The organism is Desulfococcus sp. (genome assembly GCF_050178255.1).
Lineage (GTDB): Bacteria > Desulfobacterota > Desulfobacteria > Desulfobacterales > Desulfococcaceae > Desulfococcus > Desulfococcus multivorans.
The window spans coordinates 1-57215 of sequence record NZ_JBFXGG010000008.1; the positions used below are offsets into that span (position 1 = coordinate 1).

A 57215-nucleotide genomic window follows, 5' to 3' on the forward strand; every position below is an offset into this window, starting at 1 on the left:
TAATGATCCTCGGATTATTGCTCGTTCCCATCATATTGGGGGGAATCGCCTTCGCGGATCAGATCGGAACGGTCATGCCGGAGGTGCTGGGCGGTAAAAAGGCCTACAGCCCCGCATTTTTCACGACAGGCATCTTTATCGCATCCATTCTCATCGGCCTGGGCGCCGGGCTCATCACCGGCTGCATCGGCGCAGGCGGCGGTTTCATCATCGCCCCCGCCCTTATGAGCGCAGGCATCAAAGGTATTCTGGCCGTAGGCACAGACCTGTTCCATATTTTCGCAAAAGCGATCATGGGCAGCGTCATTCACCGCAAGCTGGGGAACGTTTCGGTGCCCCTGGCCGTCATCTTCCTCATCGGCGCCGTCATCGGCGCCACCTGCGGCGGCATCATCAACCGGGTTCTCTACGAGATCAATCCGGTGCTGAGCGACGCCTTCATCACGACGATTTACTCCCTCATGCTGGGCATGCTGGGATGCTATGCCATGCTCGACTATCTCAAAGCCAGGAAACGCGGAGACGCCGGGTCCGCCCACGGCGGCAAACACGAAGGCGCGGATCTGGGCAGCCTTCCCAGGAAGCTGCAGGCCGTCAAGATCCCCCCCATGATCAATTTCGACCAGGGGCTTGTGCCCGGCGGACGGAGCATCTCCGCCGTTTTCCTGATCCTGAGCGGCGCGCTGGTGGGGTTTGCCGCGGCCATTATGGGGGTAGGCGGCGGCTTCCTCACCTTCCCCATCTTCGTCTACATGCTGGGCGTCTCCTCCATGACCACCGTGGGGACCGATATCTTTCAGATCGTTTTCACGGCGGGGTATGCCGCCATCACACAGTATGCCATCTACGGCTTCATTTTTTACACCCTGGCGATGGGCATGCTGCTGGGCTCCCTCATCGGCATCCAGATCGGGGCACTGGTCACCAAGGTCGTCAGCGGCATCACCATCCGCGGATTCTACGCCATGGCGGTCCTGGCGGGATTTGTCAACCGGATCTTCGCCCTGCCTGGGAAACTGGCCGCCATGGAGGTCATCACCCTCTCCAGGGAGACCACCGGCATCCTCGACAAGATCGGCGTGTGGGCCTTCTTCATCGTCATCGGCGGATTCGGCGTATGGGTCATCGGAACCTTTCTGACCAATATTAAAATCCTCAAAGGAGAAAGAGCCGTATCATGATTGCAAACAAGAAGCTGTTTTTCAAAGGATTCCTACTGTTGGCCGCATTTTTGGTCGTGCTGTTCGCAATGTTCATGCCCCTGTTCAATGAAGGGAACGCACTAAACTACATGGACAACCTCTACAATTCCATCTCCAAGGGTTCGGCTTATTACATTCCAGGCCTTCAGGAGGAGAACAAGGCTTACCGAAATACGCCGGTTCAGGCAACATTGGCGCTCGCCGGAAAGCGCCAGGCCGAAGAGACCGCCCTCCTTTTCGAAAAATCCGGAGCGACGGTTACGCAAACCGATACCGGCATCGCCGTGAACGGCGATCTGGGGGCCATTCTGGCGAACTGTCTGGCAGATTCGGACATCATGTTCCACAATCAGGGGGCACAGCTACGGGAAAAATACGGCTACGGCGAACGCCAGGCCCTCTTCAACTGGTGGACGGCGCTGAACAAGATGGACATGGCCCTTAAAAAACAAGAGATGTTCAAGGAAGCCAAATTCGCCGGCGACGTCAATCAGCGGGCTGTCGAATGCGCCTACAATTTCTATGAGATCACGCCGCAGAAGATCACCGACAAGATCGGCATCGTTATCTTTTCCCTGGTCTTCTATGTCATTTACACGCTCTGGTTCGGGTTTTCCATCATGTTCATGTTCGAAGGGTGGGGCATGCGTCTGGAGCACTGACAATAACGGTGCAGTATTTGACGATCCGACCGCATGACCACCCTCAAGCCGCTCCCTCTTCCGTATCCGGGGAGAGGGAGCCATATTAGGCCATGACAGCATCGATATTCAATCGCATATTGAGAAACCGCTATTTCGCCGCACTTTTTCCGGGCCGTACCGTCGTTGCGGCGGCCGAGGACGTCGAGTCTCTTCGATCGGCGTTTAAAAAGCGCTACCACAGTTTCAAGATTCTTTTGGGAGCCAACAACCGTGCGCTCGAGATCATGAGCGAGATCGAACAGGCACTCCAGGGGCATACGCCCTTCGACATGGCCTTTGTGCGGGCCAAATGCACGGGCGTCACGGTCAATGTCCATCGAATGATTCAACAGATCGACCGTCTGGCGCCCGGGAAATATTCGAGGCTGTCAGAGCGCTACACAGAGATCCGTGAAGGCATCGAACAGATCCTCGCGGCCCGCCGGCCGGATCTCGATAAAAGGCTGGTGCTCGACTTCGAGGCGGTGGATGAAAACAGCTCGCCCCTCGTGGGGAACAAGATGGCCGGATTGTGTGATATCCGGAACCGCCTGGGTTTTTCCGTGCCCGAAGGCTTCGTTATCACCACACATGCCTTCGAGCGCTTTTTTGAGGAATCCGGCATCCAGACCGAGATCAACCGGAAATTTCAGACGGCGGACCTGAACGATGTGGAAACCCTTCATGCACTTTGCTCGGAGATTCAGCAGCTCGTCCTCCGCACTCCCCTGCCGGAGGATCTCGAACATGAAATCATCACCGCGTGCGAACGGCTCGCTGAACGCAGCCGGAAGCCGCTTTCGCTTGCCCTGAGAAGCAGTGCGGTGGGCGAAGACGCGATCCACAGCTCCTTTGCCGGACAATACCATTCGGAGTTGAACGTCGCACCGGATGACGTCCTGTATGCCTACAAAACAGTGGTGGCCAGCAAATATTCGCCCCAGGCCGTCACCTACCGGATGAACCGGGGCTTCCGCGATGAAGACATTCCCATGGCCGTAGGTTGCATGATCATGGTGGAAGCTGCGGCCGGTGGCGTGGCCTACTCCCGGAATCCCGTAAACGCCTCGGATGATACGGTCCATATCAATGCCGTCCGCGGTCTCCCCAAGGCGGTAGTGGACGGTTCGACCCCCTGTGACCTGTTTGTGGTGTCCAAATCCGTCCCCGCCCGGGTGATTCGACGGGAGATTGCCGTAAAGAAGACGATGTATGTCTCCAACACGGACGGCGGAACGGATCGCATTCCAGTAAACGATCGGGAGGCCGCTTCTCCCGCCATCGAAGAGAAACAGCAGATAAGCCTCGCGGAGATCGCCGTTTCCCTCGAATCCCACCACGGTCTGCCCCAGGACATTGAGTGGGTTATCGACGGCAAGGGCGACATCATTCTGCTGCAATGCCGCCCTTTATCACTCAGCCCCGTCACAAACACGCCATCGGAAACCATCCCGGATTCGGATGAAACCGAGAAAGACGAAACGGACGTCCTTGCCGTCGGCAGCGTGACGGCCAGCCCCGGTTCGGCCTGGGGGGAGGTTTACATTGCCGCAAAGGCCGCCGATACGCTCCGCTTTCCCAAGGACGCCGTCCTGGTGGTTCGCCAGGCACTGCCCAAATGGGCCGCCCTTCTCAACCGAGCCGCGGCCGTGGTTTCCGAGCAGGGGGGCATCGCCGGTCATCTCGCCAGCGTCTGCCGGGAGTTCGGTATTCCCGCACTTTTCGGGGTCGAGAACGCATTTGACGTCCTGAAAGCAGGTGAACGCGTCACTGTCGACGCCGATCACCTCAAGATCTATCGCGGCGTCAAAAACAGATTCAGCGTCGGGCGAAAACCGCGCCCCAATCTCATGGTGGGCAGCCCCGTACACCAGATTCTCAAACGCGCCGGAAGGCTGATCGTTCCCTTGAATCTTCTGGACCCGGATGCGACGGATTTCAGACCTGAAAAATGCGCCACGCTTCACGACATCACCCGGTTCATCCACGAAAAGTCGGTCCATGAGATGTTCAATTCCAGCAAAAACACGAACTTTCCGGAACGGGCCGCCAAGCAGCTCGTTCACAACAAGGTTCCCATGCAATGGTGGGTCCTCGACCTGGATGACGGTTTCAGGGAAGCCGTCCCCGGCAAATACATTCCGATCGAAAACATCGTTTCCATTCCCATGCTGGCGTTCTGGGAAGGTTTTACGGCCATTCCGTGGGACGGTCCTCCGGGCATCGACGGCGGCGGCTTCATGTCCGTGATGTTTCGGTCGACCGCGAACCCTGCCCTGGCCACCGGCGTCCGATCGCAGTATGCCCAGCACAATTATTTCATGGTCTCCAAAAACTATTGCAGTTTAAACGCTCGTCTGGGATACCATTTTTCCACCCTGGAAGCCCTTGTCGGCGAGCGGGTCCGGGAGAATTACATCAACTTCCAGTTCAAGGGCGGGGCCGCCGACGACCAGCGGCGGCGCCGTCGCGTGACCTTCATCGGCGACATATTGGAAGAAAGCGGCTTCAGCGTCCGCATTCGTGAAGACCATCTCGCCGCACGCATGGAGAACTATCCCGAAGTGCATATGACCGCCTATCTGAAGGTTCTGGGCTACCTCCATCTGCACACCCGACAGCTCGATATGATCATGACCAATCCCGCCCAGGTGGACCACTATGACCGAAAGATCCGGACGGACATCGACGCCATTCTCTCGAGGAGAGCGGCGGCTGAAGTGAAACCCTGATCTTCAGAACGCGGGAAGTATTCCATCGGCCGTCACCCCTTTTTCCCCTTCTTTTTTGTCCGGTTCGTGGGCAAGGCCAGGAGGGGGTCGTCCGGCCATTCATGTTTGGGGTAACGGCCCTTCATCTCCTTTTTGACGACTGCGTAAGTGCCCGTCCAGAATCCCCCCAGGTCCCGGGTCACCTGGAGGGGGCGTCCGGCGGGAGAGAGCAGGTGCAGCAGAAGCGGGACCCGGCCCCCCGCAATACAAGGTGTTTCAGCGGCACCGAACATCTCTTGAAGGCGAACCGCCAGGACGGGCGTTTCGCCGGCGATGTAGTCCACGGGGATGCGCGATCCGCTGGGAACGACGACATGAGTCGGCGCAAGGGTATCGAGTGTCTTGCGCTGCTCCCATGACAGCATGGCCAGAATAGCACCTTTCAGATCCAGCCGCTGGAGATGACTCCGCCGCCTGATTCCGCCGAGAAACGGGCCCAGCCAGTCCTCCAGGCGGGCCAGCAGCGTCGCATCCGAGAGATCGGGCCATCCCGGCCCGCCGAACGCCTCGCTTCTGAGAAACATTACCCGAGCACGCAAGTTCAGAATCCCTCGCTCCCACGGAAGCGCCGAAAGGCCCATATGCCGGATCCCCTGAACCATGGCCGCCGTCAATTGTTCGGGATCGGGGTTTTTCAGGGGACGACAGCGCAGCACCAGTTCTCCGAACCGTTCTTCGAACCTTGCCGCCACTGTCTCTTCCCGGGAGTCCCAGCAGACCACGACGAATTCCCCGACCCATTCCGGCAAATGGGCCGCCAACTCCTCAGGTCGAACAGGCGCGGCCAGACGGATCCGGGCATCCCTTCCTGTGCCGTCCAGCGCCGCCGCCACGAGCAGGTTCTCTGCGGCCAGGGGTTCCACATCGATAAATCGAGCCCCCCGGCCGCCCGAAAGCCTGTAGCGGCGATCCCCCTCCGGCCGAAGCTGCGCCACGCGGTCCGGATAGGCCATGGCCAGGAGCGTTCCGGCATACCTGTCCGGATTTTCGACGCCCTCCGTTATCGTTCTACCATCCCCGACCGTCTGCATGCGTTCCCAGCGATCGGCCTGTGCCCGGATGCGGCGGCAGACGCCGGAATTCATCGAGGCACCCGGTGTCCGGAACGCATTCCCCTGGCGCAGGGCCTCGACCCTGAGCCGTATATCGGCGTCCCAGGCCCCCGGGGGGAAATGAAGGACATCCCGATCCTCCAGGATGGCGGCCAGTTCGCAAGCCAGCCGATACCGCCCTATCCTGCGTCCCACCAGGAGCATATGGCCGAGGCGGGGATGCAGTCCCAGCTTCGATATGGTTTTGCCTCGGGCCGTAACCCGGCCCTGACGATCCAGAGCCCCGAGTTGGATAAGGAGCTCCCGGGCCGATCGGAATGCGACTTCCGGCGGGGGATCGAGCCATGGTATGCCGTCCGGTGTGGTGGTGCCCCAAACCGCCAGTTCCAGCACCAGCGAAGCCAGATCGGCGGAAAGGATCTCCGGAACCGACGCCGCCGTCAAGCCCTGATGTTCGGCTTCGCTCCAGAGGCGGTAACAGACCCCGGGGGCGATCCGCCCGGCTCGGCCCCTCCGCTGATCCGCCGAAGCCTTGGACACCCGCACCGTCTCAAGACGGCTCATCCCGGTAGCGGTCGAGAACCGCGGCACTCGCATCCAGCCACAGTCCACCACGATCCGGATCCCCTCGATGGTCAGCGAGGTCTCGGCGATGGCCGTGGCCAGAACGATCTTTCGCTTTTCCGGAGGCGTCGGCCGGATGGCCCTCTCCTGGTCCACCAGTGGAAGATTTCCGTAAAGGGGGGCTATGGAGATGCCGGTGCCTGCCAGGCGCTCGTCGAGGAGCTGGGCCACCCTCCGTATCTCTCTCACGCCGGGCAGAAAGGCCAGGATACTTCCGTCCTCAGCCGTCACGGCTTCCATCACCGCCTCGACCGTTCGTCCTGCAATCTGATGTTCCTGTCCCCAGGATTTCGCCGCCTGATTTATGTGCCGGGTTTCCACGGGAAAACACCTGCCGGAACTCACGATTACCGGTGAATTACCTATCAGGCGACCCACGGGCTCGCCCGCGAGAGTCGCAGACATCACCAGGATCCTGAGGTCTTCCCTGAAAACACTGCGGCTCTCGAGGCAGAGCGCCAGTCCCAGATCCGTCTGAAGACCCCTTTCATGAAACTCATCGAAGATCACGAGCCCGACTCCGGAAAGCGCCGGGTCCCGCTGAATCCAGCGGGTGAGGATCCCATCGGTCACCACCTCCACACGGGTGGATGCGCCTACCCGGCTCTCCAACCGCACCCGGTAGCCCACTGTTTCACCGACATCCTCTCCCAGCATCGCAGCCATCCGCCTTGCCGAGGCTCGAGCCGCCAACCGACGGGGTTCCAGCATGATGATTTTGCGACCGGAGAGCCAGGGCGCATCCAGCAAGGCCAGGGGCACGCAGGTGGTCTTTCCTGCCCCGGGCGGTGCGATCAGCACCGCGCCCGCCCCTGCCGACAGGGCCTGCCGCACCTCCGGAATCACCGATATCACCGGCAGGCCTGCCGCCTGCCGCCGCCACTTTGGGACATTATCCGCGTTGATCATCACGTTCTCTTAAGCCCTGCTTTTCAATGAGATCGACTCATGTCGCCAGAAACCGGCCCGGCGAAGGGTCGTCGAGTTTTCTGTGGACATCCTTGTCAATAACTTTTAGACTGAATTATCAAGGCAACCGCATGGGGCCAAGAACGCCCCCTGACGACACCCGCTTCTGAACACCGAAAGCTGAAATGAATACATGAATAAGTCAAAACATTCCGATTTGGGACCTGTTTTCGTCGCTCCTCCCGACGCACGGCCGAATGTCTGCGGACCGCAGATCATCCTCGGGACGCCGACGGGTGATGCGCCCTGCTGAGGCCCCAAGCCCGACCCCGAGGCCGGGGTCCATGAACGGCCGGGGTATGTCATCGAGCCTTATGTAGACGGTTTTGTGGAGACGTCCGCAGGACCCGTTCCCCGTGTTGAAACAGCGGTCTCGCTCCGGGACAAGCTCGGCACCGTCAAGACTCGCCTCGGCATCGGGCGGTACAATTACAAGGTGGTCCCCGGTCTCTACTGCGTGGGAACGCCCGGCCCGGAATCGCCGGTGCTCATGACCGCCAACTACAAGCTCACCTTCGACGCTCTCCGGAAAGAGCTGGGAGGCCTCGATGCCTGGATCCTGGCGGCTGACACCCGGGGGATCAATGTATGGTGCGCCGCCGGAAAAGGGCTCTTCTCCACCGAAGAAGTCGTCCGCCGGGTAAACAGGTCCCGGCTCGCAGAGATCGTCTCCCACCGGGAATTGATCCTGCCGCAACTCTCCGCCACGGGGATCGCCGCCCACCAGGTAAAGAAAATCTGCGGTTTCAAGGTCATCTACGGCCCGATACGGGCCGCCGACATTCCCGCCTTCATTCAGGCGGGCAAAACGGCCGACCAGGCCATGCGGACGGTAACCTTTACCTTCCGGGAGCGTGCCGTCCTGACGCCTGTGGAGATCCTTCTGCTGCGAAAAGCGCTGGCCGTCGTCATCATCGCGACCCTGTTCCTCTCAGGTTTCGGACCGGGGATATTTTCTATGGATGCCGCCCTTTCCCGGGGAATCCCCGCCGTGTGCGCCACGCTCTTCGGCATCCTGGCCGGGGCGGTGATCGTGCCTTTCCTCCTGCCCCACTTTCCCTGGCGGGAGTTTTGGATCAGCGGGGCCCTGGCCGGCATCGTGGCCGGCGTGGCGAACACCTGGCTTTTCAACGGGAGGCTGGACGCCTGGGAATCCCTTTCGCTGATGCTCTGGACCGGCGCTGTCGGCTCTTATCTGGCCATGAACTTTACCGGTTCAACGCCCTACACCTCCCCTTCGGGGGTGGAAAAAGAGATGCGCAGGGCAATCCCGGCCCAAGTCGCCGCCGGCTTGATCGCCGTCGCAGTCTGGTTTGCAGCCCCGTTTTTCGGGTAGCCGGAAATTGACAATCGGCAAACCCGCCGGACATAATCGACACGATTTCAACATCCGGATATCCAACGGATTTTCAGATATGGACAACGCATGAAAGATTTTAGATATATCGGCGGTGTCGCTACCCTGGAGCTTGATACGGGCCGGTGTGTGGGCTGCGGCATGTGCGAGACGGTCTGCCCTCACCGCATCTTCACGGTGCGGGAAAAACAGGCGGTCATCCGCGACATCGACGCCTGTATGGAGTGCGGCGCCTGCGCGCGGAACTGCCCCACAAAAGCCATCGCAGTCACCCCGGGCGTAGGCTGTGCCGCCTACATCATCTCGACCTGGATACACCGCATCAAAGGATCAGCAGGGACGCGATGCTGCTGAAGACCGGCCGGCACCATTCCGTCGATTTCGAAAGCTTCGCCATCAAAAACTTTCATCGACGAATTTATTCGCCGTCAGCTTCAACCCCTTGCCCGGAAGGGTCATCAGGGTTGAGGTGCCGTGGGCGACCAGACGGCCGTCGGCGTCCAGAACCCGGGCCTCGGCATAGCTGATGGATTTGCCGAAACGAATGGTTCGGCCCTGGGCCGTCAAGCGTCCCTTCAGCACAGGTTCCAGATAGTTGAGCTTCAGATCGATGTTGACCAGACCCGCGTCTTCGGGGAGACGCATGAACACAGCCCAGAAGGTGGCGGTGTCGATCAGGGTCGCCAGCACGCCGCCGTGGACGATGCCGAACGGCTGGAGATGGCAGGAGCCTGTATCGAGCATGATCGTGGCGCTGTCGATCTCGATGGCCGAAAGCCACATGGCCATATGATTGGGGAACGGGCTGGTTTTGACCACATGAATCAACTCCTCGATGTATTCCGGATTCGGTTTTGGCATTCGCCCTCCGCTTTGATAATATTGGACACACTTATCTTGCATACAAAATTTTAGCACCTGAAAATTCCTGATGTGCAGATCAGCCGCGGGGGGATAGCAGCTTGCGCAGCAGCATCCGGAAAATCATCTCTTCTTCATCGGTCAGGTTCGACAGGAAGGAACGGTTTTCCGGCTCCACAAGAGCACCGATCTTGTCGCTCACATCTCGACCTTTTCCGGTGAGGCAAATCCGTATCGCCCGACGGTCGTCGGGATCAGCCTGTCGTTCCACAAGACCTGCACGGGCGAGGCGGTCGATAATCCCGGTGAGGGTGGCGCTGTCGAGTTGTACCCGGCTGCCCAGCCTGCCCGACGATACGCCGTCTTCATCCGCCAAAAACGCAAGCACCATTCCTTGAACCGCTGTCACGCCGAATCCGGCGACGCAGTCACTCCAATGCCTTGCACCGGCCTGACCAGCCTTGGCCAGTTGAAAAAAAATGCATTCGTGAGGTTTCACCGTTATCCTGTCTCTATAATCGATATAATTAGTTTGCACACAAGCCTTATAGGATAACCATCCGTTTTCGTCAAGAAAAAATCGATTGACACCGCGACGTGTCGAAACACTTCGAATCAACATCGATGCCGGACCGTCTGCATCGATTCGGCTTGGGCTCATCCCACAAAGCGGATCAAAAACTTGACTTGTCGTGATTCGGCCATATCTTTTCCGGAATTTGCACATCAAATCAAAGGAGCTAAAATGATGCAGAAAGTCGAAAGCGGCATGTTTATCAGCGTAAACTATACGGGGACCCTTGAAAACGGAGAGGTGTTCGATACGAGTGAAGGGCGGGCGCCACTGGAGTTTCAGACCGGTGAAGGCCAGCTGATCAAGGGGTTCGAGGATGCTGTGATGGGCATGTCGTTGAACGAGAAGAAGACATTTACCCTGCCGCCCGAAGCAGCCTACGGCCATCGGGACGACACCCGGGTTCATGACTTTCCCCGGGCCGATCTTCCGGCAGGCGTCTCCCCGAAAGTGGGCGATACCGTAACCTTTTCCACGCCCCAGGGACAGCAGATACCGGCCAGGCTTGTCCGGATGGACGACGAGAACCTGACCTTCGATCTCAATCACCCCCTCGCCGGGGAGAGCCTGACTTTCGCCGTCGAGGTGGTGGGCATCAGCGACACCCCCACGCAGCAGCCCCACGGATGCGGGTCGAACTGCGAGTGCGGTTCGGGGTGCAGCTGCTGAACCGCTGAAACCCTGCAACAGAAATCACCCGGAGACGACGCTCGCGATACCAGCGAACGCCGTTTCCGGGTGAAAAGTCTTACCAGCTCCGCTTACTTCTTCTTGGAGCTCAGTTCAGGGAACTGATGATAGAAGTATTCGTTGGGAGAAACCGATTCCCCCTTTTTCTTTCTTTCTTCGTCTTCCCTCAGTTCCACCCTCCGGATTTTACCGCTGATGGTTTTGGGCAACTCTTCGACGAATTCGATGATTCTCGGAATTTTGAATTTCGCCAGCACCTTGATGGTGTGCTGAAACAGCTCCAGGGCAAGATCCCTGGAGGGTTGGTAACCCTTGTTCAGAATCACGTAAGCCTTGACCAGTTGATATCGTGTAGGATCGGGAGTACCCACGACGGCGGCCTCCATGACGGAGGGATGCTCGATCAGCGCACTTTCCACCTCGAAGGGGCCCACGCGATAATCGGAGGATTTGATGACATCGTCGGATCTGCCGACGAACCACCAGTACCCGTCCTTGTCAAAGGACGCCTTGTCGCCGGTAAAGTACATGCTGCCCTTGAAGGCGCCATGGGTTTTTTCGGGGTCGTCGATGTATTCCTGGAAGAGGCCCAGTGCCCGCCACCGGCTCAGGCGGATCACAATGTGGCCGGGTTCGTCGGGGGTGGTGATTTCGTTGCCTTCGTCATCGGTCAGGATCACGTCGTACATGTCTGAAGGATACCCAAAGGAGCCAAAGCGCATCTTGCCTTCCATCCAGGGCGGGTTTCCGATCATGGCTGTCGATTCGGTCTGGCCGTAGAAATCCCTGATCTCGGTCCCGGTCGCTTTACTCCACCGGTCGATCACCTCGGGGTTCAGGGGTTCGCCGGCACTCAGGGAGTATTTGATGGCGCTGAAATCGTATTTGGAGAGGTCCAGACGGACGAAGGCGCGCCAGGCGGTGGGCGGTGCACAGAAGGAATTCACCTTGTACTTGGCGATGGTGGCGACGTATTTTTCGGGGTCCAGCGCCGTAAAGGCAAAACCGGTTGCGGTGGCTCCGATATTGAGTGGGGCAAAAAAGCTGCTCCATGCCCATTTGGCCCACCCGGGAGCGCTCAGATTGTGGTGAATTCCGCCGGGTTCAAGCCCTTGGATGACCGCGGTCGAAAGGTGCCCGACAGGGTAGGAGGTAGCGCTGTGGCCTACCCGTTTGGGAAGCCCCGTGGTGCCCGAGGTAAAAAAGCAGAACAGGACGTCGTCCTTGCCGACATCAGCGGCATCGGCCGTGCCGGATTCGGCGCTGATTTCTTCATAAGACACCCATCCATCCTTTTTCCCCAATACAATTTTGGCCTTGGGCGTGCAGTTCGCCTTCACCAAGGCATCGTCCACCAACTGGGTCAGGCCTTCAAAGGCAACGATGACATCGGGTTTGTAGGACTCGAAGCGGAACTGAATCTCCCTTTCCGTCATGGTGGTGGCCGTGGGCACCGACACCAACCCCCCTTTGATACCTGCAAAGGAGGCAAACCAGGTTTCGGGAACAATCGGCGTCAGCATGTAAAGGTTGTTGCCCTTTGCGACACCTTTTTTTCTGATGAAATTAAGAAACTTATTTCCATTTTCCGCCAGTTCTCTGTAGGTGAACTGTCGCTCGGCGTCCGTGTCGAGATCCGTCCAGATCAGCGCGAGCTGATCACCCCGCTCCTTGACATGCACCCCTTCGAAAATTTCCGCGGCCCAGTTGAATTTTTCGGGCAGAGTGGTCTGGTTCAGCTTCTCAAAAAAAGCCTTTGCGGCCTCTTTCCTTTTTTCCATGTCTGCGATGGTGTTGAGCGCCATTGCATCTCTGTAAAAATTTTCCAACGACATACCCTTCCTCCATTTTAGTTGTTAGCCCACTGTCTTCCGTGATAACGATTCAGACCTCTTTCCGATTTTGACCGAGGCCCCCAAAAAATACCGCTTTACAGGGCTTTATCGACCCTGTACGCTTTAGAATTCAGGTCGTTCTCCCGCCGATGGTGCCCTTGGGAAAAATTCTGAGCGAGCGGTCGGTTGGTTGTTTGATTATGCTATTCCTTTAATTGCCATTCATTTAATTGTCAATCATTATTTTCTGGTGATTGACGCTTCCGTTTCCAACATGGGGCGCCCAAAGCCATTTTCCGGCCTCGGATGTCGATTTAACGCCTCATGGGTTGCGCGTTCCTCCGTATCAGGCCAATTTTATCTGTAAACATGGCATTGCAGATTCTGAAAAGCCATTTGGGTAACAAATCCGAACGCAAATGGTCTATCCGACTGTTGACGACCGCCCGCCAATGAGATATTGAAAATTATTATACAGATATTCAACTTCAGGCCGTATCCTTCCGGCACCGGCCTATGAAAGTTGAGGCAGATATAATCGATTCAGACCGGGGTAACCGGGAAGTTCGGCCTCTGCAACCGCCGGATGGGAAGGCGGCTGTCACGTCAGCCTTTGAAGAGGGGGTGATATGGCGATTTCAGCTCCGAAAATGCGATGCGAATCAGGATTCATGCTAACGCAGGTTCCCATTTTCCTTAAAAACTTTTCACTGTCCTTTGTCAAAGAAGGGTCTTGTATCGAATATTTTATCGAAAAGCGTTTTTCAACAGAAACCATTTCGTCCGCGCTGATCTTTTCATACAGTCCCATCGCAAAAGACCTGCATGTGTCTCGATTTTATCCCGAGCTGTATCGACAAACCGATTCGAAATACATGTCGGCCGCCTGCTTCTATCTCCTGATCCACCACTGCGCCGGATCTTATTCGATGGATGACGCCTGCCACATCAGCCTCGAAACGGTGCCGACGGTAAGCGACGGGTTTTACATCCGGTTGAAGGATTTCAATTTTCACGTTTATAAAAACCGTTTGGGCAATGTCGTTGAATTGATCAGCGATATCTTTCGCTTACCCGTCGATACGAGTATGATCAAGGAGCGGATTTTCCGCGATGGTGACATCCCGTTTCTGAAATAGAACTCGGGGAAAAATTCCGCTTTCGCCGTTTCGGAATTAAATGATTCAACTTTCGACTTTCATGACGATGACCGGAAAGATACGGCCTGTGAAAGTCGAAAGTTGAGTAAATGAGTTTAAACGAGGTATGGAAATCAGAAAGGAGAAAAACCCATGGTCAAGTTTTTATTCGTATTGAGTCAAGATGACAACGAAAAGGCAACCCGGTGTTTTCAGTTCGCCAGAATTGCCCATTCCAAGGGACATCATGTCGACATGTTTTTCATCGACAGCGGCGTCATGTGGGCCAACAAGGACAGGGACCTGACCCTCAAGACCGCCACGGGGGACTGCCCGGCGGACTATCTTCCCTATTTGGTGGAAAACGAAGTCGCCACCGGCATCTGCACCCCCTGCGCCAAGAATCGCGGACTCGACGAATCCAAATTCTTCAGTAATATGCTGCTGGACGGCGGGCCGCATCTCATCGACATGGCGGTTGAAGCAAAGGTGTTCAATTTCTGATCTTCCTCCCCGTCACAGGCTTCGGATGGACCATCCCGGCACGATTATGCATCGATGTCGCCCCGGGATGGTCCGTGATTCAAGGCGAATTCTCCGCTGAAGCGGTCTATCGATAGGACCCCGACCATGCATTGGAGCATCCGAAACATCACCGCGCGCCTCGCGCTTGCAGGTCCGTTGCCGCGCCTTTTTCTTCTGGCATATATAGCGATGATATCGGGATGCGGGGATGCGACCGCGCCTGAACGCAATACCGTCCTCGATGCCTGGGCCCACGCAGGCCAGGAGTTGGAACGCAGCACACTCGTGGATCAGGTCCTCCGATTCAATGCAGCCCATCGCGATCTTCGGGTCCGCCTGACCCTGATTCCCGAAGGCAGTTACAACGCCCAGGTACAGGCTGCCGCGGCAGCCGGCGAGTTGCCCGATCTGCTGGAATTCGACGGGCCATTCCTCTATGGCTATGTCTGGCAGGGACGACTCCAACCGGTGGATCGCCTGCTGACCCCGCATCTGCTCTCCGACCTGATCCCATCCATCATCGCCCAGGGAACGTACCACGGCCGCCTCTGGTCGGTGGGCGCCTTCGATTCCGGCCTTGGACTCTATGCCGACCGCACCCGCCTCGCCCGAGCCGGAATTCCCATTCCCACCCCTGCACGGCCCTGGACTTCTCTTGAATTCACCGAGATTCTCGATCGGCTGGCCGCCGATGACCCGGACGGACAGGTCCTTGACCTGAAGCTCAATTACGCAGGCGAATGGTATACCTATGCTTTTTCACCGCTTATCCAGTCGGCGGGCGGCGACCTCGTCGAGAGGAACGGCAGCGGCCGAGCGACGGGCATCCTCAACGGCCCCGAGACGGTTCGGGCCATGACGATCGTTCAGGACTGGATCATCAGTGGCCGGGTCGACCCCAACATCGATGATGCCGCCTTCATCACGGGCCGGACGGCACTGGCCATGGGCGGACACTGGAACTGGAGCCAATACCGTGAACACCTCGGCCGGGACCTGCTCTTGCTGCCCCTGCCCGATTTCGGTCGAGGCCCCCGAACAGGACAGGGATCCTGGAGCTGGGCCGTCACGGCTGACAGTCTGAATCCCGAGGCCGCTTCGCGGTTTCTCTCCTTTCTGCTGCGCCCGGAGGAGGTGCTCGCCATAACCCGCGCAAACGGCGCCGTCCCGGCGACCCGATCCGCCGTGTCGCGATCCCGCGACTACCGACCGGGCGGGCCGCTGCATATCTTTGTCGAGCAGCTTGAAACGGGTGCCGCGATCCCGCGACCCCGCACGCCGGCCTATCCGGTAATCACGGCGGCTTTTCAAAAGAGTTTCGACCGCATCCGCAGCGGCGGGGATGTCCAGGCGGCCCTTGACCGGGCGGCCCGGATGATCGACCTCGAGATCGAGGACAACCAGGGCTATCCACTGATCGGTCGAGGCCGGGAGGAAGCAATGCGATGAGAGGACGTTTCAGATTCGGCGAACAGACCCCCGCCGCGCTGATCATGGCAGGCCCGGCCATGCTCGGGTTGATCCTTTTCATCTTCACGCCCTTTATAGCGGCGCTGGTCTTTTCCTTCACCAATCTGCGCCTCGGCTCCCCCCTCCCCATCACTTTTGTCGGCGTCAAGCAGTTCCAGCGTATCTTCACCGATCCTGATTTCAACCGCGCCCTCGCCAACACCTTCGTTTTCGCATCGGCGGTGGTGCCGCTGCAGACGGCTTTGGCCCTGGGTCTTGCCCTGATCGTGAACCTGGGTGTTCGAGGCACTGTCGTTTTCCGGGCCATCTTCTTCATGCCCGTGGTCTTTCCCATGTCGCTGGTTTCAGTCGTCTGGATACTGATTTACGCCCCCGGCCCTGAAGGAATGATGAACGCGTTTCTGCATCTGCTCACCGGCGGCCGATGGACGGCCCGGGATTTCCTGCGCGATCCCGTCCTGGCGCTGCCGTCCATCATGCTTCTTTCCATATGGCAGGGATCGGGGTTTCAGATGGTGATCCTCCTCGCCGGTCTCCAGGGAATTCCAAAAGCCCTCTATGAAGCCGCTGCCCTGGACGGCGCAGGGGTCTGGCATCGCTTTCGGCATATCACGCTGCCCCAGTTGCGAAATCCTCTCCTCTTCGTCATGATGATCACCACCATCCTCGCCTTCCGACTGTTCGACCAGGTGCAGATCATGACGCGCGGGGGCCCGGATAACGCCACCACCACGGTGATGTACGAAATGGTCCAGGCCGTCTTCACCCGCCGGCAAGTGGCCCGGGCCAGCGCCATGACCGTGGTCTTCTTTGTCCTGGTGATGGGGGTAACATGGGTTCAGAGACGGTTGACGCATCCGAAACGGGAAACGGAATGAAGCGGATCCTGGCGCCGACACTGACGTACATGACGCTCACGACGGCGGCCCTGCTCTTTCTGGCGCCGGTGGCCATAATGACGGCGGGCAGCTTCAAGCCGGACGATCGGGTGTTGGTGGAGGCCGGCACCACGGCCGCCTTCATACCGACGGACGCCTCCCTGAAGAACTACGCAGACGTCTTCGCTCGCACCGACTTTCTCCGATTTCTGTTCAACTCACTTTTTATCAACGGCACGATCGTCGTCTGCGGCCTGATCGTCAATTCCATGGCCGCATACGCTTTTGCGCGCCTCCGCTGGCGAGGCCGCGAGCTTTGCTTCAATCTCGTTCTGGCGCTCATGATCCTTCCCTTCGAGGCTATCGCAGTGCCCCTTTTCTATGGCGTATCCATCCTCGGCCTGCGCGACACCTATACGGCTCAAATTCTGCCCTTCATCGCCAACGCCTTCTCCATCGTTCTCTTCTATACCTTCTTCATCGACCTGCCCCGGGAGTTGGAGGAGGCGGCGCGCCTCGACGGCGCCGGTACGCTGCACATATTCTTCGGAATCATCGCACCCAATGCCGGGCCGGCGTTCGCTGCTGCGGCGATCTTGTCGTTTCTGATCTGGTGGGGGTCCTATCTCTGGCCCATGATGATCACCATCGGCCCGCGGGTACGTCCCCTACCGGTGGCCATCGCCGCCTTCCACACCCTCCCCCCGCCGGCGTGGGGCGACATCCTCGCTTTTGGCGTGATGATGGCGGCACCGGTGATCGCGATATTCCTGATCTTTCAGCGCGGCTTCGTACGCGGCGTTGCCGCCTCAGCCATTAAAGGTTGAAGCATATGGCATCGATCGTTTTCGACCAGGTGAAGAAATACTATGACGGTGAGACCCCGGTCGTCGACCACCTGGATCTTGAGGTTCGGGATGGTGAATTCCTGGTTTTGGTAGGGCCGTCGGGATGCGGGAAATCCACGGTGCTCCGCATGGCGGCGGGGCTTGAGATGGTAAGCGACGGCGAAATCCGCATCGGCGGCCGGGTGGTGAACGACCTGCCGCCCCAGCAACGCAATGTGGCAATGGTATTCCAAAACTACGCCCTATATCCCCACATGACGGTCCGCCGAAACCTGGAATTCCCGCTGCGGATGCAGAAGCTGCCGCGCAGGGAAATTGCACGGCGGGTTTCGAAAACGGCTGAGATGCTCGGCCTCTCGCCGGTGCTGGACCGGCGGCCGAAAACCCTGTCAGGGGGCCAGCGCCAGCGCGTGGCCATGGGCCGAGCCATTGTCCGCGACGCCGACGTCTTCCTGATGGACGAACCGCTCTCCAACCTCGACGCTCGGCTGAGGATCCAGATCCGAACCGATATCGCCGCCCTTCAGGCACGCCTCAGGGTCACCACCCTTTACGTCACTCACGACCAGGTCGAAGCCATGACAATGGGGCAACGAGTGGCAGTGATGCGGTCTGGAAAACTCGAGCAGACGGCGCCGCCCCAAGCGCTTTACGAGCGCCCCGCCAGCGTCTTTGTGGCCGGCTTCATCGGCAGCCCGGGCATGAACATTCTCCGGGCTGAACTGGCTTCCGACGACAACGGCCTCGCCGCCCGAATAAACAGGTTCAGGCTGGCCCTGCCCGACGATATTTTTTCCCGATGTCCGACCCTCGAGGCATGGATCGGCCGAGAGCTCCTCGTCGGCATCCGCCCCGAAGGGATCTCTCTCGCCGATGAGCACGATGACGCCGGCATCCCGGCGGCGGTGCGGGCCACCGAATCCCTGGGTCATGAAACCATTCTCCACGCCGCCGCCGAAGTGACCACGGTCGCATTCGACGCCCAAACCCCATTCACCGCCGTCACGGAAACGCCGATCCTTTCCGCCGTACTCCGGGGCCACCGGCCATTACGGCACGGGGAGCCCCTGCGCCTCAGCATCAACTCCGGCAACCTTCACTTTTTTGCCCCCGACGGCAAGGCCATTGGATGTCCTTTTCATCCATGATGCGGCAACCCAGTCACCGCATCACCACCATCGGGCCATCGTCAAAACAGGAGAACTGCTCCGGTGTCATGATGTCGGCCACGGCCCCCCAGACAAACGCATCTTCTCCGGACATCCTGGCCGCCGTCACCCCAGGCGCCGACAGCACCACCGCCTGTCCGGTTCTCCGAGACAACAGCGTCTCCAGTTGATGACGGGTGACCGGTCTCCGGACTTTTACGATCACCCTGGACGCCTCGGGATCCCAGGGGCGGATATCCAGACCGGCCCGGCTCCCCGGCAGGAATATGGCGCCGGTGGCAAAATCCACTGCAAACGCAACGACGCCGGGTACGATAAAGAAAAGAAGCCCAATACCATCCAGCACCGCGACACCGGCGTCGATCCTGCCCATCTTCTGTCCACGACGTTCGGGGTAAAGAATCGTCCCGCACGATACGGTCACCGCTATAACGACCAGCAGCACGGCCAACGCCGTCCATCGTTTCACCAATGCATTTCTCCTCATCGCTTTTTCCGTTTTTCCGAAATCGCCGCACCACCCTGTTGATATCATGCGACTTCCTTGGCACCCCGGCCGAAACCTGTCAAGGTATAATGTCACCCTTTTATGGTTGCGCGTTCGCCGTTCTCAAGCGTCATCTGCGCACCCAAGTGCCGTCCATCCGGGGACACCGTCGGCAAAACGGATTTTCGAAACGCCCGATCGTGGTCGGCATTGACAATAAAACCTTCTTCCAGTATTGGATTTTTTTTAACGATGGCGGGGCGGGATTTTCCATGATAGGGTTGGATTCAGCCTTACAGTCCGGCAGATTGGTGCTGTATCTCTGATGCCCCACGGGGTGTATTTTCTGGTTTAAGGAATCATGATTTCAGTGCGTGCCTGTTTTATCCTGTCCGTTATCACCCTCATTTCAATGCTCCCCGGCTGTACCGGATCAAAGGCGTCATTGGCGTCGGGCGGCGAGACAAGGGTAACGCTGGTCCGGATGGCTTCTGTCGACCTGGCGGCGGCCTTGATCAGAATCGCTGAGCCGGGCGATGACAATACGCTCATCAGGGATCCCGGCTGGCGTGAGTATATTATGGAAATCGAAAATCGCAGCCCGGAAATTCTCACGGTGCAAAACGTCAAGCTACTGAATCGAACGGGACGCTACGTGGATTCCGCCGGGATCTACGAACAAATCACCTCCCCCCCGAATGTCATCACTTCGGTGGCCGGCGATGTCACCGGAAAAGCGGCCGGCATAGCGGCAGCCACCTTCGTGCCCTGCGGCGGAACCGTCTTGAGCGTTCTTTCCAACGCCAGGACAACCTCCTCTGCCGGAAGGACGGCCGAGGCCAGACGTGAATTCATGTTTCGCATTCTGAAGAACGTCGAACTGGCACCCGGAGGCACGGTGGAAGGCAGCGCCTTTCTGCCGAACATTCCGAATCCCAAAGCACTGGTGGTGGACTATGCCGGTGAAGGAAGGAAGGCTCGTATGGAAATACCACTGATACCCAGAGGGCTGTAGAAATGGAAGGTTGACCCCGGTCTTCAGTCGGCGCCGTCGTCGATGCTGAATAGCCACCACCGGGAAACCGGTTTAGGGCCATGGGGTTGCCGGTCAAAATAGATCCTCGCCGTCCGCTTGTCCGTAGTCACCACCTCGAACCAGTGCTTCCGCACATAGCGTTCTTTGCTGCCGTGACGGCAGAAACCGGTGTCCCGCCATACACGACGAACCCCCGCGATGGCAAGGGTCTGGCCCCGCCAGGCAAATGCGGGGGGCAACCCCGGCCCCCCCGCCGCCATGGGCTCCGAATCGAAGTTGTCACCCATCGGTGCGATGGGCTCCGACACGAATCGCTGTTTGCCTTTCGACTTCGTCATGACTCACCCGTCGTTCAATTCGCACGAGATTTGATTTAAGTCAAACCAATGCTCATAGTTATCCTGTAAGATTCTGATCATAGAGATAATCTCATAACGGAAAAATCCAAGGCCGCCGGAGGCAGTCCGACAGCGCCGGAGGCGATGCCTGAAGGAGGATCAGCCCATGAAATGTCCGGGACAGGATACCCAATACTGGAAAGAGGATGCCATCTACGAGGTGAAATGCCCTGAATGCGGAGGGAATGTGGAGTTTTTCAAGGACGACTCGGCCCGAAAATGCGAGCACTGCGGGCATCGGTTTCCCAACCCCAGGATGGACTTCGGATGCGCTGCCTACTGTAAGTATGCCAAGCAGTGCATTGGAGACCTCGCCCCCGAGTTGCTGGCCCAACGGGACAGCCTGCTCAAGGATCGGGTGGCCGTAGAGATGAAGCGTTATTTCAAAACGGATTTCAAGCGAATCGGACACGCCACCCGAGTGGCCCGGTATGCGGAGGCCATCGGAAAACAGGAGGACGCGGACATCGCCGTCATCATGTCGGCGGCCTACCTCCATGACATCGGCATCCACGAGGCGGAACGGCGTCACGGCAGCACCGCCGCCGTCCATCAGGAAAAGGAGGGACCTCCCATCGCGCGGTCGATCCTGGAAAAGCTGGGAGCCGAGACCGAACTCATCGAGGAGGTCTGTGACATCGTGGGTCACCACCACCATCCGCGGTCCGAGGAGACGCTCAACTTCAAGGTCGTCTACGACGCCGACCTTATCGAAAATCTGTCGGAGCAGCTGAAGAAAAACGCCGTCACCGAGGAAAAGCTGAACCACCTTCTCGAGACCGCCTTTTTAACCCCGAGCGGCCGCGAGGAGGCCCGCCGGGTCCTGTCGGCAAATTGATCTCCCCGGACTATTTCTCCTTCGTGGCCCGGCCCTCACGCCGGGCCTCCGCAAGGGCGGCGCCAATGAACGCCGTAAAGAGCGGGTGGGGCGCCATGGGCCGAGACTTGAACTCGGGATGAAACTGGCATCCCAAAAACCAGGGGTGATCCTTGAGCTCAACGATCTCCACAAGCTTCCCTTCAGGATAAATGCCGCTCACCACCAACCCGCTCTCGATGAGACGGTCAAGATAGGCGTTGTTGAACTCGTACCGGTGACGATGCCGTTCCGAGATCATCTCCTGCCCATAGGCCGCATATGCCAGGGTATCCTTCTCCAATCTACAGGGATAGGCTCCCAGGCGCATCGTGCCGCCCTTGACCGAATCAGCGTCCCGGGTCTGAACCGTCCCTGTTTTTTCGTCGTACCATTCCCGCATCAAATAGATCACAGGGTCCGGCGTATCCTGGTCGAACTCCGAACTGTGAGCCTGGGATAACCCGGCCACGTTCCGTGCAAATTCGATCACCGCGATCTGCATGCCGAGGCAGATGCCGAAATAGGGTATCTTTCGGGTCCGCGCATAGCTCGCCGCGAGGATCTTCCCTTCAATCCCACGGGCACCGAATCCGCCGGGGACCAGAATCCCGTCGACCCCGGCCAGCTTTTCAGCGCAGGTTTCCGGCGTGATGGTCTCCGAATCCAGGAAAAGCAACCGAACCCTGGCGCTGTTGGGAACGCCGCCGTGGTAAAGCGCCTCGTTGAGACTCTTGTAGGATTCGGTGAGATCCACATATTTTCCGACAATGGCGATGGTCACCTCATGGTCCGGCGACTTGTAACGCCGGACAAATTCCTCCCATGCCTCGAGCCGCGGCGCCCGGGTCCAGATGTGGAGGGTTTCCATGATCCGATCGTCGAGCCCTTCGTCATGAAAGCCCAGGGGCACCTCATAAATACACTCCACGTCTTTGGCGGTGATCACCATCTGCTTGTCAACGTTGCAGAACAGGGCGATCTTGGACTTGATGCCGTCGTCCAGAGGACGGGAGGTCCGGCACAGAAGAATATTGGGTTGGATACCGATGGATCGGAGTTCCTTGACGCTGTGTTGCGTCGGTTTGGTTTTCACCTCCCCGGCGGTGGCGATATAGGGAACCAGCGTGAGGTGAATATAGCAGACGTTCTCGGAACCCACATCGGCCTTGAACTGGCGGATCGCCTCCAAAAAGGGGAGGCTCTCGATGTCGCCGATGGTCCCGCCGATTTCAACGATCACCACATCCACGCCGTCGGCCGCAAGTCGGATGCTCTCCTTGATCTCGTCGGTGATGTGGGGAATGACCTGGACTGTTCCACCCAGGTAGTCGCCCCGCCGTTCCTTGTTGATAACCGAGTCGTAGATGCGACCCGTGGTGAAATTGTTCTTCTTTCCCATCACCGCGGTGGTGAACCGCTCGTAGTGCCCCAGGTCCAGATCGGTCTCCGCGCCGTCGTCCGTCACGAACACCTCGCCGTGTTGAAAGGGATTCATGGTTCCCGGGTCAACGTTGATGTAGGGATCGAGCTTTTGAATGGTGACGCTGAGCCCCCGGCTTTCCAGAAGCGCGCCGATGGCTGCTGATGCCAGCCCTTTCCCCAATGACGACAAAACGCCGCCGGTTACAAAAATATATTTTGTCGCACACGCCATGATGTCCTCTTCAAGTCTCCTGACACAATGAGAAACCAGGTTTCAGAATAAAACCTGGTTTCCGTTGAATTCTCATGTTCACCGATCAAATCGATTTCCATTTATATTGTCAAACAGGTATGGATTTGTCGGCGTCGGTCGTCATCGGGTCGGCTCATGCCGGCCCAATGTGCCCCGACGGCGGGACGGCGGAATAATCAGCTACTCCGCAACGAAGATGTTTTTAGTGAACAGCGCACCTTCACCCAGTTCTTCTTCGATCCGAATGAGCTGGTTGTATTTGGCGATCCGGTCGGTTCGAGAGAGGGAGCCGGTCTTGATCTGACCGCCGTTGACCGCCACCACCAGATCGGAAATGAAGGTGTCTTCGCTTTCGCCGCTTCTGTGAGAGATAACCGTAGTGTAACCGGCCTGGTTGGCCATGGCGATGGCATCCAGCGTCTCAGTCACGGTACCGATCTGATTCAGCTTGATCAAAATCGAATTGGCAATCCCGTTCTCAATGCCGTCACTGAAGATGCCGGGGTTAGTGACGAAAACGTCGTCGCCGACCAACTGGACGCCCATACCCAGACTTTCGGTCATTCGAGCCCAGCCCTCCCAATCCTCTTCCGCCAATCCATCCTCGATGGACAGCACCGGATATTTTGAGATCAGCTCGCCGTAATACTCGATCATATCCTCGGCGTTAAGTTTCTTTCCCTCGGAGGCCAGATGATATTTACCGTTCCGGTAAAACTCGCTCGCCGCGGCATCCAGCGCGATGCCGATATCGTTACCCGGCGCATAGCCCGCCGCCTCGATGGCTTTGATGATATACTTGACCGCGTCCTCGTTGGATTTCAAATCCGGAGCGAAACCGCCCTCGTCGCCTACGGCGGTGTTGAGATTCTCTCCTTTCAGAATCTTTTTCAAGGCATGAAAGGTTTCGGCGCCCATCCGAACGGCCTCGGCGATACTGTCGGCGCCAAAGGGAATGATCATGAACTCCTGTATGTCAAGGGTGTTGGCCGCATGAGCGCCGCCGTTGATGACGTTCATCATGGGCACCGGCAGATATCGGGCGTTAACACCCCCCAGGTATTTGTAGAGGGAGAGCCCGTAGGCAGCGGCCGACGCGCGGGTCGCCGCCATGGAGACCCCCAGGATGGCGTTGGCCCCCAGCTTTGACTTGTTGGTTGTACCGTCCAGCTCGATCATGCGCTGGTCCAGGGCATACTGGTCCGCGGCGTCCATTCCCTGGACTGCCGGAGCGATTTCGCTGATGACGTTATGGACGGCCTTGGTCACGCCTTTTCCCAGGTACCGCCCGGCATCACCGTCCCGGAGTTCCAGCGCTTCCCGCGTACCCGTCGAGGCGCCCGAAGGAACGATAGCCCGCCCCGTGGCCCCGCAGGCCAACTCCACATCGACCTCTATGGTTGGATTTCCCCGGGAATCCAACACTTCTCTCGCCTTCACCTCAAATATCTCGGTCATAAATACGCTCCCCTTATGTTTGTATGCCTGAATTCAAAAACGTGCGGTGTGTCTCTCAATCTTGATGATCTGATCGCTGTCGGTACAATCGTCAATTTGTACTCTCCTCCGGATTTGATGTCAAGCCACGGTTGGACCCCCTCATTTTAAATTGACAAAACCCCTTGAAAAAATGTTAGTCTGCCTGGGTCAAGTCCATACAAGCCAAACAAAAGTGAAACCAGTAAGGACCGAAGGAGCATGCAGAAAAAAGACTTTTATTCCCAATCCCATCTCATCGTCTCCGCCATCCGGGTACTCTCTCACACCGGAGTGGAGGCACCGTCCATCTCGGAAGTCTGCGACCTTCTGAAGTTTTCCCTGGAACAAGGGCACCTGATCTGCAACAAGCTTCACGACGCACAGATCATCGAGATGGTCGAAGGCCCTTTCGGGATCCGCCTGTTCGTCCGGAACCACATCAAAATCGAGGAGATTCCCCAAAATATCGAGGGCACCTCCCTCAAGGACGAGCTCGAAAAATTCCAGTCGAGCCGCAAGGATTTCAAGGATCGTATTGAAAAATTCCAGTCCCGAAAAGAACAGGAACAGCGGGAGCTTTTTGCCAAGATACAGGAAAAATTCAAAAAAACGAAATCGTGACGTTTTTTATCGATCTGAAAACCGTCCGTCATCCCGAGCCTGTTCGGTCCGGTGAGCCTGTTTCTCGAGCCATCCGGTCCGCTCGGGCGACCGGCTGTCGAATTTCGGGACGTAGGGTTTGATGTCGAGAAGCGGCGTGCCGTCGACGATGTCCACCTCCCGAATGTAGAGACGCCCTTCCTCGACCCGGAGGAGGCGCACCACCGAAAGCCCTATGGCGTTGGGCCGGGCCGGGGCCCGGGTCGCGAAGAGCCCGTGAGCGGCGTCGTCCAGAAACGGCATGACCGTCAGACGGGCGGCCCCGGCAAGGTGACAATGGTATAGCAGGATAAGATGGGAAAACCCCTCGACGTCCCGAAGCCCTTCGTGAAATTCGGAGAAGACCTCCACCACCCCGCAATGATCGAGGCCGCCGGGCGGCTGAATCGGAGTTCCCTCCGGGCAGTTGAAGGGGGTGTGGATGATGCCGATGGGACGGTATTCAATGGTCTCCATGAAGCGCTATTCCTTTCCTGCAAATAAGATAAGTTTCGCCGGTTGCCCCCGCCGCTACGGGCGTCAACGGATCCAGATAGACTGTCCTTGATAGGGGAGCGTCACCTGGAACCCTTCCGCCGACAATCGATCCGCAAAGGCGGCGGACTGTTCCGCTTCGCCGTGGACCACCGCAATGCGTTTCACGATCAGATTGGATTTTTTGAGGAAACGCATCATCTCGTTCTGATCGCCGTGGCCGCTGAAGCCGCCGAGCCTCACCACATGTGCCCGCAGGGGATATTCCTTGTTGAGGAACCTGACGACGGGCGGATCTCCCGTCCTCCCCGAATCCTCAAAGGCCTCTCCCTGCTCCAGAATCCGCCGCCCCAGGGTATGCTGCGCCATGTAGCCCACGAAGAGAATGGTATTGTCGGGGTTGTGGATCTTGTATCGCAGATGGTGCAAAATACGCCCCCCCTCGCACATGCCGGAGGAGGCGATGACGATATGAGGTCGGGTCTCCTGCATCAGTGCCATGGAATCCTCGACGCTCTGAACGAAACGGATCTGACCGAAAGAGAAAGGGTTCTTGCCTTTTTTAAGAAAAGTCTCCTGGGTTTCCTGGTCGTAGACCTCGGGATGCTCCCCGAACACGCGGGTCAGCTTGACGCCCAGCGGGCTGTCGATATAGACCGGTACGCGTTCGATTTCATGATTGTCGTAAAGTTCGTGAAGGACGTAAATGAGCTCCTGGGTACGACCAAAGGCGAATGAAGGGATAACCACCGATCCTTTTCGTGCCCATGTCTCCTGGAGAATCCGCTTGAGATGCGGCTTGAGATCCTCCACCGGCTCGTGGAGCCGATTACCGTAAGTACTCTCCATGACGAGCAGGTCAAGATTCCGATCTTCCTCCCTGAACTTCAGGGTCGGGTCTTTGATGATGGGCTTGTCGAACCGCCCGATATCCCCGGTATAGCCGATGGTGTATTGAGAACCGTTCTCCCGGGCCTTGATGATCGAAATCGCCGAGCCCAGAATGTGACCGGCCTCATAGAAGGTGCAGGAGGTGTTGATGCCGATGGTGACCGGGTGACCATAGGGATAGCCGTCGAAGGCATCCAGAGACTGCTCCGCCTCCTCGACGGTGTAGAGCGGCTCGACGCCTTCCAGACGATATTTTTCTATCAGCTCATTGATGGCCTCCACATTGAGTCCGTGACGATCTTTTTTCAGGAGGGACTTGATGTCGTTCATTTCCCGACTGCTGAGTTTCCGCGTTCCGTTACCCGAACGAAGCCTTGAGAGGGAGGCGCGCACCGTCTTGTAGTTGAGGTAATTGGCATCCGACTCCTGGATATAGGCGCTGTCCGGCAGCAGATATTGGCATGCATCGGCGGTGGCGCGGGTGCAGATAATCCTCCCGGCGAATTTTTCCCGGGTCAGCATGGGGATACGTCCCGAATGATCGATGTGGGCATGGGATAGAACCACGTTGGTCAGGATTTCGGGTGCAAAGGGAAGGGTCCGGTTCTTCCGGTCGCTTTCCTTGCGCCGCCCCTGGAACATACCGCAGTCGAGGAGAATACGGTCGGTTTCGCTGGTAATCAGGTGCATTGAGCCGGTAACTTCACGGGCGGCACCGTAGAACGTTATGTACATGACACTCCTTGGCTTGGGAATTTTGCAGCCGGGTCGGTTATCGGCCCGTATTGGAACGGAGGCAGTGAAAAACGCTATGCGCCGTGGGTTGCCTTTACCGCCTCCCGATCGATCCCGCCGTCTTTTTTCCTGGGCAGGGCCTCGACAAAATCGACATACCGGGGCTTCTTGTAACGGGCAATGCGCCCGGCGACGAAAGCGATGAGTTCTTCAGCGGTAAGAACACTGCCGGGCTTCCGCACGCAGACCGCCTTGATCCCCTCTCCGAACTGAGGGTCGGGGACCCCGATGACCGAAGCCTCGACGATGTCCGGGTGTTCAAGGACGACAGCCTCAACCTCCGCGGGGTAGACATTCTCGCCCCCGGGCTTGATGAGTTCCTTCTCCGGTTTCCGTCCCTTGAACCAGAGAAAGCCATCCTCGTCAAAGCAACCGATGTCGCCGGTGTGGTGCCACCCTCCCCGGAACGTCCTTTCCGTTAACTCGGGCTGGTTCCAGAACCCTTGAAAGACAAGGGGGCCCTGAACGAGGATCTCGCCCACCTCACCGGGAGGAACATCCCCGTCGGCATCGTCCGCGATCCGAACCTTGGTCAGCAATCCCACACGGCCGGCCGCCCCCGGGCGTTCCATGGCCGGCGAAAATGTCACGAGGCCCGATGTTTCGGTCTGACCGTACAGAATCCAGAAGACAGCCCCGATCCTGGCCTCGAAAGGCCGAATATTGTCCGGTCCATCGATTCCCATGACGTGGCGAAGAGATGACAGATTCCGCTCCCCTTTGTCTGCGGCCTGGGTCAGACGGGTCAGCATGGGGGGGAAACTCCCCCAGACCGAAACCTGTTCGCGTTCAGTTTCCGCCAAAGACCGATGCTCGTCGAATTTTTCGATCACCACGTTCTTGCCGCCCACGTGCATCACCGACATTGAAAGGTTGAGCCCGGTGATATGGAACATTGGCAGCATGTTGAGGTAAGCGTCTTCGGCGGTGAGTCCCATGGTGGCCGAGGTTTGAAGATTGCCGTAGATGATATTGGAATGGCTCAGAACAGCCCCCCTCGGTCGGCCGTCCACAGCTGCCGTATAGATGATGCAAAAGGGATCATCCCCATGGACGGGGCCCGGCGCCTTAAAATCGGCTCGAACGGCATCCGCCGCCATTTGGTCCATGTCGGGACGTCGGCTGTCGGTCGAATTCCAGAACACCGTTGTCATACCGCCGGCCTTTTCACCCAGGGCTTCGGCCCTGTCGGCGAAATTTCCATCGGAGATCAGCATTCGGGGGCCTGCGTCGGAAAGAATGAATGCGATCTCGTCGTCCGAGAGACGCCAGTTGAGGGGCACAACGATAGCCCCCAGCGCCGATGCCGCGCCGAACAGCGTAAAAAACCGGTGATCGTTCATGGCCAGAATCGCCACCCGGTCCCCTTTCTCGACCCCCGCGTCGGCAAGGGCTGCCGCGAAAGCCTCGGCATCTCGAAGCAACGTCTGAAAATCACGTCTCAGCCCTCCTGAAACCACGGCGGTCCGGTCCCTGTAAAGATGAGCGTTTCGACGATACATATCGTAAATGGAAAAGCTACGCATGGATATCCTCCTGGAGAGTAGTTCAGCCCAAAACGCCGCTACGTCGACGCCGCATCGGTTCGGCGGGGGGTAAACCCCAATCCCCCGACGGCACCGAGGCCCGAAAGTCGATTCCATAAGTTTTAGGATTATGACGGAAACCCCAATGCGTGTCAAGCATCGAACGGCGAGGTGCCGAACCTTTCCTTCCCGGTGAACCACAAAAAGGTGGAACAGGAAAGAAAATTCATGTTATCAGGAGGTATGGATACGAACATGTGTCGACTGAAAGCGAGAAATCCATGACCCGCAAACGTGAACCCCTCAAAAAGCCGGTACATATCGCAGATGTCCTCAAGAACGCATTGACAGCCTATCGTGCCGAGGGAGACACCGAACTCATGAAGGTGTGGTCCCTCTGGAAAGGGGTTGTCGGCCACGGCATCGCGGAAAATACCCGGGCATCGGCCTTCAAAGGCAATCTTCTTATCGTCCATGTGAGCAGTTCCGCGTGGATTCACCATCTGCATTTCCTGAAACAGGAGCTCATCAGCAAGCTCAACGACGCCCTGGGCAAGGACCTGGTGGGGGACATCAAATTCAAGATCGGTCCCCTGTGATGGAAACCACCGAAGATGCCTTTTTCGAGAGGCGGATCCGGGTGCGACAGCACCGGGAAGGGTATCGGTTTTCCATCGATGCCGTCATCCTGGCGCACTACGCTGCAGGTCTCGGCACCTTTCCGGGTAACGGAATATCCATGCCTCCGCGGCACATCCTCGACCTGGGAACGGGGTGCGGGATCATTCCTCTGATCATCGCTTTTCGACGCCCCGCAGACCGCATCACAGGCGTCGAAATTCAGGATGAACTGGCCCGCCTGGCAGAAGAAAACGTTCAGCGCAACGGCATGGCGGACCGGATCACCATCCTTCACAAGGACCTCAAACACATCAGAAGGGAAAATCTCTCCGCCCCTGTGGATCTGGTCGTGAGCAATCCGCCCTACCGCAGACCCGGTTCGGGCCGGTTGAATGTCCAAAGCCAGCGCGCTGTCGCCCGACACGAAATTTGCGTCGCCCTTCCAGACGTCATCAGGGCCGCCGCAAGAACCCTTGATATTTCGGGGCGCTTCGCCGCCGTCTTCCCGGCCGAACGGCTGGTCGGTCTTTTTTTGGAAATGCAGACTGCGGGTATCGAGCCCAAATTCCTTCGGCTCGTCCATTCCCGCCGGGATACAGGGGCCAAGCTGGCTCTGGTGGAGGGAATGAAGGGGGCGCGCCCCGGCCTTTCGGTGTCCCCCGCTCTGGTCATCTACCGCGAGAACGGCAGTTATACCGAGGCGGCGACCGAAATGTTCAGGGGGTGAAGCCCGGCTGTTCACCATTGTGAGATTGCCGCAAAGATGCGACCCTACGCCAGGGGGTTGAACACCTGCCCCGTGATCACCTTGGGATAGAAATAGGTCGATTTTCTCGGCATGATCAATCCGCTTTCAGCCACCGCCCGCACCTGATCGATCCGGGTCGGGTTGAGGATGAAAGCGATGTCGTACTCGCCTGAACACACCCTCCGCACCGCCTTTTGAGGTGTCGTCTCGTAAGCGATGAGGTTTTCATTGTCAAGGCGGGCCTGGTCGAACCCCAGGAGGTCCATCAAAATCAGTCGTGTCAGCACCGTCACGTCCAGGTCCCGAAGCGCCGCCGGTACGGCATCTCCGAATCGATCCTTCATGACACCGGGCTTGAGAGTCATCAGAAACAGCCTCGGGTCATGCCTCATGAATACACCGATGACGTGTTGTTCGGCCCCCGCCGCCAAGCCTTTGATAAAGGTCGTGGGGACGCGTTCAGGATCACCGGGATCCACCGATATTTCAGCAATATCGAAAAAAGAGGCGGCTCGGGACATCAATCGATCCATCGCCTCCGGAGCAACGGCCTTCAGTAATCGGTGCGCCGGCAGGATGACCATACCCGGATCTTCCATGCTGCTCAGGTACATCATGACGTAATTGGCCGGGTGGGCGTCTGTGAATCCCGGGGTGTGCCCGGCCACCCAGTCCCGGTAGGTCAGGGCCGTCTCGTACCGGTGGTGTCCGTCGGCGATATAGATAGTTTTGGCGGCCATCTTCCGGGTCACTCGACCGGTGACATCGGGATCGGTGATCCGCCACAGGCAGTGTCGGTGGCCGTAGGTATCCGTGAATTCCATATCCGGCGTCTGCCGAACGACGGCCGCCATCAAGGTTTCCAGGATATTTTCCCGATCGGAATAAAGGGAAAATATCGGACTGAAATTGGCATGGCAAACCTTCATCAATTCGAAACGATCGGTTTTAACCTTGGAAAATGTCGTCTCGTGGGGCAGGATAATACCCTTGTCAAACGGTTCAAGCCGAACCCGGGCGATGAGACCATAACGCTTGAGAGATCGACCCGCCGCCGCAAATTCGACAGTGGTCAGATAAAAGGCAGGGGCCTGGTCCTGAACCAAAACCCCTTTCCGAAGCCAGTCTTCGTAATCACGGGCCGACCGGGTGTAGCGGTTGTCGGTCGGCGAGTCCGCATCACCGGTTTTGCCGAGGATCAGCCGAATGACGTTTTCAGGGTGAGCCGCATAAAACGCCGCTTGCTCCTCCGGAGAGATCACATCATAGGGCGGTGTGCTCACCGCTGCGAGATCCGTTACGATATCCGTATTATAGACGACTCCCCTGAAAGGGATAACTTCGGCCATGGCATGCGCTCCTTTGTAATTGATATATACGTTCTTCTTAAATCGGCATTTCTAACTGCTCCAACTCAAAAGGTTTTCTGATACTAGAAAGGCCCTGGCGATTCAAGTGAAATATCGCACCGTCCATGGTTTTTCCGATCTGTCCAAAATTTTTCAACAAGGGCATTGACAGACACCGTCAAACAGTATAATGAATCGTACTTGTCTGCTCTTGAGAGGGTTGGAGAGGTGGCCGAGCGGCTGAAGGCCCCGCTCTCGAAAAGCGGTATCCTGGCAAAACCGGGATCGTGGGTTCGAATCCCACCCTCTCCGCCAATTTTACACTGGCCTGTAGCACTCAAAACAGAGCACACGACATTAGAGGCTGAAATTCGCCTCGACTCATTTTTAACCTGATTGTTGCCCGATGTTATCTGGGAAACGCACACGGAGAGATGACCGAGCTGGCTGAAGGTGCACGACTGGAAATCGTGTGTGCTGTCACAAGCGGCACCGAGGGTTCGAATCCCTCTCTCTCCGCCATCAATCGGTTGACCTAACGCCTTTTTCTGTTCCGCCTGTATTTTCTGAACCGATTCCCGACTTCGAGGAGCTATTCGCGGATATGACGGTAAAATTCAATCGGGCACGGTAACACAGGCCCGTTGAAGTTCGGGAATTGTCAATGTCCTATTTGGTTCTCGCTAGAAAATATCGCCCTCAGACCTTTGAGGATGTGGTGGAACAGGAACACGTCACACGCACCCTGACCAATGCCATCCGTGCGGACCGCGTCGCCCACGCCATTCTGTTCTCCGGACCCAGGGGCACCGGCAAGACCACCATCGCCCGAATTCTGGCCAAGGCCATGAACTGCGAGACAGGGCCGTCACCTGTTCCGTGCAACGCCTGCAGATCCTGCCGCGAGATCACCGGAGGCAATGCCGTTGACGTCTTTGAGATCGACGGGGCATCCAACAACGGCGTGGACCATATTCGAGAACTTCGGGATAATGTCAAATACATGCCGGCGCACAGTCGATACAAGATCTACATCATCGACGAGGTCCACATGCTCAGTACGCCGGCCTTCAACGCACTCCTCAAAACCCTTGAAGAGCCGCCGGCCCATATTCTGTTCCTGTTCGCCACAACGGAACCCCACAAGATTCCCATCACCATCCTGTCGAGATGCCAGCAGCATCACCTTCGGCGAATCCCCTCCGAAAACATCGCTCGGCATATGGCCGCCCTTTGCAAGCGGGAAGGGACGACCATCCCCGAGGAGAGCCTCTCTCTCATCGCCGGAGAGGCCGGTGGCAGCATGCGGGACGCGCTGAGCCTTCTGGATCAGGTGATGACCTGCACCGAAGGGGAGATCACCCACGAAGGCGTTCTGAACCTCCTGGGTGCGGCCGATCGCGAGGTACTTTTCAGGATCACTGCAGCCCTTTTTTCAGGAAACGTCGCCGACATTCTCGAAATCATCGACGACGTCTATCGGCACGGCCGGGACATCAAGGCCTTCTTCGGCGCCGTGATGACCCATCTCCGCAACCTGTGGATCGTCAAAACAGTCAGGAACCCCAATCGACTCGTCGACCTTCCCACGGTCGAGATCGAGCGGATGGCCGCTCTTGTCCGGGACGTCTCCGAAACGCACATCAGCCAAATCATGGACGCCTTCACCCGGGAGGAATCCGCCGTCAAATTTTCAAGCCAGCCCCGGCTGGCGCTCGAAATGGCCTTTATCCGGCTATTTCAGATTCAGCCGGCTTTGCCCATCGGGACGCTGATCGAAAGACTTGACGATCTGGCGGGACGGATACCTGCGGCTCCGGAATATGGCCTTGACCGTACAAATTCAGCCCCGCCGGAGGTTCGGGAGCCCGATTCGCCGATCCTGACGCCGGCGCCGGTTTCTCCGCCTTCGAAAACGACGATGTCGGATACGGATCCGGCCCGAAGCACCGCAACGATGGAAGTTCAGGCGCCGCCGTCGGAAACCCGCACGAACAGACCCGAGGAATGCCGCCTGCCCGATATACCGGCCGATACCTCATATGATCCGGAGGAATCCCTCGACGTGACCTGGCGGAAACTGACGGCCCTGGCCTGCGGTCGTTCATCGGCGTTGGGATCATACCTCAACAGAACCGCTCTTGCGCATATCGGGGACGAAACGCTTGATATCATTGTCCATGGGAACGGATTCAATTTAAAACAGATCCATAAAAGACAAGAGTTTTTACAGGAGGCCGTACAGTCTTTCTTCGGCCGGAATTTTCACCTCAACTTTCGTTTGAACGATGGGGGAGAGGAGAGCCGGCAAAAAAAAATCGATGCGGTCAACACCATTCGGCAGGAAGCGTTGAACCATCCCACAGTAGCGGCCGCCGTTGAAATTTTCGACGGCAAAATCGTGGACGTTAAAATTCTATAGGAGATCGATAATGATGAAGGGCATGGGAAATATGATGAAGCAGGCCCAGAAGCTTCAACAGAAAATGGCTAAACTCCAGGAAGAGTTGGCCGCCGCCACCGTTGAAACCAGTTCCGGCGGGGGAATGGTCAAAGTCGTGGCCAACGGGAAGCAGCAGATCGTGTCCATCCGGATCGAGAAGGAGGTTGTCGACCCCGAGGACGTGGAAATGCTCCAGGATCTGGTGCTGGCCGCGGTCAACGACGCTCTCGCAAAATCCCAGGAAATGGTGTCCCAGGAAATGGGCAAACTGATGCCGGCCGGAATGAACATCCCGGGGTTGATGTAGACCTGAAAGAGATCTCCATACCCATGATGTACTACCCGCCGTCCATCCGCCACCTCATCCGCCACCTCGCGACCCTGCCCGGTATCGGTGAAAAAACCGCCGAGCGGCTGGCGCTCCATTTGGTTCGCGCCCGGAAAAAAGACGCCGAGGCTCTGGCTTACAGCATCCTGAACGTCAAGGAGAAAATCCGATTGTGCAGCCGCTGTTTCGGTCTGAGCGATACCGATGTCTGCAGCATCTGCAACAATCCGTCTCGGGACGCCGCCCTCCTCTGTGTCGTCGAAAACGTCTCGGAGATGATCGCCATCGAGCGTTCAGGGGCGTACTACGGCCGGTATCATATCCTCCAGGGGGCCTTGTCGCCCATGGACGGCATTGGACCCGACGACCTCCGGATCACCGAACTCTTCGCGCGGATCGACGAAGGCGAGATCAAGGAGATCATCCTGGCCACCAACACCCATCTGGAAGGTGAATCCACCGCCAGGTACCTTTCGGAGCTGCTTGAGCGTTATCCGGTCAAGGTAACGCGCATCGCTTCGGGCGTGCCCCTGGGAGGGGATCTCAAATATGTGGATCAGCTCACTCTCAAACGCGCCATGGAGACCCGTTATGTCCTTGAATGACATCCCTTGCGACGCCATCTTTGAATGCATCCAGTGCGGCGAGTGCTGCAACGGCTTCGGAGGGACCTTTGTTACCCCGGCGGACATTGCAGCCATCGCCGGGTATATTGGAGCGCCCGCGGAATCCTTTGTAAGGGATTACTGCCGGATGTCGGGAAGCCGACCGGTCATCGCTCAAGGCCCGGACGGCTACTGCATATTCTACCGGGACCGGCTCTGCTCGATCCATCCGGTGAAACCCCGAATGTGCCGCGCCTGGCCATACATCGAAAGCGTCCTGAAAGATCCGGCCAACTGGCGTATGATGGCCGGATCCTGTCCGGGGATGCGGGCGGATATCACGGACGCCTGCATACTCCGATGCGTCCGGGAGCAAATCGAAATGCGGGGCTTCTGATTCATGATCGGCATTCTGGATTCAGGTTTGGGAGGGTTGGATCTTGCCCGCAGGCTGATGGATCGCCTGCCGGCGTCTCGCTTGATTTACTTCGGCGACACCGCCCATGGCCCGTACGATGAAAAAGGCTCCGAGTCCATCCTTCGTCATGCACTCAGGGGAGCACGATTCCTCCAGGAGAAAGGCGCCCGGCGAATCGTCATCGCCTGCCATACAATCTCCAGCGCCGCATCCGAGGCACTGGCGGCCCAGCTGACAGCACCGGTGATCGACGTGGTCGCTCCCGCGGCGGCAGGCGCCGTCAGGGGCTCTTCGGGCAGAAGAATCGGTGTTGCGGCCGCTCGGGCGACGCTCTGGTCCGATGCTTACGAGAAGCATATTCGGATGACGGCCCCCGATGCCGCCGTATACACGGTGCCCTGCCCTCTCATCGGCCCCCTGATCGAGGAGGGGTGGCTGAAAAAACCCGAAACAACGATGATCGTCAAAAAATACCTCTCGCCCCTCAAGGTCCGAAAGATCGACACGCTGATTCTGGGCGATGCCCGCTATCCGGTTCTCGCAACGATCTTCCAGCGGAAAATCGGACGACGCGTCCGCCTTGTGGATGGCGCAAGCGAACTCCTGCCCCGACTGGTCGAGGACGGTGCCTTCTCGATAAGCGATACGGCCCCCGGTCCTTCGGAACACCATACGGCATTCTACCTGTCGGACGTCACCCCGGACACCGAAAGACGAGCGGCCATATACCTGAAAAGACGCGTCCCCTTCCACCGGATCACGCTATAGCTTCTTCGTCGGCGGCCCTTCCGGTTCCGGGTTCCTTTATTTAAAATCCATTATAATTTCAGCACTTCCTTCTCGAAGTTCGATGCGCGCTTCAGGATATCGCTTTTTGAACACCCGTATCATGGCCCGGTTTTCAAGGAGAACCGTTGCCGTAAAGCCCCGATAGCCGTTTTTCCGAGCGATTCTCTCCAGGATTTCCAGAAAGCGCGAGCCGATGCCCATCCCCTGGAAATCTTCACGCACCACAAAGGCGACCTCGGCATGATCGTCGTTCTCCTCGCCCAGGTAAGTCCCGATAGCCACGATCTCCTTGTGCCCCCGAAACCGCACCAATCCGATAAGAGACATGTTTCTGCGGTAGTCCACCGCAGCCCAGTGATTCTGGGCCATCTCCCGCGGAAAGAGGCGGACCCGTCGAAAAAACCGGTGATAGACCGTTTTTTCCTGAAGAGAATAAAAAAAGTTCCGATATCCAAACTCATCGGTGGGCAGGATGGGTCGGACAGCCATGCTTTTGCCGTTTTTGAGGGTGATGCGGCTTTTGTACCGCTCGAGAAAGAGAAGGTCCTCGGCTCGGGGGGCTTGTTGGTCGGCGAAGATGTAGTGGAAGGTCTTGGCGGATTCGATGAGCTCTTTCCGGAAATCCGGATGGGCGATCTGGGCCAATTCCACCACGCGCTGGTAGATACTCTTGCCCCGGAGCTGAGCGATCCCGTATTCGGTAACCACAAAATTGACATCCCCCCGGAGGGTGGCGACCCCCGCACCCTCACTCAGGTTTGGAACGATGCGGGATACCGTGCCGTTCTTGGCTGTGGACGGCAGGGCGATGATGGAAAAGCCCCCACGGGACATGGCTGCGCCGCGGATGAAGTTGGCCTGATCACCGATTCCGCTGTAGAAGAGGTGCCCTACGGAATCAGCGCAGACCTGACCGGTAATGTCGACCTCCAGGGCCGAACTGATGGAAATAAGGTTGTCGTTCCGGGCCACCACTGATGGATTGTTGACATAATCCGAGCTGCGAAAATAGAAGCGCGGATTGTTGTCCACGTAGTCATAAAGGGTGTGAGATCCCATGCAGAGGGACGCCACGGCCCGGTCGGGCAAATGCGTCTTGTTCCTGTTGGTGATGACGCCCTGCTCGAACAGGGGGACGAAGGCGTCGGTGATGACCTGGGTATGAATGCCAAGATCGTTCTTGCCGTGAAGGGATTCGAGAATCACATGGGGGATGCGCCCGAAGCCGACCTGGAGGGTCGCACCGTCTTCCACCAGATCGGTGACGTAGTAGGCGATGCGCTGGGCCACCTGCCGGTCGGGGATATCGGGGATCGCTTCGATCAGGGGTTCCTCATGAGGCACCAACCAGTCGATTTCGTCAACGTGGATAAAGCTGTTGCCGGCGGTGCGGGGCATCCGAGGATTGATCTGGGCGATGACCATCCCGGCATTTCGGGTCCCGGAACGCGTGACATCCACCGAGATGCCGAGGCTGCAGAACCCGAACCGATCCGGGGGACTTACCTGAATCAAAGCGACATCCAGTCCGATCTGGTTGCTGTCGAAGAGATCGGGAATCTCCGAAAGATAGGCGGGGACATAGTCGATTTTACCTTCAAAGGCCGCTTTGCGCATGATGGCGCTGATGAAAAAGAGCTTGAGGGCAAATCGCTCCAGAAACGAAGGATCGTCCATGTATTCGGCCAAGGTATAAGAGAGCATTTGATAGATGAGGATATCCTGAATCTCCGGGTTGCGGACCATTTCATGAATCAGGTGTCGAGGTTCGCCGCAACCCGAGCCGATAAAGACGCGACTTCCGCGCCGAATACGGGATACCGCCTCCCGGGCCGTCGCAACTTTACGCGCCGGACAGTGCTTCAACCAATCCTGCTTCCTTTTCATATTCCACCCGCCGGCACGGATTTTGACCTCCGGGCCGTCCGCTTCAGCCGACCGACTCCCCACCCCATTCCGTTCCTTTCCGAGGATCCTAAAAGTGAATAAGTGTTTGAGTTGGTCGATTATTGATGTTATTCAACTTTCGACTTTCATGATGGTGAGCGGAAAGAGGTGCCGGGAGGATACGGTCCGCGCCCCTTCAGCGACACTTGAACGAAATCGCGTGGGGCACGGGCCGTATCCTCCCGGCACCGGCCTATGAAAGTCGAAAATTGAGTTATATTTCTCTTTAAGGAAAGACCCATGCTTTGTCAAGGCGCTGCCGGCAACAGATGGAGAATCAGGGTACGAGAAGACATCAGCCGGCGGCATCGATGGACGACATCGGAATAAGAACTCAGGTTTCGACGATCGTGATGTTGACCCCAGAAATCGAAGGCCGAAATAAGGAGATATGAAGCGGATGAAAGATCTTGCCGTGGAACATCAGCGCATCGATGCTTACGTCCGGGAAGGACGAAAAGCCGATGCGGTCCAATTGGTTTTCAGTCTGATCGTCGAATGCGCCAAAGCCGGGGATTTTTCCTCGGCGTATGCGCTTCGGGAAAAACTTTTTGACGTCGATGCCATGGCCCTCGTCGAAATTATCAAATCGGCCGAAATCATCGAAGATGAAAAACGTGGGATCATCGAAAAACGACACTTGGAAATCTGGAAAAAACTTTACGAAACCCTCATGCCCGAGGAGGCAACCACCCTCTATTTTGCACTCAAGGACACGATCTACGATGTCGGCACCACCGTATTTCGTCAGGGATTCAAAAACCGGCGCCTCTATTTTGTCGATCGGGGGGAACTCAAACTGATCTGTCGACAAGGGTCGGAGGAGCGGCTCATCCGCGCCGTTGGGCCGGGGACCCTTGCAGGGGGAAACACCTTTTTCGCCGTATCCGTCTGCACCACCTCGCTCGTGACCTTGGGTCCAGCCAAATTGAGATATCTCGATCACGACGATTTCGTCAAATGGCGGCATACGATGCCCTCCCTCGCCGGAAAACTGGAAAGATATTTCGCTAAAACCGCAAAAGATTACGAACTGTTGAAGGAACAGGACATCAATCGTCGGCAGCATTCCCGGATCCGTATTCCCGGCGTCCTGAATTTTTCCATTCTGAATGCGGCAGGCGTCCCCATCACCGGCATCTTCAAAGGGAGCATATCGGATATCTCACTGGGAGGCATGTCTTTTTTTATCAAGATTACCAATACGATACTCCCGGAGATGCTCCTGGGTCGCCGGATGCGGATCGGATTCACCTTTTCGGGGGCAAACAGCGACATCAAGGTTGCGAAGACGGGAATCATCATTGGCGTCATTGATCACCTCTTCAACAACTATTCCGTTCATCTCCGGTTCGACCGCGAGCTGGACCCCCTGATCCTGAAGGCAGCCAAAACCCTTCAGCCGCTTTGAAGTTATCAATGAAACCTGCCGTCGGGGGTCGCGCCCAAACCGCCGCCGTTGTTGTCCGAGTTTTTGCAAAATATTCCGGCTTCAGGCGTTTTCCAGAAAATTCCCGTTTATCCCACATTTTTCTTGCGACTTTACCTACTTGGGCTTATACTAATAATTTACATTTATTATAAATGCTCATTATACGGCCGCTCAGGCCGAAACTGAAAGAGGCAAAAAGGATCATGGACCAGAAGCAATCCCCCATCATCCTCGGGTGTGATCACGCAGCGGTGACCCTCAAGGATCTTCTCAAGACCTACCTCGTCGATACGGCGGGCATCGAGGTCAAAGACGTCGGCACCTTCAGCACGGACGCTGTCGATTACCCGGATTTCGCTATTCAAGTGGCCCAGGCCGTTTCAAAAGGACGCTATAACCGGGGCATCCTTATCTGCGGCACCGGAATCGGAATGTCCATGGCGGCAAACCGTTTTCCCCACGTCCGAGCGGCACTGTGCAACGACATCTTCGCCGCAAAGATGTCCCGGCGGCACAACGACGCGAACATTCTCGTGCTGGGAGGGCGGGTCATCGGAGACGTTTTGGCGGTGGAAATTCTGAAAACCTGGCTGGAAACCCCCTTTGAAGGCGGCCGACATCAGTCTCGACTGGAGAAGTTCGATTGTGTGTGTTAAGGGATAGGGTCACAGGTTGAGCTTTGGTTTGGTGATGAAACGTAAGAAACTGAAAAGGAACGATCGTTGGAGCTGAATGTCATAGAGCAAACCGATCCCGAAATCGCGAGCATCATTGCACATGAATTGAAGCGACAAAGCGAGACCATCGAATTGATCGCCTCCGAAAATATTGCCAGCCGGGCGGTGATGGCGGCACAAGGCAGCGTTCTTACCAACAAGTACGCCGAAGGCTATCCTCAGAAACGCTACTACGGCGGGTGCAACTTCGTCGACAAGGCCGAGGAATTGGCCATCGATCGCGTGATGCGCCTCTTCGACGCCGAGTACGCAAACGTTCAACCCCATTCCGGATCCCAGGCCAACATGGCGGTGTATTTTGCACTTCTGTCACCGGGAGACACGGTCCTGGGAATGAATCTGGCTCACGGCGGTCATCTGACGCACGGCAGTCCGGCGAGTTTTTCTGGAAAACTCTTCAATTTCGTGCATTACGGCGTGAGCAGGGAAACCGGAACCATCGATTACGACGAGGTTGCCCGATTGGCCGAAACGCATCGGCCCAAAATGATCGTTGCCGGTGCAAGCGCCTATCCCCGCATCATTCGTTTCGATCGTTTCGCCGAGATCGCCCGATCCGTGGATGCCTATCTCATGGTGGACATGGCCCATATAGCGGGACTGGTAGCGGCAGGACTTCACCCCTCGCCCGTTCCCTACGCGGATGTAGTGACGTCCACCACACACAAAACCTTGAGGGGGCCAAGGGGAGGGCTGATTTTGTCACGGGAGGCCTACGCCAAAAAGATCGCCGGCCAGATCTTTCCGGGTATCCAGGGCGGCCCCCTGATGCACGTCATCGCGGCCAAAGCCGTTGCGTTCAAGGAAGCCCAGAGCGACGCCTTTCGGGCCTACCAGGAAGATATCGTCAGAAATGCCAGCGCCATGGCCGATCGTCTGACGGCGTGCGGTTTGAGGCTGGTGTCGAACGGTACGGACAACCACATGATGCTGGCCGATCTCAACCCATTCGGCATCACCGGAAAAGACGCGGAACGTGTCCTGGAACAGGCCGGCATCACCGTGAATAAAAACGCTATCCCCTTTGAAACCCGCAGCCCGTTCATCACCAGCGGCATTCGTATCGGTACTCCGGCAATCACGTCACGCGGCATGAAAACCACCGAGATGACGGCCATCGCCGATCTCATTATCGAGGTGCTGAAATCCCCCTCGGATCCCGCGGTCATCACCCGGGTCCGCGAGGCGGTGCTGGCGCTCTGCAGAAAATTTCCCATATATGCGGAAAACGGCAGGCTGGATGACAACGAAGGATGATCCATACCGGGCAATACCCGAAAGGCCTTCATGGATCGTCTATTTCATGGATATCGCCGTCCTGGTGGCCAAGCGATCGACATGCCTTCGCCGGGCGGTAGGAGCGATCATCGTCAAGGACAAGCGAATTCTATCGACAGGGTACAACGGTGCACCCAGCGGTCTTGCTCATTGCCGGGAAACCGGATGCCTGAGGGAGCAGCTCAATGTGCCGTCCGGGGAACGTCATGAACTCTGTCGGGGTATTCATGCAGAGCAGAACGCGATTATTCAGGCGGCGTACCACGGCGTCTCCATCCGGAACGCAACCCTCTTCTGCACGCACATGCCCTGTTCCATTTGCGCGAAGATGATCATCAATGCCGGTATCAGGAAAATCTGCTATCTTTCGGGGTATGCCGACGACATGGCCGAGGCCATGTTGCGAGAGGCACATGTCACCCTGCTCAAGGTAAACGGTGGTCCCGATGAGCCGGGCGCAGAGTCAAGCGATGGGGAGCGATCCGAGGTATAGATCATGAAATGCCCTTACTGCGGTGAAATCGACAACAAGGTTATCGACTCCCGCCTCGGGAAGGACGGCAACGTTATACGGCGGCGTCGGGAATGTCTTGTCTGCGGAAGACGCTTTACGACCTACGAACAGATCGAGGACATTCCCATCATGATCATCAAAAAGGACGGGCGGCGGGAGACTTTCAACCGGGAAAAGGTTCGGTCGGGGATTCAGCGCGCATGCGAAAAACGGGATATCAGCATGAACGTCATCGAGATGATTCTGGATGACCTGGAGCGGGATCTCCGGGAGACCGACCGGAAAGAGATTCCCTCTCATACCATTGGTGAAAAAGTCATGACCCGACTGCATGAACTTGATGACGTCGCCTATGTACGTTTTGCTTCGGTTTATCGAGAATTTAAGGACGTCAACGATTTTGTGGCCGAACTCAAAAAGCTCCTGAGCAAGGAAAAGGCAAAACAGGATATCGAATCCGACGATGGATGAAGAGCGCTACATGAAGATGGCCCTGACGCTGGCCCGAAAGGGCTGGGGATACACCTCCCCGAACCCGATGGTTGGGGCGGTGGTGGTCAGGGACGGCATGGTGATCGGGAAAGGCTGGCATCGAAAAGTGGGCGGCGCCCACGCCGAAGTCAATGCCATTGACGACGCGGGCGAGTACGCCAGGGGCGCCGATCTGTACGTGACCCTCGAGCCCTGCAATCATACCGGACGAACCCCTCCGTGCACGGAGAAAATTCTCGCCGCCGGAATCGGTCGGGTTTTCGTTGCCATGGTGGATCCCAACCCACGGGTTGCCGGCGGTGGGGCCGATTACCTCAGGGCCAGGGGCGTTCCCGTCGTCATCGGCATTCTTGAGGACGAGGCTTTACGCCTCAACGAAATTTTCATAAAACACGTCAGAACCGGACGCCCCTTCGTCATTCTGAAGTGCGCGGCTACGCTGGATGGACGTATCGCCACCCGAACCGGAGACGCCCGCTGGGTCACCGGCGAGGCTGCTCGCGCTCATGTTCATCACATGCGACACGGGGTGGACGGCATCCTGGTCGGCATTGGCACTGTTCTGTCCGACAACCCGAGTCTGACCACTCGATTGGACGATGTCCGCGGGATCGATCCGACCCGGATCATTCTGGACACCCGACTGTCCATCCCCGAGGACGCCAAGGTGCTGACCGTCGCATCTTCCGCCGGCGCCGTTATTGCCGCCGGAAAATCAGCGCCGCCCGAAAAAGTTCAACGCCTCGAGGAGAAAGGCGTCACGGTGCTGTGCCTGCCTTGCGGACATGACGGCGGAATCGATCTCGGGGCACTCATGGACCGACTGGGGGAGATGGGGATAACGAGCATCCTCATCGAAGGCGGCAGTCGTGTAGCGGCGTCCGCTCTGAAATCGGGAATTGCCGACAAGGTCATGTTTTTTTTCGCCCCGAAAATCCTTGGTGGGGACGATGGTTTTCCCATCTGTCGGGGCGGCGGCCCGGCGTTGATGCGCGACTGCATTCCCGTCAGGGATACAACGGTCCGCCGATTTGGCGAAGACGTGATGATCGAAGCCTATGTTGACTACGACCGACGGGCGTAACGCCTTCGGATGGAATGACGGGATGACGCCAATGTTTACAGGAATCATTGAAGGACTGGGTACGATTCGCGGGATTCAGCCGACGGGCGAGGGTTGCAGGCTATCCGTCGAGGCCGATTTCAGGCTCTCGGGAACCCGCCTGGGAGACAGCATTGCCGTCAACGGCGCCTGCCTCACGGCTGTGGCTTTGGACGGACCTCGTTTTACCGTTGACGTCTCCCCTGAAACCCTTGATAAGACAACGCTGGGTCGAGCACGTATAGGGGACCGGGTTAACCTCGAGCGGGCGCTTCGACTGTCGGACCGCCTCGACGGCCACCTGGTTTCAGGCCACATCGACGGCATAGGCACGCTAACCGATCGAAAGCATCGAAGCAATGCCGTGATCATCGCCTTTCGGGTGCCTCCCGCGTTGGCCCGCTATATGATCTCCAAAGGTTCGGTGGCGGTGGACGGCGTGAGCCTGACCATCAATGCCTGCACGAACGACGTCTTCGAGGTCAGTATCATTCCTCATACCGCCAAGTTGACGACGGTGGGGATGAAATCGGTGGGGGATGCCGTAAACATCGAAACGGACATCATCGGAAAATATGTCGAGCGTTTCGTCGCCGCGGGGAGGAATTCCGCCAGAACCGAATACGACGATGGATCCGTCGACATGGCCCTTCTCGCCAGACACGGCTTTCTGTAAACGATTCATTCGCAATCATCCGCAGCGGCCGGAACGCCTCGGCGGATCATTTTCAAAACGGTACCAAAGGAGTTAAGTAACTGTCATGCCGCAAATATCTATTGAACAGGCCATTCAGGACATCAAAGAGGGTCGAATGGTCATTCTTGTTGACGATGAGGACCGTGAGAATGAGGGCGACCTCACCATGGCGGCCGAAAAAGTAACCCCTGAAGCCATCAATTTCATGGCGAAATACGGCAGGGGTTTGATCTGCCTTTCGCTGACCGGCGCCAAGGTCGACACTCTCAAATTGCCCATGATGGTGCAGAACAACACCTCCCGGTTCGAAACGGGCTTCACCGTTTCCATCGAGGCCAAAAAGGGGGTCACCACGGGGATTTCGGCGGCAGATCGCGCCACCACCATTCTGACGGCCGTTTCGGACGATTGCAGACCCGAAGATCTGGCTCGCCCCGGACACATCTTTCCCCTCCGCGCCAGGGACGGCGGGGTGATGGTGCGAGTGGGACAAACTGAAGGATCGGTGGACCTGGCCCGCCTCGCCGGTTTGAAGCCGGCGGGTGTCATCTGCGAAATCATGGATGACGACGGTACCATGGCACGGATGCCGAGACTGGAACAATTCAGCGATGAGCACGGCATCGGCATCTGTACCATTGCGGATCTGGTGGCTTACCTGCTCCGCAACGAATCCTTCGTTCGTCGTGCGGCGAATACCCGTATTCCCACCCGATTCGGCGGGGAGTTCCAGATCATCGCTTACGAAAACGATATGGACCAACTCACCCATATCGCTCTTGTCAAAGGCGAAATCGAACCTGAAAAGCCGATTCTGGTGCGCGTACACTCTGAGTGCATGACCGGTGATATCTTCGGATCCCTCCGGTGCGACTGCAGCGATCAGCTTCACAAAGCCATGGAAATGGTGGAAAAGGAAGGCTCCGGCGTCATTCTTTATCTTCGCCAGGAAGGCAGGGGGATCGGTCTGGTCAATAAACTGAGAGCATACGAACTTCAGATCAACCACGGTCTCGACACCGTCGAGGCAAATCGGAAGCTCGGGTTCAAAGACGACCTGAGGGATTACGGCATCGGTGCCCAGATTCTGAGGGACCTGGGCGTACGAAAAATGAGGCTCATGACCAACAACCCCAAAAAAATGGTCGGCCTCCAGGGCTACGGCCTCAGTGTTGTCGAACAGGTATCCATCGAGATCCCCCCCAACGATTTCGACCGATGCTACCTCGAGTGCAAAAAGCTCAAGATGGGCCATCTCTTAAACCTCGATGTCAACAACCGCTGACCCGTCGACCCGCTCACACAAAAGGAGAATTCCATGCCGAATACGTTCGAGGGCAAACTGATTGCGGAGGGAAAAAGATTCGCCATCGTTGCCGCCCGATTCAATGACTTCATTACCGATCGCCTGGTGGGCGGGGCCTTGGATGCGCTGAACCGCTCCGGGGCCAAGGAAGCCGACATCGATATCGTCAAGGTCCCCGGAGCCTTCGAGATACCGCTTTTGGCTAAAAAACTCGCGGCTAAGGATCGATATCACGCAATCATATGTCTTGGGGCCGTCATCCGAGGCGCCACATCCCATTACGACTACGTATGTGCCGAGGTCTCCAAGGGGATCGCCGCAGTCTCAATGGAATCGGAGGTCCCGGTCATCTTTGGCATCCTGACAACCGACAGCATCGAACAGGCCATCGAGCGGGCCGGGACCAAAGCCGGCAACAAGGGGTGGAGCGCGGCGGTCAGCGCCATCGAAATGGCCAATCTGATGGACGTCGTGGATCAGTCCTGACGAAAGAACCATGAAAAACCGCCGAAAATCAAGAGAAGCCGCCCTGCAAGCGCTTTATTACATGGATATCCGCAACGACATCTCCATCGAGGCGCTGACGCTTTTTCAGCGATGCTTTCCGCAGTCGGAAAAAATCCAACCTTTTTTCGAAACGCTGGCCCGGGGAGTCATGCTGAACCGATGCCAGATCGACCGCCTTATCGAACGGTTTTCCAGCAATTGGAAGATCAGCCGCATGGCCTGCGTCGATCGGAATGTCATGCGGATTGCACTCTATGAAATCCTTTTCCTTGAAGATATCCCGGAAAAAGTATCCATTAACGAAGCCATCGACATCGGTAAGAAATATGGCACGGAAGAATCAGGAGCATTCATTAACGGCATTCTCGACAGCGCTCATATCGCTCTGAAAAACCAGGAGATTCAGGTCGAAGCCGAATGCCGGTCAGCCATACCCGATCGGATACCGTCGGTCGGTGACGGCATCGGAAAGACAGATGAAAAAGCAGAGGTTGCCTCTTTTTCACCGGTTCGAGGGCGGCCGGGAGTCGTGAAGCGGCGTGCATCGACAACGACGCCGATCCATGACGAAACGGAAAACGATTAAGGAGAGTCTTTTAAGTTATGGAACCCAGAAAAATTCTTCTAAACGAAGATGAAATGCCCCGCCAATGGTACAATATTCTTGCGGACATCAAGATAAATCCTCCATTGGGACCCGACGGCACCCCCCTCACGCCGGAAACTCTGGCACCGGTTTTCCCAATGAACCTGATCGAGCAGGAGGTCAGCACCGATCGGTGGATCGACATTCCCGAACCCGTCCTGGAGGTTTTGGCCATATGGCGTCCTGCGCCCCTGGTTCGAGCACGATCCCTGGAAAAGGCTCTGGGAACGCCCGCCCGCATTTACTACAAGAACGAAAGCCTGAGCCCCCCGGGAAGTCACAAACCCAACACGGCGGTGCCTCAGGTATACTACAACAAGGTGTTCGGCATCGAGCGGATGACCACCGAGACCGGCGCGGGACAGTGGGGAAGCGCGCTCTCCTTTGCATGCGCCCAGTTCGGAATGCAGTGCAAGGTCTACATGGTCCGCATCAGCTTCGATCAGAAGCCCTATCGAAAGGCCATGATGGAAACCTGGGGTGGACAATGCGTGGCCAGTCCCAGTACAGAGACCCGGGCCGGAAGAGAGGCCCTGGAACGGGATCCCGACACGCCCGGTAGCCTCGGCATCGCCATCAGCGAAGCCATCGAGGCGGCCGTCGCCGACGAAACCGGAAAGACCCGCTATTCACTCGGGAGCGTGCTCAACCACGTCATGCTTCACCAGACCATCATCGGACTCGAAGCCAAACGGCAATTTGAAAAAATCGGAGAATATCCCGATATTATCATTGGATGTGCCGGCGGCGGCAGCAATTTCGCAGGACTCGCATTTCCCTTCGTCCTCGACAAAATCAACGGCAAAGACATCGATATTATTCCTGTGGAACCCGCAGCCTGCCCTACCCTGACCAAGGCGCCCTTTGTCTACGACCACGGCGATACGGCACGTTACACGCCGCTTCTGCCAATGCACAGCCTCGGACATGCATTCATTCCGCCTCCGATTCATACCGGCGGGCTGAGGTATCACGGTATGGCACCCACCGTGAGCCAGATCGTCACCGAGGGCATCGCAACCCCTAAAGCCGTAACGCAAATTCAGGCACTGGAGGCCGGAGTGCTCGCCGCCAGAACCGAAGGGATCATCCCGGCCCCTGAAACGACCCATGCCCTGGCGTGCGTGGTCAGCGAAGCCCTTAAAGCCAAAGCAGAAGGAAAAGAAAAAGTGATCGTTTTCAGTTGGAGCGGACACGGCCTGCTGGACCTGACCGCCTATGAGAAGTTTCTATCCGGACAACTGACAAACTATGTCCTGACGGACGAGGAAATCGAGCGATCGGAGCGAATCTTCGAAAATTTTCCGAAACCCACATTGCTTAAAAGCCGATGATGATTTCCAAAGACCTGGAAGGTTATGAGCGCCGATGCCCCCGCCTCGGAGGGCAGATTCCTTTCCGGTACTGTCTCAGGGCCGAAGGTAGGGAATCGGTTTGCCGTCATATCATCGACTGCTGGTGGGAATCTTTCGACGTGACGACGTTCCTGAAAACGCACCTTTCCGAGCAAGCCTTCAAAGACCTCACGGGAAATGGATCGGTGAACAAGGTAAGCAGCCTTGTAGAGCATATTCAAAAAGCCCGTGAGCGTCTTTCAGGAAAATAGTTCCGCAGGAAAGATATCGGTCCATCGGGAGATGGAATATAGAGGATAGATGTAAAGGAGGATGTCATGATATTGGAAAGCTTGGAAGTCGGGCCGATTATGGCCAATTGCTATATTCTGGGATGCGAAGAGACACGGGAGGCTGCGGTCATCGATCCGGGAGGTGATGCCGACCGGATCCTTCAAGTCATCGATGATCTCGGACTCAAGGTCAAACTGATTATCAACACCCACGGTCACTTCGACCATGTGGGCGCCAACAAACGTCTGAAAGAAGCCACGGGCGCGCCGATCCTGATTCATGAAGGGGACGCTTCCATGCTGAGCCACCTCAGCGCAGCAGCCTCTTCCTTCGGTCTTTCCGTGGAAAACTCCCCGGCGGCGGATCAGATGCCGGGGGACGGCGATATCCTCAGCTTCGGCAACATCACACTCAAGGTCATTCACGTGCCGGGTCACAGTCCCGGGGGTATCGCTCTCAAAGCCGAGGACAGCGTTTTTGTCGGCGATACACTTTTTTCGGGTTCCATCGGAAGAACGGACCTTCCGGGGGGCGACTACAATCAACTCATCGCCAGCGTGCGTATGAAACTGTTCTCGCTTCCGGACGAAACCAAGGTCTATTGCGGCCACGGTCCTGCGACATCCATTGGAAGAGAGAAGCGTTACAATCCGTTTTTCCGTTGAACGAAGGCCATTCATGACGAGAGCGTCCCGGGGATCTTCCCGTCGATTTTCCGCCGGGAAGCTGCGGCAAAGGGGTTACGCCGCTATCTTCCGGAGCCGCCGTTCAATACGATCATTTATCCTGCCGTTGCTGTACCCCGAATCCCCGCCACACGTAACCCTGCGGCGCGATTTTTTATTTGAAATTCGTCCGGAAAGTGCTTTAAATAGGGTTTGAAAGCCCTATGTGCAGATTCTTTTTTACCGCCCTCGACGGGGGCGGTTATGTTTGGATATTGAACGATGCCCCTGGAGATTCACAGAAAAACGACGCGTGCCATCCATGTCGGCCGTGTACAGGTCGGCGGCGGCGCACCTGTTTCGGTCCAGTCCATGACCAACACCTCGACCGAGGACGTTGCGGCAACAACGGACCAGATTTGTCGCCTCCAACTGGCCGGCTGCGAGATCGTACGCGTGGCGGTGCCCGACATGGCGGCCGCCCGAGCCATTCGGTCCATCAAATCAAATATCACCATCCCCTTGATTGCAGACATCCACTTCGACTATCGCCTCGCCATTGCGGCGGCGGAGTCCGGTGCCGACGGTCTCCGCCTCAACCCGGGCAACATCGGGGGTATGAAAAAGGTGAGCGAGGTGGTGCGCTGTGCCAAAGACCGGGGTCTTCCCATCCGAATCGGCGTGAACGCCGGATCCCTTGAAAAAGACATTCTCAAACGGTACGGCGGCGTCACTGCAGAGGGCATGGTCGAAAGCGCCCTGCGTCACGTGGAGATGCTCAGGTCCTGTGATTTCGACCAGATCAAGATTTCCCTCAAGGCATCCGATGTCTCCAGAACCGTCTCGGCCTACCGGCTTCTCTCCGAGAAAACCGACCTGCCCCTCCACGTCGGTGTCACTGAAGCCGGGGGCCTGTATCCAGGTATCGTCAAGTCCGCCCTGGGCATCGGCATGCTCCTGGCAGACGGCATCGGGGACACCATCCGGGTTTCCCTGACCCGCGATCCGGGGGAAGAAGTCCGCGTAGGATATGAAATTCTGAAGGCGCTGGCAATCCGGCGGCACGGGCCCGAGATTGTCAGCTGTCCCACCTGCGGTCGCTGCAAAATCAATCTTTTCGATGTGGCGGAGCGTGTCGAAAAAGCCCTCATCACGGTTTCGACACCCATCAAGATCGCCATCATGGGATGCGTGGTCAACGGACCTGGAGAGGCAAGGGAAGCGGACGTCGGCATTGCCGGCGGCGACGGCATAGGGATCCTTTTCAAGAAAGGCAAGGTGATCCGGAAGGTCCCTCACGAACAGTTGGTGGAAGTCCTTCTGGAAGAGGTCGATCGCTTTTCCAGAAACCTGAAGGTCCCAACCTCGTCTCGAACCGACGGAGCATAAAACGGCAACTGTCCGGGCATAGCGTGTATCCGCCGGAACCCGGCATCCGAAAACGGCATGATGACCCGATGAAAGACAGCAAAAACCGACGAAAGGACGTATATGGCAACGCAACCGAAAACAGCAATCACGCCCACACGAATCGAAGACTACGCAGAATGGTATCAGCAGGTGGTCAAGGCATCGGATATGGCCGATCGGTCGCCGGTTCGGGGATGCATGGTCATCAAGCCCTGGGGATACGCCCTTTGGGAAAATATCGTCCGCGAGCTGGACGACCTTTTCAAATCAACCGGCGTTAAAAATGCATATTTCCCCTTGTTTATCCCTATCAGCTTTCTGGAGAGGGAAGCCGAGCACGTTGAGGGGTTTGCCAAGGAATGCGCGGTCGTCACGCACCATCGCCTGGAGAAAAACGCCGCCGGGGGGCTGACGCCCGCGGGGGAACTGGCCGAGCCCCTGGTGGTACGCCCCACCTCGGAAACGATCATCGGCGACTCCTTCGCCAAATGGGTCAGCTCTTACCGGGACCTGCCGTTGCTCATCAACCAGTGGGTAAACGTGGTACGCTGGGAAATGCGCACCCGCATCTTTCTGAGGACCAGCGAATTTCTATGGCAGGAAGGACATACCGTACATGCCACGCCGGAAGACGCCCTTGCCCGGACCCACCAGATGCTGGATATCTATGCCCACTTCGTCCAGGATTACCTGGGCATGCCGGTCATCAAAGGCCGAAAAACAGCCACCGAGCGGTTTCCCGGAGCTGTCGACACGCTCTGCATCGAGGCCATGATGCAGGATCGCAAGGCCCTCCAGGCGGGAACATCCCATTTCCTCGGACAGAATTTCGCCAAAGCCTCGGGCATCAAATTTCAGACGCCCGAAGAGAAAGAGGAATTCGCATGGACCACATCATGGGGGACGTCCACCCGAATGATCGGCGGCCTTATCATGACCCACGGCGACGACGACGGTGTTATCATGCCCCCCCGGGTCAGCCCCGCCCACCTGGTACTCCTTCCCATCTTCAAAAACGAGGATGAACGGGCCAACGTCATGACCTACACGGAAAGCCTTGCCGCCGAGCTTCGAAACACTCACTACCACCACGCCCGATTGCGCGTCGAAATCGACGAGCGGGACATCGGAGGGGCCCGGGGATGGGAATGGATCAAGAAGGGCATTCCCCTGCGGGTCGAGATCGGGCCCCGGGATATTGCCGAAAACGCGGTCTTCGTCGCCCGGCGGGATATGGATCATCGAAAGAAAACCAGCATCAAACGGGATGTGTTCGTCAAGACCATCGGCAACCTTCTTGACGAGATCCAGGGCAACCTCCTTAAGCGCGCCGGAGACTATACCCATTCTCATACCCGGGTTATCGACGATTCCGACGCCTTTTACGACTTCTTTACCCCTGAAAATCCTGAAAAGCCTGAAATTCATGGTGGATTTGCCATGAGTCACTGGTGTGGTGAAGCGGCGTGCGAGGCAAAAATCAAAGAGGACCTCACGGTCACCATCCGATGCATTCCCCTCGAAAACACCACTGAAAAGGGCCGGTGCATCTGTTGCGGAAAGCCTTCAGAGGCCCGCGTCGTCTTCGCCAAAGCTTATTGATCGACCAGTCGAGGTAGCCGAACAGCATGGTTCGTATCAGCGATATCATCGACAAAATGCTCGAAAACAACCCGGATGCGGATATCGATCTCATCGATCGCGCCTACATCTATTCCGCCCGGGTTCACGACGGCCAGGTCCGTCTTTCAGGGGAGCCCTATTTATCGCATCCTCTCGAGGTTTCGGCGATCCTGGCGGATATGAACCTGGATGCCGTCTCCATCGCTGCGGGCCTTCTCCATGACGTCGTGGAGGACACGCATGCCACCATCACGGAGATCAGCGATATTTTCGGTCCGGACGTCGCCCACATCGTTTCCGGCGTCACCAAACTGACCAAGGTCGAAACCCACAGCGCCCACCAACGCCATGCAGAAAGCATCCGGAAGATGATCCTCGCCATGGCCGACGATATCCGGGTGATTCTCATCAAGCTGGCGGACCGTCTCCACAATATGCGCACACTGGGGTTTCATAAAAGCGACAAAAAAAAACGAGAAATATCGCAAGAGACGCTGGACATTTACGCATCTATCGCCTCACGCCTCGGCATCTACTGGATGAAACGAGAGTTGGAGGACTCCTCGTTCATGTATATCATGCCCGAGGAGTACGCCCGGATCAAGGGACTTGTCAGCAAGGACAAGGAGGAACGCGAGCACTACGTCGAAACCGTCATGGGGATGATCAAGAAGGAAATGAAGGCGGCCGGCATTAAATGTGAAGTTCTTGGGCGCTACAAGCATTTTTATAGCATCTACCAGAAAATGATCACCCAGAACCTCGAGTTCGAGGATGTCTACGACATCGTCGCGTTCCGGATAATCCTCGACACCAAAAGCCAGTGCTACGAGGCTCTGGGCATCCTCCACGCCCTCTGGAAGCCCATCGACGTCAAATTCAAGGACTACATCGGCCGACCCAAGCCCAATATGTATCAGTCCCTTCATACAACCGTCATCGGTCCTTACGGAGAACGGGTGGAGATTCAGATCCGGACGTGGGAGATGGACCGGGTTGCCAAATCAGGCATTGCTGCCCACTGGAGCTACAAGGAAGGTAAAAAACTCGACAAGAGCATCAGCGAAAAATTCGCGTGGATTCAAAACCTCATCGAAAACCAGGCCAACATTGAAAACCCCGATGAATTTCTGGAGAGCGTTCGTATCGATCTCTTCCCCGACGAGGTTTATGTCTTCACTCCACAGGGCCAGGTAAAATCCCTCGTCAAGGGTGCGACTCCGGTCGATTTCGCGTATCTGATCCACACCGAGGTCGGCAACCAGTGCATCGGCGCCAAGGTGAACGGTCGGATGGTCCCTCTCCGATCGGAGTTGAATACGGGGGACATCGTCGAGATCATCACCAACAAGAACCACCAACCGAGCAAGGATTGGCTCAGTTTCGTCAAAACCGTCAAGGCTCGTTCCCGGATACGGCAATGGATCAAGACCCAGGAAAAGGAACGCAGTATCAGCCTGGGCAGGGAGATGTGCGAAAAGGCTTTTCGGAAATACAAGCTGAACTACAACGACGTCGTCAAGTCCGACGAAATGGAGGCGGTGATCGCGGACTTTGGGTTCAAAAGCCTCGACGATCTCATCGCCAATGTGGGCTACGGCAAGATCACCCCGCTCCAGGTGGTTCGAAAATTCATGCGAAAGCCGCCCACCGAGGAGGAGAAAGATGACTCGCTATTCGACAAGATTATCCATCGGGTACGAAAGAAGAAAGCCAGGACGGGCGTAACGGTAAAGGGGATCGATGACGTTCTGGTGCGGTTTGGAAAATGCTGCCAGCCGGTTCCGGGAGATCCCATCATCGGATACATCACTCAAGGACGCGGGGTTACCGTCCATCGGGTCAACTGCGTCAATGCCCTTCAGCTCAACCCCGAACGACAGATCGAGGTGGAATGGAACGATACGACACCCGAGGAAACCTACCCGGTAAAGATCCATATTCATTCTTTTGACCGGGTGGGTCTCCTGGCGGATCTGGCATCCAATATCAGCAAAAACGGGGCCAATATCCTGAATGTTCACTCGGAAATCCGGGACAACAACACAGTGGACAGCATTTTTACGTTGGCCATCAAAGATACGAATCACCTCAATCGGGTTCTGTCGGACCTGAAAAAGGTCAAACAGATCTCTAAAGTCGAACGGATCGAGAGTTAGGCGGCCTTTACCACCCGTCCGGTCTTGATGCATTGGGTGCAGACCATAATCTTTTTGATCTGTTTGCCCCGCAGGGCGCGAACACGCTGCAGATTGGGATTGAAGCGTCGTTTGTTGAGGTTGTGCGCATGACTGACGTTGTTTCCCACCTGCGGGCGTTTGCCGCAAATCTCACACATTCTGGACATGATGACACTCCTTGAACGATTTATCTTTTTAACGATTTAGGGTTTATACAAGTCTCCGCGTTTTCTCGAATCCGAAGGGCTTCAAGACGCTCGGCTTGGGGATTCAAAGCCGTCCTGAACCTGAAATCATACGACGAAAACGTAAAAGCGTACTATACGCCATACGATTCATCGTGTAAAGATTTTTAGTTTGATTTAGGGCCATACTCCGGCGGTTTCAGGCTCGAGGGTTTCAACCTCACCACCGGTCTCCGTCTCGTCCGCTTTCGGGTTCTCTATCAGCTCGTTTTCACAAAGGGTAATGTAGCGGAGGGCATTTTGGTGGATGCCCACATCCGGATAATTGGACAATACGGATTTGAATCGCTTGAGGGCGGGCCGGTAGTGGCCGCTTTTGAAATAGAAGAGCCCGACGTAAAACTCATGCCCCGCCAGGCTTCTCTGGCAGACTTTGATGTTTTGACGAGCCTTGTGTGCATAGGGATCGTTCGGGAACTGCCTGAGGAGCCGCATATACCCCTCCAGGGCCTTCTCCGCCGAGCGTTGATCCCGATCAACGGTATCGATCTGTTCGAAGTAACAAGTGCCGATCTGGTAGATGATATAGGGAATGGCTTCGTTTCTCGGATGGAGGCTTTCAAAGGCCTCGTAAGCGGCGACAGCCTCGTCGTATTTTCCCAGCCGGTAGTATGCATCGGCGGTCTTCAACTCTGCCAGAATAGCATATTTGCTGTAGGGATACCAATCCTTCAATTTTTCGAAGGACTCGATCGCTTTCATGTATTTGCCGCTTTCATAGTTGTACATACCGTCGCTGACGAGATCTTCCGAGGATGCCTCTTCCCTGGTCTGAAACCAGGAACATCCCGACAACAACAATATCAGGGCCATGGCCGTGAAGATTGTTTTTTTCATTTCACCAACTGCTCGATATAATGTTCCGCCGCCCATGCGGCCAACGCGCCGTCTCCCACCGCCGTGGCGATCTGACGAAGGGGCGTGGCCCTCACGTCTCCCGCAGCGAAAATCCCGGGAACGGACGTCGCCATGAGATGGTCCGTCAGGATAAAGCCCCAATCATCTCGCCGGACGGTATCCCCAATAAAATCGGCATTGGGCCGTATTCCGATCCACACAAAAAAAGCATCCGCTCTAAGCGTCCGTGCTTCTCCGGTTTTCAAGTTTCGGATGTGGATGTTCTCGACATGGGTCAAGCCGCTGACACCTGTGACCACCGTGTCCCAGAGAACCTCGATCTTTTCATTGGCCAAAGCCCGTTCCTGAAGGATTTTTTCGGCGCGAAGCCGATCCCGGCGGTGGATCAGATAGACCTTGCCGGCGAATCTGGTCAGAAAGACGCTCTCCTGAACCGCCGTATCCCCGCCCCCTACGGCGGCGACCACGCGATCCTTGTAGAAGGGCCCGTCACAAGTGGCACAGGACGAAATGCCCTTTCCAAAAAACTGATCTTCGCCCGGCACCCCCAACTTCCTGGGGGATGCCCCCGTGGCGATGATCACGGCATGGGTGCGGATTTCCCGGCCCTCTCCGGAAACGATTTTCAGCGAGCCGTCTTGAACGACGGCATCCACCTTCAGGGTCTCCATCGCCATCCCGAAACGCTGGGCCTGTTCCGTCATCCCCCGTACCAGGTCGACACCGGTAATCCCATCGGGATAACCGGGATAATTTTCCACCCAATCGGTGATGAGTACCTGACCACCCGGCAGATGACCCTCCAACAGAAGCGTTCTGAGCCGGGCACGGGCGCCATAAAGTCCTGCCGTCAGTCCGGCCGGCCCTCCACCGATAATGACGAGGTCCGCATCAACGTCTGTCATCTACGTCTTCCCAAAATAGTTTTCGATCCATCCTGCCTGAAAATGGTCTCGCCCATGTTCAGACAAGTTTTTTGATGGTTTCCTCCAATTTGGCCTTGGCGACCATGCCGGTGATCTGGTCGGCGATCTCGCCGCCCTTAAAAAAAATAAGGGTAGGAATGGCGCGAATGCCGTATTTTGCAGGTGTTATGGGGTTGTCGTCCACATTGCACTTGGTAAACTTGATTTGGCCGCTAAAATCCTTTGCCAGCTGTTCCACCGTCGGGGCGATGGCCTTGCAGGGTCCGCACCACGGTGCCCAGAAATCAACCAGCACCGGTATGTCGGACTGGAGCACTTCCGCTTCAAAGCCGTTGTCATCGATATCCAAAACACCTTCAGCCATAGTTTTGTCGTCCTTTCTTTGGGAGTTGTCAATTTCAGAAACTATAGTGACAGTGGTGTTTCTTGTCAACCACATTGCATCGGAGACACCGGCATTTGGGGCTTGGTAATTGACACCGTCCGAGGCTTCTGTTATTTTTATCAACTCGACTTTCGACTTTCAGGCTGGTGACCGGATAGAGGTGCCGGGAGGATACGGCCAATGAAAGTCGAGTTATCCAATTTTCGACTTCCGGGGGCCGTTGATACCAGGAGGGCGGCCTCCTTTTCAATGAACGGAGACAGAGCCGTATGCAGCGCAAACTTCGCGTCGGCGCCCTTATTTCAGGCGGCGGCACCAACCTGCAAGCCATTATCGACCGCTCGGAAGCCGGAGAGATCGATGCCGACATCGTGTTTGTCGGATCCGACACCCCCGACGCCAAGGGCCT

Annotated in this window: 55 protein-coding genes and 2 tRNA genes (1 of these 57 running past the window's edge); 40 read left to right on the forward strand and 17 right to left on the reverse strand. The window is 57.0% G+C overall.

Going from position 1 to position 57215, the window contains the following annotated elements; genetic code table 11:
- The 3 genes from AB7S84_RS02975 to AB7S84_RS02985 form a co-directional block, all read left to right on the forward strand.
- Window positions 1-1181: sulfite exporter TauE/SafE family protein (locus AB7S84_RS02975; protein WP_428152852.1), on the forward strand; the 1181-nt coding region annotated here is incomplete at its 5' end.
- Window positions 1178-1864 carry a hypothetical protein gene (locus AB7S84_RS02980; protein ID WP_020875934.1) on the forward strand — a complete coding sequence of 229 codons (687 nt, stop codon included), beginning with the start codon at window positions 1178-1180 and terminating at the stop codon, window positions 1862-1864. The genes AB7S84_RS02975 and AB7S84_RS02980, both read left to right, overlap by 4 nt.
- A gap of 92 nt (window positions 1865-1956) precedes the next feature.
- Window positions 1957-4617 carry a PEP/pyruvate-binding domain-containing protein gene (locus tag AB7S84_RS02985; RefSeq protein ID WP_020875935.1) on the forward strand — a complete coding sequence of 887 codons (2661 nt, stop codon included), beginning with the start codon at window positions 1957-1959 and terminating at the stop codon, window positions 4615-4617.
- Between the two features lie 32 nt (window positions 4618-4649).
- Here the strand turns inward: AB7S84_RS02985 and hrpB are convergent, their stop codons facing one another.
- Window positions 4650-7241 carry an ATP-dependent helicase HrpB gene (hrpB, locus tag AB7S84_RS02990; protein WP_020875936.1) on the reverse strand — a complete coding sequence of 864 codons (2592 nt, stop codon included), beginning with the start codon at window positions 7239-7241 and terminating at the stop codon, window positions 4650-4652.
- A gap of 193 nt (window positions 7242-7434) precedes the next feature.
- Between hrpB and hgcA the strand changes: the two genes are divergently transcribed.
- Window positions 7435-8637 (forward strand): mercury methylation corrinoid protein HgcA, encoded by a 1203-nt coding sequence (hgcA, locus tag AB7S84_RS02995; protein ID WP_250697412.1) that lies wholly within the window; start codon window positions 7435-7437, stop codon window positions 8635-8637.
- 90 nt (window positions 8638-8727) lie between these two features.
- Window positions 8728-9012, forward strand: coding sequence for a mercury methylation ferredoxin HgcB (gene hgcB, locus AB7S84_RS03000; protein WP_020875938.1), 285 nt, complete (start codon window positions 8728-8730; stop codon window positions 9010-9012).
- 42 nt (window positions 9013-9054) lie between these two features.
- On the opposite strand, the gene AB7S84_RS03005 is transcribed toward hgcB, so the two are convergent.
- Together AB7S84_RS03005 and AB7S84_RS03010 are read right to left on the reverse strand one after the other, a co-directional pair.
- Entirely contained in the window at window positions 9055-9519 is a 465-nt protein-coding gene (locus AB7S84_RS03005) for a PaaI family thioesterase (RefSeq protein ID WP_020875939.1), read from the reverse strand.
- A 79-nt stretch (window positions 9520-9598) separates the two neighbouring features.
- A complete protein-coding gene (locus tag AB7S84_RS03010; protein WP_020875940.1) occupies window positions 9599-10018 on the reverse strand; it encodes a MarR family winged helix-turn-helix transcriptional regulator in 420 nt (139 codons plus the stop codon).
- A gap of 246 nt (window positions 10019-10264) precedes the next feature.
- Between AB7S84_RS03010 and AB7S84_RS03015 the strand changes: the two genes are divergently transcribed.
- Window positions 10265-10762, forward strand: coding sequence for an FKBP-type peptidyl-prolyl cis-trans isomerase (locus AB7S84_RS03015; RefSeq protein WP_020875941.1), 498 nt, complete (start codon window positions 10265-10267; stop codon window positions 10760-10762).
- A gap of 92 nt (window positions 10763-10854) precedes the next feature.
- Here the strand turns inward: AB7S84_RS03015 and AB7S84_RS03020 are convergent, their stop codons facing one another.
- The gene (locus tag AB7S84_RS03020; protein ID WP_020875942.1) at window positions 10855-12618 is read right to left on the reverse strand and encodes an acyl-CoA synthetase; all 1764 of its coding nucleotides are present in this window, start codon (window positions 12616-12618) and stop codon (window positions 10855-10857) included.
- 827 nt (window positions 12619-13445) lie between these two features.
- Here AB7S84_RS03020 and AB7S84_RS03025 point away from each other — a divergent pair.
- The 6 genes from AB7S84_RS03025 to AB7S84_RS03050 all read left to right on the forward strand — a co-directional run bounded on the left by AB7S84_RS03025 (window position 13446) and on the right by AB7S84_RS03050 (window position 18626).
- Window positions 13446-13757, forward strand: coding sequence for a hypothetical protein (locus AB7S84_RS03025; RefSeq protein ID WP_144016587.1), 312 nt, complete (start codon window positions 13446-13448; stop codon window positions 13755-13757).
- Between the two features lie 153 nt (window positions 13758-13910).
- Window positions 13911-14261, forward strand: coding sequence for a DsrE family protein (locus AB7S84_RS03030; protein WP_020875944.1), 351 nt, complete (start codon window positions 13911-13913; stop codon window positions 14259-14261).
- Window positions 14262-14387: 126 nt separating this feature from the next.
- Window positions 14388-15731: an extracellular solute-binding protein gene (locus AB7S84_RS03035; protein WP_020875945.1), complete on the forward strand. Its 1344-nt coding sequence runs from the start codon at window positions 14388-14390 to the stop codon at window positions 15729-15731.
- Window positions 15728-16630 carry a carbohydrate ABC transporter permease gene (locus AB7S84_RS03040; RefSeq protein ID WP_020875946.1) on the forward strand — a complete coding sequence of 301 codons (903 nt, stop codon included), beginning with the start codon at window positions 15728-15730 and terminating at the stop codon, window positions 16628-16630. Before AB7S84_RS03035 ends, AB7S84_RS03040 begins: the two co-directional genes overlap by 4 nt.
- Window positions 16627-17457 (forward strand): carbohydrate ABC transporter permease, encoded by an 831-nt coding sequence (locus AB7S84_RS03045; RefSeq protein ID WP_020875947.1) that lies wholly within the window; start codon window positions 16627-16629, stop codon window positions 17455-17457. The genes AB7S84_RS03040 and AB7S84_RS03045 overlap by 4 nt, the downstream gene beginning before the upstream one ends.
- Window positions 17458-17462: 5 nt before the next feature.
- Window positions 17463-18626 carry an ABC transporter ATP-binding protein gene (locus AB7S84_RS03050; RefSeq protein WP_020875948.1) on the forward strand — a complete coding sequence of 388 codons (1164 nt, stop codon included), beginning with the start codon at window positions 17463-17465 and terminating at the stop codon, window positions 18624-18626.
- A 13-nt stretch (window positions 18627-18639) separates the two neighbouring features.
- On the opposite strand, the gene AB7S84_RS03055 is transcribed toward AB7S84_RS03050, so the two are convergent.
- Complete coding sequence (locus AB7S84_RS03055; RefSeq protein WP_428152860.1) at window positions 18640-19182, reverse strand: hypothetical protein; 543 nt, start codon at window positions 19180-19182, stop codon at window positions 18640-18642.
- Window positions 19183-19495: 313 nt separating this feature from the next.
- On the opposite strand from AB7S84_RS03055, the gene AB7S84_RS03060 reads away from it, so the two are divergent.
- The gene (locus AB7S84_RS03060; protein WP_020875950.1) at window positions 19496-20149 is read left to right on the forward strand and encodes a hypothetical protein; all 654 of its coding nucleotides are present in this window, start codon (window positions 19496-19498) and stop codon (window positions 20147-20149) included.
- A 23-nt stretch (window positions 20150-20172) separates the two neighbouring features.
- Here the strand turns inward: AB7S84_RS03060 and AB7S84_RS03065 are convergent, their stop codons facing one another.
- Window positions 20173-20508: a DUF6504 family protein gene (locus AB7S84_RS03065; RefSeq protein ID WP_020875951.1), complete on the reverse strand. Its 336-nt coding sequence runs from the start codon at window positions 20506-20508 to the stop codon at window positions 20173-20175.
- Window positions 20509-20674: 166 nt separating this feature from the next.
- Between AB7S84_RS03065 and AB7S84_RS03070 the strand changes: the two genes are divergently transcribed.
- The gene (locus AB7S84_RS03070; protein WP_020875952.1) at window positions 20675-21406 is read left to right on the forward strand and encodes an HD domain-containing protein; all 732 of its coding nucleotides are present in this window, start codon (window positions 20675-20677) and stop codon (window positions 21404-21406) included.
- Window positions 21407-21416: 10 nt separating this feature from the next.
- Here AB7S84_RS03070 and AB7S84_RS03075 read toward each other — a convergent pair whose 3' ends face one another.
- Both AB7S84_RS03075 and eno read right to left on the reverse strand, forming a co-directional pair.
- On the reverse strand, window positions 21417-23081 hold the full coding sequence (locus AB7S84_RS03075; RefSeq protein ID WP_428152865.1) for a CTP synthase: 1665 nt from the start codon (window positions 23079-23081) through the stop codon (window positions 21417-21419).
- A 201-nt stretch (window positions 23082-23282) separates the two neighbouring features.
- Complete coding sequence (gene eno, locus AB7S84_RS03080) at window positions 23283-24560, reverse strand: phosphopyruvate hydratase (protein ID WP_020875954.1); 1278 nt, start codon at window positions 24558-24560, stop codon at window positions 23283-23285.
- Between the two features lie 240 nt (window positions 24561-24800).
- Between eno and AB7S84_RS03085 the strand changes: the two genes are divergently transcribed.
- The gene (locus AB7S84_RS03085) at window positions 24801-25202 is read left to right on the forward strand and encodes a hypothetical protein (RefSeq protein ID WP_020875955.1); all 402 of its coding nucleotides are present in this window, start codon (window positions 24801-24803) and stop codon (window positions 25200-25202) included.
- Between the two features lie 6 nt (window positions 25203-25208).
- Here AB7S84_RS03085 and tsaA read toward each other — a convergent pair whose 3' ends face one another.
- The 3 genes from tsaA to AB7S84_RS03100 form a co-directional block, all read right to left on the reverse strand.
- The gene (gene tsaA / locus AB7S84_RS03090; protein WP_020875956.1) at window positions 25209-25697 is read right to left on the reverse strand and encodes a tRNA (N6-threonylcarbamoyladenosine(37)-N6)-methyltransferase TrmO; all 489 of its coding nucleotides are present in this window, start codon (window positions 25695-25697) and stop codon (window positions 25209-25211) included.
- 63 nt (window positions 25698-25760) lie between these two features.
- Window positions 25761-27341 (reverse strand): MBL fold metallo-hydrolase RNA specificity domain-containing protein, encoded by a 1581-nt coding sequence (locus AB7S84_RS03095; RefSeq protein ID WP_020875957.1) that lies wholly within the window; start codon window positions 27339-27341, stop codon window positions 25761-25763.
- A 74-nt stretch (window positions 27342-27415) separates the two neighbouring features.
- A complete protein-coding gene (locus AB7S84_RS03100) occupies window positions 27416-28927 on the reverse strand; it encodes an AMP-binding protein (RefSeq protein WP_020875958.1) in 1512 nt (503 codons plus the stop codon).
- A gap of 257 nt (window positions 28928-29184) precedes the next feature.
- Here AB7S84_RS03100 and AB7S84_RS03105 point away from each other — a divergent pair, with 257 nt between their 5' ends.
- Both AB7S84_RS03105 and AB7S84_RS03110 read left to right on the forward strand, forming a co-directional pair.
- Window positions 29185-29526, forward strand: coding sequence for a DUF721 domain-containing protein (locus AB7S84_RS03105; protein ID WP_428152870.1), 342 nt, complete (start codon window positions 29185-29187; stop codon window positions 29524-29526).
- A complete protein-coding gene (locus AB7S84_RS03110) occupies window positions 29526-30275 on the forward strand; it encodes a tRNA1(Val) (adenine(37)-N6)-methyltransferase (RefSeq protein WP_428152872.1) in 750 nt (249 codons plus the stop codon). Before AB7S84_RS03105 ends, AB7S84_RS03110 begins: the two co-directional genes overlap by 1 nt.
- Window positions 30276-30319: 44 nt before the next feature.
- Here AB7S84_RS03110 and AB7S84_RS03115 read toward each other — a convergent pair whose 3' ends face one another.
- The gene (locus AB7S84_RS03115) at window positions 30320-31645 is read right to left on the reverse strand and encodes a DUF1015 domain-containing protein (RefSeq protein ID WP_020875961.1); all 1326 of its coding nucleotides are present in this window, start codon (window positions 31643-31645) and stop codon (window positions 30320-30322) included.
- Between the two features lie 222 nt (window positions 31646-31867).
- Here AB7S84_RS03115 and AB7S84_RS03120 point away from each other — a divergent pair.
- From AB7S84_RS03120 to murI, 7 genes are all read left to right on the forward strand, one after another.
- Window positions 31868-31960 (forward strand) — tRNA-Ser (locus AB7S84_RS03120).
- Window positions 31961-32073: 113 nt separating this feature from the next.
- Window positions 32074-32167, forward strand: a tRNA-Ser gene (locus tag AB7S84_RS03125).
- Between the two features lie 142 nt (window positions 32168-32309).
- Window positions 32310-34067, forward strand: coding sequence for a DNA polymerase III subunit gamma/tau (gene dnaX, locus AB7S84_RS03130; RefSeq protein ID WP_020875962.1), 1758 nt, complete (start codon window positions 32310-32312; stop codon window positions 34065-34067).
- A 13-nt stretch (window positions 34068-34080) separates the two neighbouring features.
- Window positions 34081-34395, forward strand: a complete 315-nt coding sequence (locus AB7S84_RS03135) for a YbaB/EbfC family nucleoid-associated protein (protein ID WP_020875963.1) — start codon at window positions 34081-34083, stop codon at window positions 34393-34395.
- A gap of 23 nt (window positions 34396-34418) precedes the next feature.
- Window positions 34419-35021 (forward strand): recombination mediator RecR, encoded by a 603-nt coding sequence (gene recR, locus AB7S84_RS03140; protein WP_020875964.1) that lies wholly within the window; start codon window positions 34419-34421, stop codon window positions 35019-35021.
- Entirely contained in the window at window positions 35008-35418 is a 411-nt protein-coding gene (locus tag AB7S84_RS03145) for a YkgJ family cysteine cluster protein (protein ID WP_020875965.1), read from the forward strand. Before recR ends, AB7S84_RS03145 begins: the two co-directional genes overlap by 14 nt.
- A gap of 3 nt (window positions 35419-35421) precedes the next feature.
- Window positions 35422-36207 carry a glutamate racemase gene (gene murI / locus AB7S84_RS03150; RefSeq protein WP_020875966.1) on the forward strand — a complete coding sequence of 262 codons (786 nt, stop codon included), beginning with the start codon at window positions 35422-35424 and terminating at the stop codon, window positions 36205-36207.
- Window positions 36208-36243: 36 nt separating this feature from the next.
- Here the strand turns inward: murI and AB7S84_RS03155 are convergent, their stop codons facing one another.
- Window positions 36244-38115 (reverse strand): bifunctional acetyl-CoA hydrolase/transferase family protein/GNAT family N-acetyltransferase, encoded by a 1872-nt coding sequence (locus tag AB7S84_RS03155; RefSeq protein WP_040414566.1) that lies wholly within the window; start codon window positions 38113-38115, stop codon window positions 36244-36246.
- Between the two features lie 460 nt (window positions 38116-38575).
- Between AB7S84_RS03155 and AB7S84_RS03160 the strand changes: the two genes are divergently transcribed.
- The 15 genes from AB7S84_RS03160 (at window position 38576) to AB7S84_RS03230 (ending at window position 54371) form a co-directional block, all read left to right on the forward strand.
- Window positions 38576-39586, forward strand: a complete 1011-nt coding sequence (locus AB7S84_RS03160) for a cyclic nucleotide-binding domain-containing protein (protein ID WP_020875968.1) — start codon at window positions 38576-38578, stop codon at window positions 39584-39586.
- A gap of 224 nt (window positions 39587-39810) precedes the next feature.
- The gene (gene rpiB, locus AB7S84_RS03165; RefSeq protein ID WP_020875969.1) at window positions 39811-40263 is read left to right on the forward strand and encodes a ribose 5-phosphate isomerase B; all 453 of its coding nucleotides are present in this window, start codon (window positions 39811-39813) and stop codon (window positions 40261-40263) included.
- A gap of 66 nt (window positions 40264-40329) precedes the next feature.
- Window positions 40330-41601, forward strand: coding sequence for a serine hydroxymethyltransferase (gene glyA, locus AB7S84_RS03170; protein WP_020875970.1), 1272 nt, complete (start codon window positions 40330-40332; stop codon window positions 41599-41601).
- Window positions 41585-42115 (forward strand): deoxycytidylate deaminase, encoded by a 531-nt coding sequence (locus tag AB7S84_RS03175; protein WP_052018522.1) that lies wholly within the window; start codon window positions 41585-41587, stop codon window positions 42113-42115. Before glyA ends, AB7S84_RS03175 begins: the two co-directional genes overlap by 17 nt.
- Before the next feature lie 3 nt (window positions 42116-42118).
- The gene (gene nrdR / locus AB7S84_RS03180) at window positions 42119-42607 is read left to right on the forward strand and encodes a transcriptional regulator NrdR (protein ID WP_020875972.1); all 489 of its coding nucleotides are present in this window, start codon (window positions 42119-42121) and stop codon (window positions 42605-42607) included.
- Window positions 42600-43712, forward strand: coding sequence for a bifunctional diaminohydroxyphosphoribosylaminopyrimidine deaminase/5-amino-6-(5-phosphoribosylamino)uracil reductase RibD (gene ribD, locus AB7S84_RS03185; RefSeq protein WP_020875973.1), 1113 nt, complete (start codon window positions 42600-42602; stop codon window positions 43710-43712). Before nrdR ends, ribD begins: the two co-directional genes overlap by 8 nt.
- 31 nt (window positions 43713-43743) lie before the next feature.
- Window positions 43744-44406 carry a riboflavin synthase gene (locus AB7S84_RS03190; protein ID WP_020875974.1) on the forward strand — a complete coding sequence of 221 codons (663 nt, stop codon included), beginning with the start codon at window positions 43744-43746 and terminating at the stop codon, window positions 44404-44406.
- A gap of 85 nt (window positions 44407-44491) precedes the next feature.
- Complete coding sequence (locus tag AB7S84_RS03195) at window positions 44492-45712, forward strand: bifunctional 3,4-dihydroxy-2-butanone-4-phosphate synthase/GTP cyclohydrolase II (RefSeq protein WP_020875975.1); 1221 nt, start codon at window positions 44492-44494, stop codon at window positions 45710-45712.
- Window positions 45713-45745: 33 nt separating this feature from the next.
- Complete coding sequence (ribH, locus tag AB7S84_RS03200; RefSeq protein ID WP_020875976.1) at window positions 45746-46219, forward strand: 6,7-dimethyl-8-ribityllumazine synthase; 474 nt, start codon at window positions 45746-45748, stop codon at window positions 46217-46219.
- 10 nt (window positions 46220-46229) lie between these two features.
- On the forward strand, window positions 46230-46826 hold the full coding sequence (gene nusB, locus AB7S84_RS03205; protein ID WP_020875977.1) for a transcription antitermination factor NusB: 597 nt from the start codon (window positions 46230-46232) through the stop codon (window positions 46824-46826).
- Window positions 46827-46843: 17 nt separating this feature from the next.
- Window positions 46844-48220 (forward strand): TrpB-like pyridoxal phosphate-dependent enzyme, encoded by a 1377-nt coding sequence (locus AB7S84_RS03210; RefSeq protein WP_020875978.1) that lies wholly within the window; start codon window positions 46844-46846, stop codon window positions 48218-48220.
- Between the two features lie 338 nt (window positions 48221-48558).
- Window positions 48559-49179: an MBL fold metallo-hydrolase gene (locus tag AB7S84_RS03215; RefSeq protein WP_020875980.1), complete on the forward strand. Its 621-nt coding sequence runs from the start codon at window positions 48559-48561 to the stop codon at window positions 49177-49179.
- Window positions 49180-49461: 282 nt separating this feature from the next.
- The gene (gene ispG / locus AB7S84_RS03220; RefSeq protein WP_020875981.1) at window positions 49462-50568 is read left to right on the forward strand and encodes a flavodoxin-dependent (E)-4-hydroxy-3-methylbut-2-enyl-diphosphate synthase; all 1107 of its coding nucleotides are present in this window, start codon (window positions 49462-49464) and stop codon (window positions 50566-50568) included.
- Between the two features lie 102 nt (window positions 50569-50670).
- The gene (gene proS, locus AB7S84_RS03225; protein ID WP_020875982.1) at window positions 50671-52191 is read left to right on the forward strand and encodes a proline--tRNA ligase; all 1521 of its coding nucleotides are present in this window, start codon (window positions 50671-50673) and stop codon (window positions 52189-52191) included.
- A gap of 26 nt (window positions 52192-52217) precedes the next feature.
- Window positions 52218-54371, forward strand: coding sequence for a RelA/SpoT family protein (locus tag AB7S84_RS03230; RefSeq protein ID WP_020875983.1), 2154 nt, complete (start codon window positions 52218-52220; stop codon window positions 54369-54371).
- Here the strand turns inward: AB7S84_RS03230 and rpmB are convergent.
- The 4 genes from rpmB to trxA all read right to left on the reverse strand — a co-directional run bounded on the left by rpmB (window position 54368) and on the right by trxA (window position 56785).
- Window positions 54368-54559, reverse strand: coding sequence for a 50S ribosomal protein L28 (rpmB, locus tag AB7S84_RS03235; protein ID WP_020875984.1), 192 nt, complete (start codon window positions 54557-54559; stop codon window positions 54368-54370). The two genes, AB7S84_RS03230 and rpmB, sit on opposite strands and share 4 nt — an antisense overlap.
- Before the next feature lie 195 nt (window positions 54560-54754).
- Window positions 54755-55474: an outer membrane protein assembly factor BamD gene (locus AB7S84_RS03240; RefSeq protein ID WP_020875985.1), complete on the reverse strand. Its 720-nt coding sequence runs from the start codon at window positions 55472-55474 to the stop codon at window positions 54755-54757.
- On the reverse strand, window positions 55471-56400 hold the full coding sequence (trxB, locus tag AB7S84_RS03245; RefSeq protein ID WP_020875986.1) for a thioredoxin-disulfide reductase: 930 nt from the start codon (window positions 56398-56400) through the stop codon (window positions 55471-55473). Before trxB ends, AB7S84_RS03240 begins: the two co-directional genes overlap by 4 nt.
- Before the next feature lie 58 nt (window positions 56401-56458).
- Window positions 56459-56785 carry a thioredoxin gene (trxA, locus tag AB7S84_RS03250; RefSeq protein WP_020875987.1) on the reverse strand — a complete coding sequence of 109 codons (327 nt, stop codon included), beginning with the start codon at window positions 56783-56785 and terminating at the stop codon, window positions 56459-56461.
- 290 nt (window positions 56786-57075) lie between these two features.
- Here trxA and purN point away from each other — a divergent pair, with 290 nt between their 5' ends.
- Window positions 57076-57215, forward strand: the 5' portion of a protein-coding gene (gene purN, locus AB7S84_RS03255) for a phosphoribosylglycinamide formyltransferase (protein WP_020875988.1). Its footprint extends 667 nt past the window's final position; 140 of the gene's 807 nt are visible here — the first part of the coding sequence; the start codon lies at window positions 57076-57078; its stop codon lies beyond the right edge, outside the window.

Bases quoted from the DNA above. Each gene is read 5' to 3' on its own strand.
- AB7S84_RS03015 (WP_020875941.1), top strand. From the start codon at position 10,265: ATGATGCAGAAAGTCGAAAGCGGCATGTTTATCAGCGTAAACTATACG.
- AB7S84_RS03190 (WP_020875974.1), top strand. From the start codon at position 43,744: ATGTTTACAGGAATCATTGAAGGACTGGGTACGATTCGCGGGATTCAG.
- AB7S84_RS03175 (WP_052018522.1), top strand. From the start codon at position 41,585: ATGACAACGAAGGATGATCCATACCGGGCAATACCCGAAAGGCCTTCA.
- AB7S84_RS02980 (WP_020875934.1), top strand. From the start codon at position 1,178: ATGATTGCAAACAAGAAGCTGTTTTTCAAAGGATTCCTACTGTTGGCC.
- recR (WP_020875964.1), top strand. From the start codon at position 34,419: ATGATGTACTACCCGCCGTCCATCCGCCACCTCATCCGCCACCTCGCG.
- AB7S84_RS03240 (WP_020875985.1), bottom strand. From the start codon at position 55,474: ATGAAAAAAACAATCTTCACGGCCATGGCCCTGATATTGTTGTTGTCG.
- tsaA (WP_020875956.1), bottom strand. From the start codon at position 25,697: ATGGAGACCATTGAATACCGTCCCATCGGCATCATCCACACCCCCTTC.
- AB7S84_RS03060 (WP_020875950.1), top strand. From the start codon at position 19,496: ATGATTTCAGTGCGTGCCTGTTTTATCCTGTCCGTTATCACCCTCATT.
- AB7S84_RS03115 (WP_020875961.1), bottom strand. From the start codon at position 31,645: ATGGCCGAAGTTATCCCTTTCAGGGGAGTCGTCTATAATACGGATATC.
- eno (WP_020875954.1), bottom strand. From the start codon at position 24,560: ATGACCGAGATATTTGAGGTGAAGGCGAGAGAAGTGTTGGATTCCCGG.
- AB7S84_RS03065 (WP_020875951.1), bottom strand. From the start codon at position 20,508: ATGACGAAGTCGAAAGGCAAACAGCGATTCGTGTCGGAGCCCATCGCA.
- ispG (WP_020875981.1), top strand. From the start codon at position 49,462: ATGCCCCTGGAGATTCACAGAAAAACGACGCGTGCCATCCATGTCGGC.
- AB7S84_RS03215 (WP_020875980.1), top strand. From the start codon at position 48,559: ATGATATTGGAAAGCTTGGAAGTCGGGCCGATTATGGCCAATTGCTAT.
- hrpB (WP_020875936.1), bottom strand. From the start codon at position 7,241: ATGATCAACGCGGATAATGTCCCAAAGTGGCGGCGGCAGGCGGCAGGC.
- AB7S84_RS03055 (WP_428152860.1), bottom strand. From the start codon at position 19,182: ATGATATCAACAGGGTGGTGCGGCGATTTCGGAAAAACGGAAAAAGCG.
- AB7S84_RS03095 (WP_020875957.1), bottom strand. From the start codon at position 27,341: ATGTACATAACGTTCTACGGTGCCGCCCGTGAAGTTACCGGCTCAATG.
- hgcB (WP_020875938.1), top strand. From the start codon at position 8,728: ATGAAAGATTTTAGATATATCGGCGGTGTCGCTACCCTGGAGCTTGAT.
- AB7S84_RS03085 (WP_020875955.1), top strand. From the start codon at position 24,801: ATGCAGAAAAAAGACTTTTATTCCCAATCCCATCTCATCGTCTCCGCC.
- AB7S84_RS03230 (WP_020875983.1), top strand. From the start codon at position 52,218: ATGGTTCGTATCAGCGATATCATCGACAAAATGCTCGAAAACAACCCG.
- AB7S84_RS03045 (WP_020875947.1), top strand. From the start codon at position 16,627: ATGAAGCGGATCCTGGCGCCGACACTGACGTACATGACGCTCACGACG.
- AB7S84_RS03100 (WP_020875958.1), bottom strand. From the start codon at position 28,927: ATGCGTAGCTTTTCCATTTACGATATGTATCGTCGAAACGCTCATCTT.
- AB7S84_RS03135 (WP_020875963.1), top strand. From the start codon at position 34,081: ATGAAGGGCATGGGAAATATGATGAAGCAGGCCCAGAAGCTTCAACAG.
- AB7S84_RS03030 (WP_020875944.1), top strand. From the start codon at position 13,911: ATGGTCAAGTTTTTATTCGTATTGAGTCAAGATGACAACGAAAAGGCA.
- dnaX (WP_020875962.1), top strand. From the start codon at position 32,310: ATGTCCTATTTGGTTCTCGCTAGAAAATATCGCCCTCAGACCTTTGAG.
- AB7S84_RS03160 (WP_020875968.1), top strand. From the start codon at position 38,576: ATGAAAGATCTTGCCGTGGAACATCAGCGCATCGATGCTTACGTCCGG.
- AB7S84_RS03155 (WP_040414566.1), bottom strand. From the start codon at position 38,115: ATGAAAAGGAAGCAGGATTGGTTGAAGCACTGTCCGGCGCGTAAAGTT.
- AB7S84_RS03075 (WP_428152865.1), bottom strand. From the start codon at position 23,081: ATGGCGTGTGCGACAAAATATATTTTTGTAACCGGCGGCGTTTTGTCG.
- murI (WP_020875966.1), top strand. From the start codon at position 35,422: ATGATCGGCATTCTGGATTCAGGTTTGGGAGGGTTGGATCTTGCCCGC.
- AB7S84_RS03145 (WP_020875965.1), top strand. From the start codon at position 35,008: ATGTCCTTGAATGACATCCCTTGCGACGCCATCTTTGAATGCATCCAG.
- AB7S84_RS03050 (WP_020875948.1), top strand. From the start codon at position 17,463: ATGGCATCGATCGTTTTCGACCAGGTGAAGAAATACTATGACGGTGAG.
- trxB (WP_020875986.1), bottom strand. From the start codon at position 56,400: ATGACAGACGTTGATGCGGACCTCGTCATTATCGGTGGAGGGCCGGCC.
- AB7S84_RS03005 (WP_020875939.1), bottom strand. From the start codon at position 9,519: ATGCCAAAACCGAATCCGGAATACATCGAGGAGTTGATTCATGTGGTC.
- AB7S84_RS02985 (WP_020875935.1), top strand. From the start codon at position 1,957: ATGACAGCATCGATATTCAATCGCATATTGAGAAACCGCTATTTCGCC.
- AB7S84_RS03210 (WP_020875978.1), top strand. From the start codon at position 46,844: ATGGAACCCAGAAAAATTCTTCTAAACGAAGATGAAATGCCCCGCCAA.
- proS (WP_020875982.1), top strand. From the start codon at position 50,671: ATGGCAACGCAACCGAAAACAGCAATCACGCCCACACGAATCGAAGAC.
- nrdR (WP_020875972.1), top strand. From the start codon at position 42,119: ATGAAATGCCCTTACTGCGGTGAAATCGACAACAAGGTTATCGACTCC.
- AB7S84_RS03035 (WP_020875945.1), top strand. From the start codon at position 14,388: ATGCATTGGAGCATCCGAAACATCACCGCGCGCCTCGCGCTTGCAGGT.
- ribH (WP_020875976.1), top strand. From the start codon at position 45,746: ATGCCGAATACGTTCGAGGGCAAACTGATTGCGGAGGGAAAAAGATTC.
- trxA (WP_020875987.1), bottom strand. From the start codon at position 56,785: ATGGCTGAAGGTGTTTTGGATATCGATGACAACGGCTTTGAAGCGGAA.
- AB7S84_RS03020 (WP_020875942.1), bottom strand. From the start codon at position 12,618: ATGTCGTTGGAAAATTTTTACAGAGATGCAATGGCGCTCAACACCATC.
- AB7S84_RS03040 (WP_020875946.1), top strand. From the start codon at position 15,728: ATGAGAGGACGTTTCAGATTCGGCGAACAGACCCCCGCCGCGCTGATC.
- rpmB (WP_020875984.1), bottom strand. From the start codon at position 54,559: ATGTCCAGAATGTGTGAGATTTGCGGCAAACGCCCGCAGGTGGGAAAC.
- nusB (WP_020875977.1), top strand. From the start codon at position 46,230: ATGAAAAACCGCCGAAAATCAAGAGAAGCCGCCCTGCAAGCGCTTTAT.
- ribD (WP_020875973.1), top strand. From the start codon at position 42,600: ATGGATGAAGAGCGCTACATGAAGATGGCCCTGACGCTGGCCCGAAAG.
- AB7S84_RS03070 (WP_020875952.1), top strand. From the start codon at position 20,675: ATGAAATGTCCGGGACAGGATACCCAATACTGGAAAGAGGATGCCATC.
- AB7S84_RS03110 (WP_428152872.1), top strand. From the start codon at position 29,526: ATGGAAACCACCGAAGATGCCTTTTTCGAGAGGCGGATCCGGGTGCGA.
- AB7S84_RS03195 (WP_020875975.1), top strand. From the start codon at position 44,492: ATGCCGCAAATATCTATTGAACAGGCCATTCAGGACATCAAAGAGGGT.
- rpiB (WP_020875969.1), top strand. From the start codon at position 39,811: ATGGACCAGAAGCAATCCCCCATCATCCTCGGGTGTGATCACGCAGCG.